Annotated in this window: 50 protein-coding genes; 16 read left to right on the plus strand and 34 right to left on the minus strand. The window is 68.8% G+C overall.

Annotated elements, in window-relative coordinates; genetic code table 11:
* The first annotated feature begins 192 nt into the window (after positions 1 to 192).
* Genes ACFC3F_RS10200 through ACFC3F_RS10215 form a run of 4 tightly spaced genes read left to right on the plus strand, consistent with a single transcriptional unit; the run spans position 193 to position 4,982 of the window.
* Positions 193 to 1,602: an MFS transporter gene (locus ACFC3F_RS10200; protein WP_376129067.1), complete on the plus strand. Its 1,410-nt coding sequence runs from the start codon at positions 193 to 195 to the stop codon at positions 1,600 to 1,602.
* On the plus strand, positions 1,602 to 2,534 hold the full coding sequence (locus ACFC3F_RS10205) for an SDR family NAD(P)-dependent oxidoreductase (RefSeq protein ID WP_376129069.1): 933 nt from the start codon (positions 1,602 to 1,604) through the stop codon (positions 2,532 to 2,534). Before ACFC3F_RS10200 ends, ACFC3F_RS10205 begins: the two co-directional genes overlap by 1 nt.
* Positions 2,535 to 2,557: 23 nt before the next feature.
* Complete coding sequence (locus ACFC3F_RS10210) at positions 2,558 to 4,522, plus strand: FAD-dependent oxidoreductase (RefSeq protein ID WP_376129071.1); 1,965 nt, start codon at positions 2,558 to 2,560, stop codon at positions 4,520 to 4,522.
* A gap of 19 nt (positions 4,523 to 4,541) precedes the next feature.
* Positions 4,542 to 4,982, plus strand: coding sequence for a nuclear transport factor 2 family protein (locus ACFC3F_RS10215; protein ID WP_376129073.1), 441 nt, complete (start codon positions 4,542 to 4,544; stop codon positions 4,980 to 4,982).
* 45 nt (positions 4,983 to 5,027) lie between these two features.
* On the opposite strand, the gene ACFC3F_RS10220 is transcribed toward ACFC3F_RS10215, so the two are convergent.
* Both ACFC3F_RS10220 and ACFC3F_RS10225 read right to left on the minus strand, forming a co-directional pair.
* Positions 5,028 to 5,714, minus strand: a complete 687-nt coding sequence (locus tag ACFC3F_RS10220; protein WP_376129074.1) for a nitroreductase — start codon at positions 5,712 to 5,714, stop codon at positions 5,028 to 5,030.
* Entirely contained in the window at positions 5,711 to 7,597 is a 1,887-nt protein-coding gene (locus ACFC3F_RS10225; RefSeq protein WP_376129076.1) for an AMP-binding protein, read from the minus strand. The genes ACFC3F_RS10220 and ACFC3F_RS10225 overlap by 4 nt, the downstream gene beginning before the upstream one ends.
* Before the next feature lie 153 nt (positions 7,598 to 7,750).
* On the opposite strand from ACFC3F_RS10225, the gene ACFC3F_RS10230 reads away from it, so the two are divergent.
* The 3 genes from ACFC3F_RS10230 to ACFC3F_RS10240 are packed head-to-tail and all read left to right on the plus strand — an operon-like array spanning position 7,751 to position 11,993.
* The gene (locus ACFC3F_RS10230; protein ID WP_376129078.1) at positions 7,751 to 8,770 is read left to right on the plus strand and encodes an LLM class F420-dependent oxidoreductase; all 1,020 of its coding nucleotides are present in this window, start codon (positions 7,751 to 7,753) and stop codon (positions 8,768 to 8,770) included.
* A 5-nt stretch (positions 8,771 to 8,775) separates the two neighbouring features.
* The gene (locus tag ACFC3F_RS10235; RefSeq protein ID WP_376129149.1) at positions 8,776 to 10,365 is read left to right on the plus strand and encodes a class I adenylate-forming enzyme family protein; all 1,590 of its coding nucleotides are present in this window, start codon (positions 8,776 to 8,778) and stop codon (positions 10,363 to 10,365) included.
* 2 nt (positions 10,366 to 10,367) lie between these two features.
* Positions 10,368 to 11,993, plus strand: a complete 1,626-nt coding sequence (locus ACFC3F_RS10240) for an FAD-dependent oxidoreductase (RefSeq protein WP_376129080.1) — start codon at positions 10,368 to 10,370, stop codon at positions 11,991 to 11,993.
* Here ACFC3F_RS10240 and ACFC3F_RS10245 read toward each other — a convergent pair.
* Genes ACFC3F_RS10245 through ACFC3F_RS10255 form a run of 3 tightly spaced genes read right to left on the minus strand, consistent with a single transcriptional unit; the run spans position 11,945 to position 14,759 of the window.
* Entirely contained in the window at positions 11,945 to 12,430 is a 486-nt protein-coding gene (locus ACFC3F_RS10245) for a PaaI family thioesterase (RefSeq protein WP_376129081.1), read from the minus strand. The two genes, ACFC3F_RS10240 and ACFC3F_RS10245, sit on opposite strands and share 49 nt — an antisense overlap.
* On the minus strand, positions 12,427 to 13,245 hold the full coding sequence (locus ACFC3F_RS10250; RefSeq protein ID WP_376129083.1) for an enoyl-CoA hydratase/isomerase family protein: 819 nt from the start codon (positions 13,243 to 13,245) through the stop codon (positions 12,427 to 12,429). Before ACFC3F_RS10250 ends, ACFC3F_RS10245 begins: the two co-directional genes overlap by 4 nt.
* Complete coding sequence (locus ACFC3F_RS10255; RefSeq protein ID WP_376129085.1) at positions 13,242 to 14,759, minus strand: class I adenylate-forming enzyme family protein; 1,518 nt, start codon at positions 14,757 to 14,759, stop codon at positions 13,242 to 13,244. The genes ACFC3F_RS10250 and ACFC3F_RS10255 overlap by 4 nt, the downstream gene beginning before the upstream one ends.
* 112 nt (positions 14,760 to 14,871) lie before the next feature.
* Between ACFC3F_RS10255 and ACFC3F_RS10260 the strand changes: the two genes are divergently transcribed.
* From ACFC3F_RS10260 to ACFC3F_RS10270, 3 genes are read left to right on the plus strand one after another with little or no spacing between them, the layout of a single operon-like run.
* Positions 14,872 to 15,738 (plus strand): 3-hydroxyacyl-CoA dehydrogenase family protein, encoded by an 867-nt coding sequence (locus tag ACFC3F_RS10260; protein WP_376129087.1) that lies wholly within the window; start codon positions 14,872 to 14,874, stop codon positions 15,736 to 15,738.
* A gap of 3 nt (positions 15,739 to 15,741) precedes the next feature.
* Positions 15,742 to 16,650 (plus strand): acyl-CoA thioesterase, encoded by a 909-nt coding sequence (locus ACFC3F_RS10265; protein WP_376129089.1) that lies wholly within the window; start codon positions 15,742 to 15,744, stop codon positions 16,648 to 16,650.
* A 29-nt stretch (positions 16,651 to 16,679) separates the two neighbouring features.
* Positions 16,680 to 17,051 carry a nuclear transport factor 2 family protein gene (locus ACFC3F_RS10270; RefSeq protein ID WP_376129091.1) on the plus strand — a complete coding sequence of 124 codons (372 nt, stop codon included), beginning with the start codon at positions 16,680 to 16,682 and terminating at the stop codon, positions 17,049 to 17,051.
* Positions 17,052 to 17,189: 138 nt separating this feature from the next.
* On the opposite strand, the gene dctP is transcribed toward ACFC3F_RS10270, so the two are convergent.
* Positions 17,190 to 18,500, minus strand: coding sequence for a TRAP transporter substrate-binding protein DctP (gene dctP, locus ACFC3F_RS10275; RefSeq protein WP_376129093.1), 1,311 nt, complete (start codon positions 18,498 to 18,500; stop codon positions 17,190 to 17,192).
* Positions 18,501 to 18,736: 236 nt separating this feature from the next.
* Here dctP and ACFC3F_RS10280 point away from each other — a divergent pair, with 236 nt between their 5' ends.
* Positions 18,737 to 19,771: an LLM class F420-dependent oxidoreductase gene (locus tag ACFC3F_RS10280; RefSeq protein ID WP_376129095.1), complete on the plus strand. Its 1,035-nt coding sequence runs from the start codon at positions 18,737 to 18,739 to the stop codon at positions 19,769 to 19,771.
* A gap of 43 nt (positions 19,772 to 19,814) precedes the next feature.
* Here ACFC3F_RS10280 and ACFC3F_RS10285 read toward each other — a convergent pair whose 3' ends face one another.
* From ACFC3F_RS10285 to ACFC3F_RS10300, 4 genes are read right to left on the minus strand one after another with little or no spacing between them, the layout of a single operon-like run.
* Positions 19,815 to 21,080, minus strand: coding sequence for an NAD(P)/FAD-dependent oxidoreductase (locus ACFC3F_RS10285; RefSeq protein WP_376129096.1), 1,266 nt, complete (start codon positions 21,078 to 21,080; stop codon positions 19,815 to 19,817).
* Between the two features lie 2 nt (positions 21,081 to 21,082).
* Positions 21,083 to 21,406, minus strand: a complete 324-nt coding sequence (locus tag ACFC3F_RS10290; RefSeq protein WP_376129098.1) for a 2Fe-2S iron-sulfur cluster-binding protein — start codon at positions 21,404 to 21,406, stop codon at positions 21,083 to 21,085.
* Positions 21,407 to 21,453: 47 nt separating this feature from the next.
* A complete protein-coding gene (locus tag ACFC3F_RS10295; protein ID WP_376129100.1) occupies positions 21,454 to 21,897 on the minus strand; it encodes an HtaA domain-containing protein in 444 nt (147 codons plus the stop codon).
* A 32-nt stretch (positions 21,898 to 21,929) separates the two neighbouring features.
* On the minus strand, positions 21,930 to 23,195 hold the full coding sequence (locus ACFC3F_RS10300) for a cytochrome P450 (RefSeq protein WP_376129102.1): 1,266 nt from the start codon (positions 23,193 to 23,195) through the stop codon (positions 21,930 to 21,932).
* A gap of 149 nt (positions 23,196 to 23,344) precedes the next feature.
* On the opposite strand from ACFC3F_RS10300, the gene ACFC3F_RS10305 reads away from it, so the two are divergent.
* Both ACFC3F_RS10305 and ACFC3F_RS10310 read left to right on the plus strand, forming a co-directional pair.
* Positions 23,345 to 23,542 carry a ferredoxin gene (locus tag ACFC3F_RS10305; protein WP_376129104.1) on the plus strand — a complete coding sequence of 66 codons (198 nt, stop codon included), beginning with the start codon at positions 23,345 to 23,347 and terminating at the stop codon, positions 23,540 to 23,542.
* A complete protein-coding gene (locus ACFC3F_RS10310; RefSeq protein WP_376129105.1) occupies positions 23,542 to 25,521 on the plus strand; it encodes an FAD-dependent oxidoreductase in 1,980 nt (659 codons plus the stop codon). Before ACFC3F_RS10305 ends, ACFC3F_RS10310 begins: the two co-directional genes overlap by 1 nt.
* A 53-nt stretch (positions 25,522 to 25,574) precedes the next feature.
* Here ACFC3F_RS10310 and ACFC3F_RS10315 read toward each other — a convergent pair whose 3' ends face one another.
* The 15 genes from ACFC3F_RS10315 to ACFC3F_RS10385 all read right to left on the minus strand — a co-directional run bounded on the left by ACFC3F_RS10315 (position 25,575) and on the right by ACFC3F_RS10385 (position 40,299).
* Positions 25,575 to 26,297 carry an ABC transporter ATP-binding protein gene (locus ACFC3F_RS10315; RefSeq protein ID WP_376129106.1) on the minus strand — a complete coding sequence of 241 codons (723 nt, stop codon included), beginning with the start codon at positions 26,295 to 26,297 and terminating at the stop codon, positions 25,575 to 25,577.
* The gene (locus ACFC3F_RS10320) at positions 26,290 to 27,063 is read right to left on the minus strand and encodes an ABC transporter ATP-binding protein (protein WP_376129107.1); all 774 of its coding nucleotides are present in this window, start codon (positions 27,061 to 27,063) and stop codon (positions 26,290 to 26,292) included. Before ACFC3F_RS10320 ends, ACFC3F_RS10315 begins: the two co-directional genes overlap by 8 nt.
* Positions 27,060 to 27,998 (minus strand): branched-chain amino acid ABC transporter permease, encoded by a 939-nt coding sequence (locus ACFC3F_RS10325; RefSeq protein ID WP_376129108.1) that lies wholly within the window; start codon positions 27,996 to 27,998, stop codon positions 27,060 to 27,062. Before ACFC3F_RS10325 ends, ACFC3F_RS10320 begins: the two co-directional genes overlap by 4 nt.
* Entirely contained in the window at positions 27,995 to 28,879 is an 885-nt protein-coding gene (locus tag ACFC3F_RS10330; RefSeq protein WP_376129110.1) for a branched-chain amino acid ABC transporter permease, read from the minus strand. The genes ACFC3F_RS10325 and ACFC3F_RS10330 overlap by 4 nt, the downstream gene beginning before the upstream one ends.
* A 12-nt stretch (positions 28,880 to 28,891) precedes the next feature.
* Positions 28,892 to 30,067: an ABC transporter substrate-binding protein gene (locus ACFC3F_RS10335; protein ID WP_376129111.1), complete on the minus strand. Its 1,176-nt coding sequence runs from the start codon at positions 30,065 to 30,067 to the stop codon at positions 28,892 to 28,894.
* Positions 30,068 to 30,213: 146 nt separating this feature from the next.
* The gene (locus tag ACFC3F_RS10340; RefSeq protein WP_376129112.1) at positions 30,214 to 31,101 is read right to left on the minus strand and encodes a DUF6282 family protein; all 888 of its coding nucleotides are present in this window, start codon (positions 31,099 to 31,101) and stop codon (positions 30,214 to 30,216) included.
* Between the two features lie 25 nt (positions 31,102 to 31,126).
* On the minus strand, positions 31,127 to 31,975 hold the full coding sequence (locus ACFC3F_RS10345; RefSeq protein WP_376129114.1) for an SDR family NAD(P)-dependent oxidoreductase: 849 nt from the start codon (positions 31,973 to 31,975) through the stop codon (positions 31,127 to 31,129).
* Entirely contained in the window at positions 31,972 to 32,988 is a 1,017-nt protein-coding gene (locus tag ACFC3F_RS10350; RefSeq protein WP_376129116.1) for an LLM class flavin-dependent oxidoreductase, read from the minus strand. The genes ACFC3F_RS10345 and ACFC3F_RS10350 overlap by 4 nt, the downstream gene beginning before the upstream one ends.
* A 22-nt stretch (positions 32,989 to 33,010) precedes the next feature.
* Entirely contained in the window at positions 33,011 to 35,119 is a 2,109-nt protein-coding gene (locus tag ACFC3F_RS10355) for an acetate--CoA ligase family protein (RefSeq protein WP_376129118.1), read from the minus strand.
* A gap of 56 nt (positions 35,120 to 35,175) precedes the next feature.
* Positions 35,176 to 36,573, minus strand: a complete 1,398-nt coding sequence (locus ACFC3F_RS10360) for an MFS transporter (RefSeq protein ID WP_376129120.1) — start codon at positions 36,571 to 36,573, stop codon at positions 35,176 to 35,178.
* A gap of 9 nt (positions 36,574 to 36,582) precedes the next feature.
* Positions 36,583 to 37,947: an FAD-dependent oxidoreductase gene (locus ACFC3F_RS10365; RefSeq protein ID WP_376129121.1), complete on the minus strand. Its 1,365-nt coding sequence runs from the start codon at positions 37,945 to 37,947 to the stop codon at positions 36,583 to 36,585.
* Positions 37,944 to 38,351, minus strand: coding sequence for a hypothetical protein (locus ACFC3F_RS10370; protein ID WP_376129123.1), 408 nt, complete (start codon positions 38,349 to 38,351; stop codon positions 37,944 to 37,946). Before ACFC3F_RS10370 ends, ACFC3F_RS10365 begins: the two co-directional genes overlap by 4 nt.
* Positions 38,352 to 38,391: 40 nt before the next feature.
* Positions 38,392 to 38,919, minus strand: coding sequence for a nuclear transport factor 2 family protein (locus ACFC3F_RS10375; RefSeq protein WP_376129124.1), 528 nt, complete (start codon positions 38,917 to 38,919; stop codon positions 38,392 to 38,394).
* Positions 38,916 to 39,377 (minus strand): MaoC family dehydratase, encoded by a 462-nt coding sequence (locus tag ACFC3F_RS10380; protein WP_376129125.1) that lies wholly within the window; start codon positions 39,375 to 39,377, stop codon positions 38,916 to 38,918. Before ACFC3F_RS10380 ends, ACFC3F_RS10375 begins: the two co-directional genes overlap by 4 nt.
* 31 nt (positions 39,378 to 39,408) lie before the next feature.
* Entirely contained in the window at positions 39,409 to 40,299 is an 891-nt protein-coding gene (locus tag ACFC3F_RS10385; protein WP_376129127.1) for an HpcH/HpaI aldolase/citrate lyase family protein, read from the minus strand.
* Positions 40,300 to 40,409: 110 nt separating this feature from the next.
* On the opposite strand from ACFC3F_RS10385, the gene ACFC3F_RS10390 reads away from it, so the two are divergent.
* The gene (locus ACFC3F_RS10390) at positions 40,410 to 41,576 is read left to right on the plus strand and encodes an acyl-CoA dehydrogenase family protein (RefSeq protein ID WP_376129129.1); all 1,167 of its coding nucleotides are present in this window, start codon (positions 40,410 to 40,412) and stop codon (positions 41,574 to 41,576) included.
* Positions 41,577 to 41,783: 207 nt separating this feature from the next.
* Positions 41,784 to 42,809, plus strand: coding sequence for an LLM class flavin-dependent oxidoreductase (locus ACFC3F_RS10395; RefSeq protein WP_376129131.1), 1,026 nt, complete (start codon positions 41,784 to 41,786; stop codon positions 42,807 to 42,809).
* A gap of 69 nt (positions 42,810 to 42,878) precedes the next feature.
* On the opposite strand, the gene ACFC3F_RS10400 is transcribed toward ACFC3F_RS10395, so the two are convergent.
* From ACFC3F_RS10400 to ACFC3F_RS10425, 6 genes are all read right to left on the minus strand, one after another.
* A complete protein-coding gene (locus tag ACFC3F_RS10400) occupies positions 42,879 to 44,063 on the minus strand; it encodes a thiolase family protein (protein WP_376129132.1) in 1,185 nt (394 codons plus the stop codon).
* Positions 44,060 to 45,244 (minus strand): bifunctional 2-methylcitrate synthase/citrate synthase, encoded by a 1,185-nt coding sequence (locus ACFC3F_RS10405; RefSeq protein ID WP_376129134.1) that lies wholly within the window; start codon positions 45,242 to 45,244, stop codon positions 44,060 to 44,062. Before ACFC3F_RS10405 ends, ACFC3F_RS10400 begins: the two co-directional genes overlap by 4 nt.
* A 1-nt stretch (position 45,245) precedes the next feature.
* On the minus strand, positions 45,246 to 46,148 hold the full coding sequence (gene prpB, locus ACFC3F_RS10410) for a methylisocitrate lyase (protein ID WP_376129136.1): 903 nt from the start codon (positions 46,146 to 46,148) through the stop codon (positions 45,246 to 45,248).
* A 142-nt stretch (positions 46,149 to 46,290) separates the two neighbouring features.
* The gene (locus tag ACFC3F_RS10415) at positions 46,291 to 47,817 is read right to left on the minus strand and encodes an MmgE/PrpD family protein (RefSeq protein WP_376129138.1); all 1,527 of its coding nucleotides are present in this window, start codon (positions 47,815 to 47,817) and stop codon (positions 46,291 to 46,293) included.
* A 25-nt stretch (positions 47,818 to 47,842) separates the two neighbouring features.
* A complete protein-coding gene (locus ACFC3F_RS10420; RefSeq protein WP_376129139.1) occupies positions 47,843 to 48,517 on the minus strand; it encodes a GntR family transcriptional regulator in 675 nt (224 codons plus the stop codon).
* 89 nt (positions 48,518 to 48,606) lie between these two features.
* The gene (locus tag ACFC3F_RS10425; protein WP_376129141.1) at positions 48,607 to 49,992 is read right to left on the minus strand and encodes an MFS transporter; all 1,386 of its coding nucleotides are present in this window, start codon (positions 49,990 to 49,992) and stop codon (positions 48,607 to 48,609) included.
* A gap of 83 nt (positions 49,993 to 50,075) precedes the next feature.
* Here ACFC3F_RS10425 and ACFC3F_RS10430 point away from each other — a divergent pair, with 83 nt between their 5' ends.
* Entirely contained in the window at positions 50,076 to 50,606 is a 531-nt protein-coding gene (locus ACFC3F_RS10430; protein WP_376129143.1) for a ribonuclease H, read from the plus strand.
* A gap of 4 nt (positions 50,607 to 50,610) precedes the next feature.
* Here ACFC3F_RS10430 and ACFC3F_RS10435 read toward each other — a convergent pair whose 3' ends face one another.
* The 3 genes from ACFC3F_RS10435 to ACFC3F_RS10445 form a co-directional block, all read right to left on the minus strand.
* The gene (locus ACFC3F_RS10435) at positions 50,611 to 51,159 is read right to left on the minus strand and encodes a TlpA family protein disulfide reductase (protein ID WP_376129144.1); all 549 of its coding nucleotides are present in this window, start codon (positions 51,157 to 51,159) and stop codon (positions 50,611 to 50,613) included.
* Positions 51,156 to 51,611 carry a hypothetical protein gene (locus ACFC3F_RS10440; protein WP_376129146.1) on the minus strand — a complete coding sequence of 152 codons (456 nt, stop codon included), beginning with the start codon at positions 51,609 to 51,611 and terminating at the stop codon, positions 51,156 to 51,158. The genes ACFC3F_RS10435 and ACFC3F_RS10440 overlap by 4 nt, the downstream gene beginning before the upstream one ends.
* 94 nt (positions 51,612 to 51,705) lie before the next feature.
* Positions 51,706 to 52,308 (minus strand): hypothetical protein, encoded by a 603-nt coding sequence (locus ACFC3F_RS10445; protein ID WP_376129148.1) that lies wholly within the window; start codon positions 52,306 to 52,308, stop codon positions 51,706 to 51,708.
* Positions 52,309 to 52,505 lie beyond the last annotated feature (197 nt).

Genomic DNA, 52,505 nt, shown 5'->3' on the forward strand with positions numbered 1-52,505 from the left:
ACCGCCCGCGCCCTTCTGAGCCGGCCCCCGCCCCCCCCGGCCCCCCCCCCCGCCTCCGGGCACCGGGTGTCCGGGGGGCCGGGGCCAAGGGCCACCGGGCCTCCCCCCCCCCGGGGGGGGGGGCCCCCCGGGGGGGGGGGCCACCCCGGCGGAACGGATGAGGGATCATGCTCGGGACGCAGAGTGACCGCTGTGGCTAGGGCGGCCGGATCGCCGACCACCGTCACGACAGTCCTGGCCGCATCGGGGACGGTGGCGGTGCTCCTCCAGTCGCTCGTAGTCCCGCTGATCCCGAGCATCCCCGCGGCCCTCGGCACCGACGTCGTCGGCGGCTCGTGGGTGCTCACGGCGAGCCTCCTCGCCGGCGCGATCGCGCAGCCCATCGTCGGGCGCTGCGGAGACATCTACGGCGAACGGCGGATGCTCGTCTTCTGTCTCGCGGCAGCGATCGTGGGCGCGGTGATCTCCGCCCTGAGCCTGAGCCTCGGGCCGATGATCGTCGGACGCGCACTCCAGGGCATGGGCATGGGCATCATCCCGATGGGCCTGTCGCTCCTGCGCAGGCTCCTCCCCGCAGACCGGCTTCCGGCAGCGGTCGGGACGCTCGGCGCGACGATGGGACTGGGCGGGGCGCTCGGCATCCCCGTGTCGGCGGTCGTCCTGGCCTGGTTCTCGTGGCCTTGGCTCTTCTGGTTCGCCGCGGTGTGCGCCGCCCTCTGCCTGGTTCTCGTCCTCGCGCTCATTCCCGCGAGCGACACCGGCCCCGTCCGGACCCGCCTCGATGTTCCCGGCGCCGTGGGCTTCGGCCTCGCGATCGGCGCTCTCCTCGTGGCCATCACGCAGGGCGCGGCCTGGGGCTGGACGAGCCCCGCATTCCTCGCGCTGCTCGGCGGCTCCATCCTTCTCCTCGCCGGCTGGTGCGGCTACGAGTGGATCCGGCCCGCTCCCCTCGTCGACATCCGCCTCGCCCTGACGCCCTCGGTGTTCTGGGCGAACCTCGCCGGCATCGCCATGGGGTTCTCCATGATGTTCGTCGTCATCGTCCTCCCCCTCCAGATCGTCGCGCCCTCCTCCGTGTCGTACGGGCTGGGCCTGTCCGAGTTCGACATCGGATGGATCATGCTCCCCGGCGGGCTGGCGATGATGCTGGCCGGGCCCGCCTCCGCTCGGATCTCGCAGACCTGGGGGGCGCGGACGACGCTGCAGCTCGGCGCGGCGCTCGTCGCGGTCGGCTATGCCCTGGCGCTCCTGCCGGCGCACGCCGTCATCCTCATGGTGTCGGCGGTCATCGTGTACTGCGGCTTCGGCCTGAGCTTCGCCGCGCTCCCCCTCATCATCATGGCCGGCACACCGACCGACCGGACCGCCGCGGCCAACGGCCTGAACGCCCTCATGCGATCGATCGGGATGACGCTGGCCGCCACCGTGGCCTCCGTCGTGCTCGCGACCGAGCGGATCCTCGTCGACGGCATCGACCTCGCCAGCCCCGCGGCGGTGACCACGACTCTGCTGATCGGCATCGGATCCGGTGCCCTCGGCATCGCGACGGCGATCGGCATCCCCGGTCACCGCCGCATCAACCAAGAAGAAGGAGTGAAGTGATGTCCGACGACGTGTCTCTCGAGGGAATGTCCGCGATCGTGACGGGAGCGGGGTCCGGGCTCGGGCGCAGCGAAGCGCTCGCGCTCGCGCAGCGCGGGGCGAACATCGTGGTGAACGACCTCGGCGATGCCGCGGACGCCGTCGTCACCGAGATCAAGGCTCTCGGACGCGACGCCATCGCCGTGAAGGGCGATATCAGCAGCTGGAACCTCGCTCGCGAGGCCGTCGAGGCAGCGGTGGACACGTGGGGCCGGCTCGACATCCTCGTCAACAACGCGGGGATCATCCGCGACACGATGATCTTCAACATGGGCGAGGCGGAGTGGGACGACGTCATCCGCATCCACCTCAAGGGGCACGCCGCCACGACCCACCATGCCGCGGTGCACTGGCGCAGCGCCGCAAAGGCTTCGCCCGACGGGCGCACGTACGGGCGCATCATCAACACCAGTTCCGAGGCGGGTCTTGTCGGCTCCCCCGGGCAGCCGAACTACTCGGCCGCCAAGTCCGGGATCACCGCTCTGACCCTCGCGACCTCGGGGGCGCTCGCGCGATACGGAGTGACGGCGAATGCCATCGCCCCGCGCGCCCGCACGGACATGACGTCGCACATCTTCGCCGAGGACCCCCACCCCGGCGCACTGGACATCCTCGCTCCCGAGCGCGTCGCGACCTTCGTCTCCTTCCTCGCCTCCCCGGCGGCGCAGGACATCACCAGCCAGCTGTTCGTGGTCTACGGACGCTTCGTCGCGCTCATCGCCGCGCCGGAGGTGGAAAAGCGATTCGATGCCGACGACTCCGTGTTCACGGTCGACGAGCTCCGCTCCACGCTGACGCCGTACTTCAGCGGACGCGAGGCCGGCAAGAGCTTCGCCGCCTGGAACGTCACGACCCTGGATGACACCGGCGTCCAGAACCTCCAGGCCCGCTGACCCCCTTACTGCGAGGAGCAGACATGTCCGAACCTCATTCGTCCATCGCCCACATGTTCGAGCCGATCGACATCGGTCCGCTCCGCCTTCGGAGCCGGTTCATGATGCCTCCGCACGGGCTCTCGGTGGGAAGCATCTGGGGAACCGACTCGGCAGCGCGACGCGGCGCGGCGTACTGGGGCAGCCGTGCGGCCGACGGCGTCGCGCTCGTGTGCGGCCTCAACGGCTTCATGGGCAACACGATCCTGCCGCCGGGTTTCGATCCGACCGGCGTCGGCGCGTATGCGAACGGCGTCTTCCGCAGCCCGAACTTCCGTGAGCGGGCGGGGCTGTACGCGCAAGCCGTGCACGACGGCGGTGCGTATGCGGGCATCCAGTTCATCCAACAGGGCGCCACCCCCCACTCCCCCTCCGGCGTGCTCGCCAACCACTACTTCAACCAGACGCCGCACGCGCTCACCCGGCGCGAGATCGACTGGTTCGTCGAGGAGTACACGTTCTCGGCCGCGGAATCCAAGGCTGCGGGACTGGACGTCATCGAGATCCACGCGAATCACGAAGATCTCATGCACCTCTTCCTCTCCCCCGCCACCAACAAGCGGACCGACGAGTACGGCGGCGATCTCGAGGGGCGAAGCCTGTTCCTCCGGCGGGCGCTCGAGGGCATCCGCGCCGCCGTCGGCCGCGACATGGCGGTGGGCGTCCGCATGAACATGGACGAGTTCTTCGACGGCGGATACGACATCGACGGCGGCATCGAGATCGCTCGGATGCTGGAGGCCACCGGTCACGTCGACTACATCCACGGCGTCATCGGAAACAACTGGGGGGACCCGAGCTACATCCAGCCGCACACGCATCCGGTCGCCGGATGGGCCGACCTCGCCGGCCGCATCCGCGACGCGATCACCCTGCCCGTCATCTACACGGGCCGCGTCACGACGCCTCCGGCGGCGGCGGCGGTCGTGGCCGAGGGCAACGCCGACGTCGTCGGACTCGCCCGCGCGATGTTCGCCGAGGCCAACTTCGTCTCCAAGGCCAGGGCCGGGCAGTTCGCGAGCATCCGGCCGTGCATCGGCACGAACGACTGCCTCCACCGCGGGATCGTCGAGGGCCTGCCCTTCTCCTGCAGCGTGAACCCGGCGACCGGGCATGAGGTGGACGGGCCGCTGCCGGTCGCTCAGACGCCGCGCCGCATCCTCGTGGTGGGCGCCGGACCCGCCGGCATGGAGAGCGCCGCACTCCTGGCCGAGCGAGGGCACACGGTGCACCTCTGGGAGCGCGATGCCGCCCTCGGCGGTCAGCTGCTCCCCGCCTCGGCGGTCAGCGAGAACGCCTCCTACCGCGCCTTCATCGCCTTCCAGGAGCGACGCCTGGCGGCGGCCGGGGTGACCGTCGAGCTCTCGCGCGAGGCGACCATCGATGCGGTCCTGACCGCCGAGGCGGATGTCGTGGTGGTCGCGACGGGTGCAGCCTCGACGCGTCCAGACCTGCCCGGCTTCGATTCCGATCACGTTGTCGACGGACGCGACGTCCTGCAGGGTCTGGCCGATGTCGGCGAGAACGTGGCGGTCATCGCGGTGGAGGACCACATGCAGCCCCTCACCGTGGCGAGCCACCTCGTGGAGAAGGGGAAGAAGGTGACGGTCTTCTACCAGACTCCGGGCATCGCACCCCTCGTCGGCAAGTACTCGATCGGCGCGGTGCTGGCCAAGCTCACGGCCGCGGGCGCCGAGTTCCGGGTGATGGAGCGCGTCGTCTCGATCGAGGGATCGACGCTGACGACGCACAACATCTACAGCGGCGCGCCGCATACGCACACGGGGTTCGACACCGTCGCGCTCGCGTGCGGCGGCACGGCGGAATCCGCGCTCTTCGAAGCCCTCGAGGCAGCCGGCCGTGAAGCGCACATCCTCGGGGACGCCTACGCCCCGCGACGCATCTCATTCGCAACGCGGCAGGCCTACGCGCTGGCCGCCCTGATCTGAAAGACCCACGGAGGCAAGAATGAACATGTCCCCCCACGCCGAAGGCACACTGATCGAGCGGGTCACCGCCCTCTATTTCGACTACGCGGCAGCCGTCGACGATGTCGACATGGAGACGCTGCGCAGCCTGCTCACCGAGGACGTCACGTTCGAATCGAACAGGAGGATCAGCGCTGTCATCGTGGGCGCCGATGCCCTGCTGAAGGCGTACGCGCCGCTCCTCGCTCAGCCGGGGACGGTCTCACGCCACCTCGTGTCCAACGTGCGGGTGCTCCGGGTGGACGGCGATCTCATCCACACGCACGCGTACTTCACGGCGACGTTCCACTTCGAGGACACGACGAGCGTGCAGACCGGGTGCTACCGGGACGTGCACGTGCAGACGGCGGAGGGCCTGCGCATCCGCCACAAGCGGGTCGAAGTCGACCCCGCGATCATCCACCCGCGACCGACCGCGTGAGCCGATGGTGCTCGCCGGGTCCACCCGGCGAGCACCGCGGGATCGTCACTCGGAGCGGATCTCGACCGCGTCGGCGACGGTGGCACGCGTCGTCCGGAAGGAGTTGGCGGGGTGGGCCGGGTCCTCGAACCCGAAGGAGACGGCGCACACGACGAGCCGGTCCTCACCGAGTCCGAAATGCGCGCGGACCGCATCGGAGTAGAGGGCGACGGAGGCCTGCGCGACCGAGGCGAGTCCCGCGGCGCGGGCGGCGAGCATCAGGGTCGAGATGTATCCGCCGCAGTCGATCGCGCCATAGACCCCCTGCTCGCGGTCCGTCGTGATGACGGCCGTGTGCGGGGCCCCGAAGAAGTCGAAGTTCTTCGCCGCCTGCGCGTCGCGGGCCGCGCGATCATCCCGCGCGATCCCGAGACTCGCGTACAGCGCGAATCCGCTCTCGCGCCGCCGGTCGCTGTAGACCCCGTGATAGCCCGCCGGGACATCGAGGTCGGCGCGAGGCGGGTTGGCCCGGGCGTAGTCGGTGAGCGCCGCGGCGAAGCGCCGCGTCGCGTCGCCGCGCGTCACCGTGACCTGCCAGGGCTGGGTGTTGCACCAGGACGCGGTCTTCTGCGCCATCTCGAAGACGCGGCGGATCACCTCGTCGGGGACCTCGTCGGGGAGGTATCCCCGGCAGCTGTAGCGGGAGCTGAGGAGGTCATCGAGCTGGGTGCTCGCCGAGAGGGTGTCGATCATGATGTCTTCTCGCCTTTGATGAGGGGGACGACACGCGCCGTGTCGTACCACGTCGAGACGCGCCGGATGAGGCCGTCCTGGATATCGATCATGTCCACGGCGGGGAACTCCACCCGGGTCCCGTCGAGCTTGACCACGGTGGCCTGGATCTCCACGGCGACGAGGTCGCCCTGGATGAGGATCCGCGTCGGCCGGTCCTCGTGCTCGCCTTCGCGGTACTGGTGCAGGATCGCCTGGTAGAGCCGGACGACGCTGTCCACGCCGTGCGATTCGAGGAGATCCGCGTGGCGGATCGAGATGTCGGGGTGAAGGACGGATCGCAGGGCATCCCAGTCCCGGCTGTTCACGGCGGTGAAGTAGCGCTCCAGGAGCGCCGTGATCCGCTCGCGCCCGCGCCGGGCGTCCTCCGCGCGGAGGATCTCCTCGCGCAGCGTCCGGCGCAGCACCTTGCCGTTCGCGCTGCGCGGAAGCGCCTGGGCCCGCACGAAGAACTGCGTCGGGATCTTGTGACCGCCCAGGACCTTCCGAAGCTCCGAGTCGAGGTGCGCCGGGGTGAGGGCGCTGTCCGCGCTGACGACGAAGGCGACAGGCGTCTCGCCCCACCTTTCATGCGGCACGCCGACCACGGCGCACTCCCCGACACCCGGGATCTGACCGAGCACCCGCTCGATCTCGGCGGGGAAGACATTGATGCCACCCGTGATGATCATGTCCTTCAGACGGTCGACGAGGTACAGGTATCCGTCCTCGTCCATGATCGCGACATCGCCGGTGGCAAGCCACCCGTCGGCGAGCACCGAGCGGTCCACCGCGTGCCCGTTCCAATAGCCGTCCATGACGGCCGGCCCGCGCAGCCACAGCTCGCCGCGCTCTCCCGGCGGCAGGTCCTGCCCCGCGGGACCGACGATCTTCGCCTCCATGCGCATCATCGGGCGGCCGATCGACCCAGGCTTGCGGTCGATGTCCTCGGGGCGCAGCGCCGTTGCGACGCCGGAGGACTCGGTGAGCCCATAGCCCTGAGAGAGCAGGATGCCCCGCGACCTCAGTCGCGACATCAGCTCGGGCGCGACCATCGCGCCCCCCGCGGAGACCGTCGACAGCGATCCGAGGTCGGCGCCGTCCAGATCGGGGTGCTCGGCGATGGCCTGCCAGAGCGCCGGCACCGACATGAACACCGTGATCCGGTCCTCGTGGAACCGGCGGATGGCGCGCGCCGAGTCGAACGCGGCATCCACCACCGTCATCCCCCCGGCGACCATCGTCGCCATCCAGGACGCGAGCAGGCCGGCCGAGAACGCGAGGGGGTACGGAACATAGGTCCGCGTCAGGCGCGACCAGCCGTCGTTGACGATCCGGTCGTGGGCCATGGCGTAGATGCTTCGGTGGCTGACGGCGATGCCCTTGGGGTGGCCCGTGGTTCCCGAGGAGTACAGGATCACCGCGAGATCGTCTTCGCCGCGTCGCACACGCGGACGGATGTCTTCGGCGACGGCCTCCTCGCTCGTCGCCGACAGGAGTCGGATCCCGCTGCGCGAGGCGACCTCGCCGGCTTTGTCGCGGTAGGCCTCGTCGTGCAGGAGAAGACCGGCACCGGCGTCATCGAGCTGCTCCGCCATCTCCCGGGGATGCAAGCGGTAGTTGATGGGCACCGCCACGGCACCCGCTGCGAGGATCGCCAGGGCACTGACGCAGAACTGGCGGGAGTTCTCCATGAGGAAGCCGACGCGATCTCCCGGCATCACCCCGCGCGCACGGATCCCTGCGGAGTGCACACGGACAGCGCCGACGAGCTCCGCCCAGGTGAGGTCGCCCGCGTCGTCGCGCACGGCGATCTCGCGGGGGCACGTCGAAGCCCAGTACTCGGGCGCGTCCAGGATGTCCACGAGAAAGCCCTTCGGTGGAGGAACACTCGCGGTCAGCATAAAACAACCAAACGGCTGGTTGCCAGATCCTCTTCTCCTCACCATACTTGAACTGACCAACGGCGGTCTCGCGGATGACGGGCCGTTCGACCTCCCTTCACGAGAGCTGTCCTCATGCGCGATGACCTGAAGCTGGGCCTGGGACTGGGATACTGGGGCAAGCACCCCCACGATGCGACCGACCTCGTGCTCGCCGCCGAGGATCTGGGGTTCGACTCCGTCTGGACCGGAGAGGCGTACGGCTCGGATGCCTTCACACCGCTGACCTGGTATGCCGCGCGAACGTCGCGCATCAAACTGGGCACCTCGATCATCCAGCTCGACGCCCGGACACCGGCCAACGTCGCCATGACCGCCATGACGCTGGATGCACTCAGCCAGGGCCGGCTCATCCTGGGCATCGGCGTCTCGGGCCCGCAGATCGTCGAAGGCTGGTACGGAAGACCCTTCCCCAAGCCCGTCTCCCGCAGCCGGGAGTACGTCGCCCTCCTCCGCCGGTTCTGGGACCGCAGCCAGCCCGTCACGAACGACGGCGAGTTCTTCCCCCTCCCCTACCCGGGAGGGACGGGGCGCGGAAAGCCCCTGCGACTGATCACCGAGCCGTACCGTTCCCACATCCCGATCTATCTCGGCGCCCAGGGCCCGAAGAACGTTCAGCTGAGCGTCGAGATCGGCGACGGCTGGCTGCCCGCCTTCACCCACATCGATGTCTTCGAGGATGTCTACGGCGAGGCCATCGCCGGTCGCCCCGAGGGCTTCGACATCGTGGCCACCGTCAACACCTTCGTCGACTCCGACGTGCGCGCGGCCTTCCGCCGCGCGAAAGCAGAACTCGCGTGGTACGTCGGGGGCATGGGCGCGAAGGGTGCCAACTTCCACTACGACGCCGTGGCCAGGGCCGGCTACGCCGATGCCGCGGAGAAGATCCAGGATCTGTTCCTCGCGGGGCGGCGGGATGAGGCCATCGAGGCGGTCCCCGACGACCTCGTGGACGGCACCGCGCTCGTCGGATCGCCCAAGCGCATCGCGGAGCGCCTCGAGAGATGGCGCTCGTCGCCCGTGCGCACCGTCGTCATGATGGGGCTGCGCACACCCGAGGAGATCCGCGCCATCGGGACGGAGGTCGGGCTGTGAGCGGCATGACTGCGACGCCGACCGCGGCGGAACTCGCGTTCCGCCCGGGGGTCTCCACCTGGATCTCGCGCCACGCCGCACGCACCCCGGACACCGCCGCGGTCGTCACCTCGGCCGGCGCGGTGAGCTATCGGGCCCTGGAACGGCGGATCTGGCAGATCGCTAACCGTCTCCGCGAGGAGGGCGTCACGACGGGCGACCGCGTGGCGCTGCTCCACGACAACCACGCGGACTTCGTCGCCGCGACCATGGCCATCCTGCGGCTCGGTGCCGTCTTCGTCCCGTTCAACCTGCGCCTGGCCGGCGCCGAACTGACGACGCTGATGTGCGACAGCGAACCGGTCGCTCTCATCACCGATTCGAGTCGCGCGGCACAGGCCGAACTCCTCCACTCCGCGCATCCCCACTTCGTGACCTTCTTCACCGACCAGGCACCCACGGGCTTCACGGGCCATGCCGCCGCCTGGCCCGGCGAGGATGCCGACGCGACGCCGTGCGAGGTCGCGCCCTTCTCCGACGATGCCCCGGCGGGGATCTTCTACACGTCTGGAACGACGGGGGTCCCCAAGGGCGCGATGATCACGCATCGCAACATCCAGTCGGTCGCGACATCCATGGCCGTCGATGTCGGCTTCACGAGGGAGGACCGGCCCCTCATCTCGCTGCCGATCAGCGTCTCCGGCGCGATGCTCGCCGGGGTCCTGCCGTTCCTCCACCTCGGCTGCACGCTGCGCATCCTCGAGCAGGGAACGCCCGCCGCGATCGCCGCCGCCATCGCAGAGGACCGGCCCACGTACATGGCGAGCGTTCCGACGGTGTTCAAATCGCTCCTCGACCACCCCGCGTTCGCCGATCTCGATCTCACCTGCTTCCGCCGCATCCTGTCCGCGGCCGCACCCATGCCGGTGTCGCTCCTGGAGCGCTTCCAGGCCCGCGGCGTCTCCGTCTTCGTCCAGGCCTACGGCCTCACCGAGTCGTGCGGCATCTCGTCGTGCCTCATGCCGCAGGATGCCGTGCGCAAGGCGGGATCGATCGGCAAGCCACTCATGTACAGCGACGTGCGCGTGTTCGGGCCGGACGACCGGGAACTCGGACCCGGAGAGATCGGGGAGCTGCGCGTATCGGGGCCCTCCATCATGTCCGGGTACTGGCAGCGTCCGGACGAGGTCGCCATCGTCGACGGGTGGCTGCGGACCGGAGACCTCGGCTATCTCGACGACGAGGGCTACCTCTACGTCACGGGCCGCCTCAAGGACATGATCGTCAGCGGGGGCTTCAACGTGTATCCCGCCGAGGTGGAGAACGTCATCTACCAGCTGCCCTCGGTGGCCGAAGCCGTCGTCCTCGGCGTGCCCGACGACCACTGGGGGGAGCGCGTGGTGGCCGTCGTGCGTCCGCACCCCGACAGCGAGTTGAGCGACGCGGATGTGCTCCGCGCGTGCCGGGACGTCCTGGCCGGCTACAAATGCCCGAAGGAGGTGCGGTTCGTGTCCGCGCCTTTCCCCCTCAACGCGACGGGGAAGATCATGAAGGACCAGGTCCGGGCCCTTCTTCCCGTCGATGCCGCGCTCGCGGCCAGAGAGAACGAGGCCTGATCGTGAGCACACCCCGACGCAGCTTCGACGTCGTCGTCCTCGGCTGCGGCGCTGCAGGCCTCACCGCAGCGCTCGCCGCCCGCGCCGAGGGTGCGAGCGTCGCGGCGTTCGAGAAGTCCTCGCTCATCGGCGGCACCACCTCGATGTCAGGCGGAATCGTCTGGATGCCGAACAACCCCGCCCAGGCCGAGGCGGGAATCGCCGACAGCACCGAAGCCGGCATCGAGTACATGATGGCGCTGTCGCACGGGCTCATGGATCGCGAGATGATCGAGACCCTCGTGACGACCGGTCCCGAAGCGATCCGCTTCCTGGAGCGGACCAGTCCGCTGCGCTTCGACATCGTCACGGGATACCCCGACTACCAGCCCGAGCATCCCGGCGGCCTGCCCACCGGGGGACGATCCCTCGAATGCGAGCTCTTCCCCTTCGGGGAGCTCGGGCCGTGGGCCGACCGCGTGCGCACCCGCACCGCGGGCGCCCACATCCGCGTCAGCGAGGGGCCTCTCGGCGGCGGAACCGGACGGATCGATCCCGAGCTGATCGCAGCCCGCCGCGCCAACAACGAGCGCGGGACAGGCCAGGCGCTCGTGGCAGGCCTGCTCAAGGGACTGCTCGACCACGGTGCCACGATCGAGACCGATGCCCGGGCGACCAGGCTCCTCACCTCCGACGGCCGCGTCGTGGGCGTCGAGATCGAGACGGCCGAGGGCCTCGAGCACGTCGACGCCCGGTCGGTCATCATCGCGACGGGCGGCTTCGAATGGGATGCCGATCTCGTGCGCACGTTCCTGCGCGGCCCCATGACGACGCCGGCGAGCCCGCCGACGAACACGGGTGACGGTCTGCGCATGGCGATGCGCGTGGGTGCGGCGCTCGGCACGATGCGCGAGGCCTGGTGGGCACCCGTCTGGCAGATGCCCACGAAAGAGGGCATGGAGACCATGCTGTGCCTGCGCGAGCGGACGCTCCCTCGCTCGATCATCGTCAACAGGGACGGGCGGCGCTTCGTGAACGAAGCGGCCAACTACAACGCGCTCAGCGGCGGGTTCCACGCGTTCGACGCGACGACGTTCAACTACCCGAACCTGCCGTGCTGGCTCGTCTTCGACCAGGAGTACCTGACGCAGTACGGCTTCGGCCCGGTTCCCCCCGCCGGTGAGGCGCCCGCCTGGATCGCGTCGGGTCGGACCCCGTCCGAGCTCGCCGCCAAGATCGGAGTGGACCCGATCGGTCTCGAGCGGACGATCGCCGTGTTCAATGCGGGCGCCGAGGAGGCGACCGACCCTGCGTTCGGGCGCGGCTCGAGCGCGTACGACGGATGGAGCGGCGACCGCTCCCGGGCGGGCGCGCAGCAGACCCTCGGACCGTTGGATGCCGGGCCCTACTACGCCGTGCAGATCTTCAGCGGAGCGCTGGGCACGAAGGGCGGACCGCTGACCGACGAGGACGGCCGGGTCCTGGACGTGGACGGCCGTGTCATCGAGGGACTGCACGCGGCGGGCAACGCGATGGCGGGGGTCACGGGCATGACCTATGGCGGTGCGGGCGGGACGCTCGGCCCCGCCCTGACCTTCGGCTACCGGGCCGGACGCGCCGCTGCGGCCGTCTCGGCGCGATCGTCGTGATCGGCTGACCGCAGCTCGTCGATGGCGACGGGGGTGTCGCGCAGCATCCACGTCCCCGTCGCGACGACGCACAGCCGACCATTCGCGTCGTGGACGCGGATGTGGGGTACGCACGTGCGGCGCCCCTGCCGGAGCACCTCGACCTCGAACGAGAGCGGATCCACTCTGGCCGGCGCGAGGAAATGGACCGTCAGGTCGGCCGTCGCCGATCCGAGCCCGTCCGAGGCCGCGGTGACCCCGATGCCGCCGATGATGTCGACCGCGGCGGCGATGAGCGCACCGGAGATGTTGCCGTCCGGATTGCGCTGCGCATCGCGGGCGCGCACCTCCCCGCGCGCGCCGCGGGGACCGATCTCGGTGCAGAGGAGGCCGAGTTCGCGACTGAGCGGCAGCTCGTTGATCCACAGCCGGAACGCTTCACGGCGATCGGCGCTCATGCGTCACCGAAGCTCGGCGTACGGCGCTCCACGAATGCCGTGGTCGCCTCCGTGAAGTCGGCCGTAGACGTCATCATCACCTGGGTCCTGTTCTCGTACTCGATCATCTGATCCAGCGACGCGCCGTCGCGCGAGAGGTTCAGGAGCGACTTCGTCATACGGGTCGTGAAGGGGGCGAGCGCGCACATCTCCTCGGCGAGCGCGAGGGCGGCGGCCGTTCCGGCCCCCGCCTCGACGACGCTCGTGAGCAGCCCCAGCCGCAGAGCCTCGTCGGCGTCGATATTGCGTCCCGTGAGCAGGATGGCCGCCGCGGCCTCAAAGCCGATGATCCGCGGCAGCAGCCACGACGATCCCATGTCGCCGCCCGATGCCGCGAGCTTGACGAAGGCGGGATTGAATCGCGCGGCGGGCTCCCCGATCCGCACGTCTGCCGCGCAGGCGATCGACAAGCCGCCGCCCACGGCGAGCCCGTTGACGACGGCGATGACCGGCTGCGGGATCCGGCGGAGCTTCGTGATGAGCCGCCCGACCGCCTCCTGGAGGCCATAGGTCGCCTGAACCCGCCCGACCCCCTCGACCCACTGCTGTCCGCCCGTGACGTCGTAGAGGTCGATGCCGGCGCAGAACGCGCGCCCCTCTGCTTCGAGCACGACGACGCGCTGCTCGTAGTCGTAGAGCAGGTCGTCGAGGATGTCGTGGAAATGCCGCAGCATCCCGAACGACAGGGCGTTCAGGCTGTCCGGCCGGGTGAAGCGGAGGACCGTCACGGGCCCCTCCCGCCGGACGGCGATCGAATCGGTGTCTGGGGAGATCATGCCTGCTCCTTGGTTCGAGAGACCAGCTCCGCGCGGATATCGCGCTTGAGGAGCTTTCCGCTCATCCCGCGCGGCAGCGGCTCGGTGCGGATCTCGAGGCGCCTGGGCTGCTTGAACCGGGCGAGGCTCGACTTCGCGAAGTCGTTGAGCTGCGCGAGGTCCAGATCCGGATTCGTCGTGACGACGCACGCGACGGGAGTCTCCCCCCATTCGTCGTCGGGCACACCGACGACGGCGATCTCGACGATGTCGGGATGTGCGGCGAGGACATTCTCGATCTCGGCGGGGTAGATGTTGATCCCCCCGGAGATGATCATGTCCTTGGACCGGTCGACGATGCGGAAGTACCCGTCTTCGTCGACGGTCGCGATGTCCCCCGTGCGAAGCCAGCCATCCGAGAGAGCGGCGGCCGTGGCCTCGGGATCGTCCCAGTACTCCTTCATGACGCATGCGCCCGACAGCAGGAGCTCTCCACGCTCGCCCGGCTGCGCGGGGCGCCCGCCGTCATCGACGACCATTGCATCCTGGCCCATGAGCGCCACCCCGACCGACCCGAGACGGGCGATCGCCTCGTGAGCGGGAAGCTCCAGATTCAGACCGGTGCCCTCGGTCAGGCCGTAGGCGTTGACCATGCCGACACCGCGGGACTGATAGAGACGGATGAGGTGCTCGGGCACCATCGCGCCGCCCGACTTCATGATGCGCAGGCCGCTCAGATCGCGCTCGTCGAAGTCGGGTTCGGCGGCGAGCCGCTCCAGGACGAGCGGCACGACGCCGATGAACGAGACGCCGTTGGTCTCGATGTCGTCGAGGACGAGCCTCGGCACGAGTTCCTGGCGGATCACGATCGATCCGCCGCACGCCATGAGCGGGACGCCGAAGGAGACGCCGGCTCCGGTGAAGGCGAGCGGGACGGTGACGATCGCACGATCCTGATAGGTCAGTCCGTCGATCGTGCCGGCACTCGCCGCGACCCCCGCGAGGTTGCCCTGCGTCAGCACGGCACCGCGGGCACGGCCGGTCGTGCCGCTCGTGTAGCAGATCATCGCGGGGTCGGCCGCCGTCATCCGCTCCGAACGCTCGATCCGCCCGTGCGCGCGGAGTCCGCCCAGCGGCCGCCCGCCTGCCGGCGCCTCGCCGACGAAGAAGATCCGCGAGGCTCCGACGATGCCCTCGAGGGGTCCGAGCGCGTCGACGAAGGTCGCATCGGTCACGAGCGCGGCCAGGCCCGCGTCACCGGCGACGGCTTCCAGCTCGCTGCCCGTGAGCAGGGGGTTCAGCGGCACGAAGATGACGCCGATGCGGCTGCAGGCGAGCAGCAACTCGAAGTAGTGGGGGCTGTTCCGCATGAGGCAGCCGAGTCGGTCGCCCTTCTTCAGCCCTTCACGATGAAGTCCCGCGGCGAGCTCTCCGCATCCGTCGTTCAGCTGACCCCACGTCATCGTGAGCTGGTCCGACAGCAACGCGGGGCGATCAGCCCCGAATCGAGCCCAGAACCGCGCCCAATCACTCATCTCCGGCATATTGCTGAAACTACCAATCGGTTGGTAAGTTGTAAAGACCCGGCTCCGGCCGGATACCGATCGTCGACGAACTCGGCGAGTCGCACACATCGAAGGGCAAGAAATGACGATCAACAAAGTGATGGTGGTCGGCGGTGGCGGCCAGATGGGCAACGGCATCGGGCAGGTCGCCGCAGTCGCCGGCCTCGAGGTCACCCTCGTCGACATCCGCGAGGAGGACCTCGCCCGGGGGCTCCGCCGCATCGACCGCAGCCTGGAGCGCATGGTCCGCAAGGGCGAGCTGACCGACGTCGATGCTCAGGCGGCTCGCAGCCGCATCTCCACGAGCACCGACCTGGAAGCCGTCGCGCGCGACACCGATCACGCCGTCGAGTCGATCGTCGAGGACATCGACGCCAAGCAGGAGGTCTTCCGGCGACTGGACGCCGTGGCCCGCCCCGAGGTCATCCTCGCCTCCAACACGTCCCAGTTCGCGATCTCGAAGATCGCGAGCGCCACGGGGCGCCCCGACCGCGTCATCGGCACCCACTGGTTCAACCCGCCGCCCGTCATGCGCCTGATCGAGATCATCCGCGGCGTCGAGACGAGCGATGAGACGCTCGCCGCGATGGAGGAGCTCGCGGTGCGCTACGGCAAGGAGACCATCGTGTGCCAGAAGGACACGCAGGGCTTCCTCACCTCGCGCCTCATCATGATGCTCGCCGTCGAGGCGATGCGGATCGTCGAGGAGGGCGTCGCGACGCCCGAAGACGTCAACCGCGCCTGCCAGCTCGCGTTCAACCACGCGATGGGCCCGCTGCAGACCGCCGACATGGGCGGACTGGACACGTTCGTCAAGGCGTCGGAGGCGATGACGCACCACTACGGCGATCGCTTCCGCCCCACGCAGCAGCTGCGCGCGCTCGTCAACGCGGGCCACTACGGCTACAAGACCGGTCGCGGCTTCAGCGACTACGGCGAGGCGCAGTAATCGATGCGGGAATCCACTCCCGCGACCTCTGCGAAGGATGCGGCTCCGGCGGACCCCGGCGGAGCCGCATTCGCCACTCTCCGCGAGGTCCTGAAGCTCACTCCCCGCGACGGCACCGCCTTCACGGGCGCTCCGCTCGCGACGCAGGGACGCGTCCCCTACGGCGGCCTGCTCGTCGCCCAGGCACTGTCCGCAGCGACGCAGACCACGAGGCCCGAACTGCTGCCCCGCAGCCTCCACGCCTACTTCGTCGGAACCGGGCGCGCCGATCTTCCGGTCGACATCGAGGTCGAGGTCGTGCGCGACAGCGCCTCGTCCGCCTGGCGCTGCGTCGAAGTCCTGCAGGACGGCAACGTCATGCTCCGGGCGGAGACGACGTTCTCGATCGAGCGCGAAGGCCCCGCGCACCAGGACGTGATGCCGGCGGCGCCCCCGCCGACCGCACTGCCGAACGTCGGCGAGCAGCTGGGCGCATTCGCCGACACCTACAGGTACTGGGATCACCGCTCCGCCTTCGACCTGCGCTATGTCACGTCGCCGCCCCGGCTCTCCGCCGAGCGCGGCGAGCGCGACCCGCACTCGATGGCGTGGATGCGGGCGGGCGATGCGGGGCGGATGGATCCTCGCGAAGCCGCACCCCTGCTCGCCTTCGCCAGCGACATGTGCATGCTCGACGCGTGCCTGAAGCCGCACGGACTGTGGTTCGGCGACGGCTCGGCGAGCGGCCTGTCCCTGGACCACTCCCTGTGGTTCCACGGTCCCGCACGCGTGGACGATTGGATGCTGATGGATCTGCGGTCGCCGGCGATGCACGGCGGGCGAGGCCTGGGCATCGCCGACGTCTTCTCGCGCGACGGCCGGATCCTCTGCACGATCGCCCAGCAGGGCAGCATCCGCCCCCCTCGACACTGAACCCGCACCCGCACCCCCAAGGAGACGCCATGTCCACGCAAGAACTCGTCGACGCTTACTTCGACGCGGTGAACAATCACAAGTGGGAGGAGCTCGCGAGCCTCTTCCACCCCGATGTCACCATCCAGCACGGGATGAGCCTGACCTCGGTCGGACGCGAGAAGGCCGTCAAGCTGCTCACCGCGGTCGTCCGTCAGTTCGCGGAGCACGAGGACATCCCGGTGCGCACCCTCATCGACGGCACCGTCGCCGCGATCGAGATCCGGTTCGAGGGCACACTGCCCAACGGCACGGAAGTGGAGTTCGACGCCGTCGACTTCATCGACACGGACGGCACCCACATCACGAAGGTCGCCTCCTGGTACGACACCGCCGTCGTCGTGCCGCTCATCAAAGGCTGACCCGACCCGAGACACGACGGCCCTCGAGGCGGTGCGACTTGTTCACGCACCCCTCGGGGGCCGTTCCCGTGCGGCGCCGCCACAACGCACCGCTCCCCCCGACCCGCGACGGGCCAGGGGGAGCGGGGAACAGCGCGGTCAGGAAGGCCGGCTGGCGCTGAGCACATCGCCTCCGAACAGCGCGTCGAGGAAGGGCCCGAAGACGTCGGCCGGCTGCGCCGCCTGCCACTGGGCGAAGTCGTCGTAGGTGATCTCCGGGTCGTAGCCGAGGTCGACCACGATGTCATACCACCGCTTCATGGCGGCCTCGGAGGTGTCGACGAACGCACCCGGGTCGGCGACGCCGGTCAGGGACGTCTTGCTGGCCTCGATGATGTCGGCGTTCACCTCGGCGAGCGCGTCGCGCACGTCCTGCTCGAACACCTCGACGGTGCCGCCGTGCTCCTCGGTCGCGGTGACGAGTTCGAGGAACGCGCCCTGAACGCTGGCGATCTGGGCCTCAACGAAGACATCCAGCCGGTCGTGGAGCAGCTGGCGCGCGGGGAGCGGCAGCGACGCGAAGAGATCGTTGTTGATCACGAGCGCTCCGACGCCTCCGGAGAAGCCGGTCTCGGGTACGTACCGCGCGTTCGGGGCGATCTCGATCGTTCCCGTGATCGACGCGGTGAGCGGGTTGATGACCGTGCAGTCGATGACACCGCGCTGAAGGGCCTCGTAGATCTCGGCGAGCGACATGCTCACGCCCTGGACACCCAGTGCACCGAGCTGCTCAGCGTGCAGACGCGCACCCATGCGCGCCGTCGCACCCTGGAGCTCGGCGAGGTCGGAGCGCGGCTCGGCGCAGGTGAAGACGTCGGGGCCGAGGGAGTAGACGGGCAGGAGCGGGTACAGATCCATCCGCTCGAACTCGGAGCGGATCTCCTCCGAGGCCAGAGAGAGCTCCACCGACCAGCCCATCAGCTGCAGGTACCCCACGAGCGGCGTCTGCTGCCCCGAGATGCTCATGTCGATCAGCGCGTTGGCGGTCGGCAGCTCCTCCGGGTGGTACGCCGGGATGGTGTAAGACATGTCCAGTCGCCCATCGGCGATGGCCGCGCTCACCTCCGTAGGGGGAGCGATCGAGTAGGCGTAGTTCGTCTCGAAGGTGATCTTGCCTCCCGACCAGTCGGTGATGGCATCCTGGTACGCCTCGAAGTACTCGCTCGTCACGTTGCCGGGCGCACCCGCCGTCTGCGTGATGAGGGTGATCGGGTCGATGTCCTCGAAGGCCGCCTGGTATTCGGCCTTCGAAGCGCCGTACGGCACTCCGCCCGAACTCGGCTCCGCCGTGGACCCGCCCTCCCCACCGCCGCCGCCGCCGCAGGCGGTCAGTGCCAGTACCGACGCGACCACGATTGCGGACATCTGCACGCCCCGCGTCACTGCGGATCGGCTCGATTTCGCTGACATGTCGTTCTCCTCTTCCATGTGTGGGACCACTCGGCCTCGAACCCGACACGCCGCACGCCACGGCGGATCGTCTCCGTCGTCAGGTTCGCGGACACGATCGGCCGGAAGCGTTTCACTCATCCTCGAGTTCACTACCAACCGTTTGGTGATCGATACTCTTCCACTAAAATCCGGCGAACACTAGCCTTACTGGGCAACCATTCGTTTGATTGGCATCTTTAACTGAAGGACGACACATGAAGCTCTCCACGGCGCTCGACTACGCGGGGGACCCGCGCGTGGTCGCCGACTCCGTCCTGGCCCTCGAGGACGCCGGACTCGACACCGTGTGGGTGGCCGAGGCCTACGGGTTCGACGCACCGAGCCTGATGGGCTACCTCGCGGCGAAGACGAGCCGCGTCGAGATCGGGTCCGCGATCATCAACATCTACTCGCGCACACCCACGGCCCTCGGCCAGACGATCGCGGGCATCGACTCTGTCTCCGGCGGACGCGCGATCCTGGGGCTTGGCGCTTCCGGCCCGCAGGTCATCGAGGGATTCCACGGCGTCCCCTACGAGAAGCCGCTGACCCGCATGCGCGAGGTCGTGGAGATCATCAGGAGCACGCTGCGCCGAGAGACGGTACGCCACGAAGGACTCGTCCAGATCCCTCTCGCCCCGGGGCGGGGAACGGGCCTCGGCAAGCCCCTGAAGCTGCTCACGACGCCGGTGCGGTCCTCGGTGCCGATCTATGTCGCCGCCCTCACGAAGAAGAGCGTCGAGGCCACGGCGGAGTACGCCGACGGCTGGCTGCCCACGATGTTCGTTCCCGAACGGGCTCGTGCCGTGTGGGGCGACGCGCTGACGGAGGGCGGCCGTCGCCGCCCGAGTGACCTCGCCCCGCTCGAGGTCGTCGCCGGCGGCATCGTCGCCATCGGAGAGGACGTCAAGCAGCGACTCGACCTGGCCCGCCCGATGCTCGCCCTCTACATCGGCGGCATGGGCGCACGGAACAAGAACTTCTACAACGACCTGGTCTGCGAACTCGGCTGGGAGGCCGAGGCCAAGAAGATCCAGGACCTGTATCTGGACGGCAAGAAGCGAGAGGCCGAAGCGATGGTCCCCCTCGACCTCCTCGAGAGCCTGAACCTCGTCGGCCCCGAGAGCTACGTCAGGGAGCGCATCGCCGCATTCGAAGAGGCCGGCGTGACGAACCTCATGATCCAGCCGGTCGCCGGCGACCCGGCTGCAACCGTGCGCCGCATGCGGGAACTCGTGGACGGCGCCTGAGCGAGGACTCGCCCGGGGCTGTCGCGGCAGCCCCGGGCGAGAGTCAGTTCGAGCCGCTCGGGATCGAGTGATCCACGACCAGCGTCTTCAGCGGCGCATCCGACGTCGCCGCGTCGGGCGGGATGTTCTGGCCCTTCATCAGGGCGGACTTCACCGCCATGAAATCCACGGGGGAGTTCACGCAGTCGGCGCCGAGCAGCGTGTCGCCGCGGTAGTACATCACCGAGAACTTCGGGGCATCCTGATCGCCGCGGATCACGACACGGTCGTGCCCGACGTTGAGCCCCGCCATCTGCAGACGCAGGTCGCCCTGGTTCGACCAGAACCAGGGGACCGCCTGATACGGCTGGGGCGCGCCAAGGATCGTCGCCGCCGCCGTGCGGGCCTGCTCGATCGCGTTGTTGACGCTCTCGAGCCGCACGCGCGCCATCGCCGACCGCACGCGGTCGTAGGGGTTGGGCGCATTGGCGACATCGCCGATCGCGAGGGTGCGTCCGTCCGAGGCCACCATGAACTCGTCGACGACGATGCCGTTGTCGATCCCCAGGCCCAGCTGCGCGGCGAGGTCGGTGCGCGGCACGACGCCGATGCCGACGACCACGACATCGGCGGGAAGGATCCTGCCGTCAGCCAGCTCGACACCGCTGACGTGGCCGTCGCGCTCGTGGAAACGCACCAGGCGCGCGTCCACCTCGATGGTCATCCCGCGGCTGCGGTGAGCGTCGAGGAACCAGGAACTGGTCTCCTCGCCGACCGCCCGGCCGATGATGCGGGGCGCGGCTTCGAGCACCGTGACGCTCTTCCCGTGCTTGAGGGCGCTCGCGGCCACTTCGAGGCCGATGAATCCGCCGCCGATGACGATGACGTCCTGCGCCGTCTCCAGCGCCGCGCGCACGCGGTCCGCGTCATCCGCGTCGCGCAGCGTCAGGACTCCGTCGAGTTCGGCGCCCGGGAGCACGAGCTCCCGCGACTGCGCGCCGACGGCGATCACCAGGCGCTCGTACGGGTGCTCCGTACCGTCCTCCGTGACGACGACTCCGCCATCGCCCACGCGGCGGACCTCGACCGCGGCGGAGCCGAGGGCGAGGGTGATGCCGTGCGTCTCGTAGTAGTCGCGCTGCCGGAAGCGCAGCCCCTGCGCCTCGACGGTTCCCGCGAGGAAGTCCTTGGACAGCGGCGGTCGCTGGTAGGGCTCATGATGCGCACCGTCGATCAAGGTGATCGACTCCGTGTATCCCGCGTCGCGCAGGCTCGCGGCGACCTGGACTCCGGCCTGCGAGGCCCCGACGATGACTGTGCCGTGCCCCATGGTCACATCTGCGTCTCAGGAGTCGTCACGCGGACAACGGCCCCGTCGGGCAGGACCAGCTGGCATGACAGCCGCGAGCACTCCTCGCGGTCGACCGCGGTCGTGTCGAGCATCTCGTCCTCGAGCTCGGTGAGCGGCTCGAAGAGACCGCTGCTGGCCTCGTCGACGAACACGTGGCACGTGGAGCACGACATCGACCCGCCGCATTCGGCCACGATGGTGGACAGCCCGTTTCGCGTGGCGACCTCCATGACGGAATCGCCTGCGTCGCCCTCGAAAGTCACTTCCTCACCAGAGGCCGAGACATAGGTCACCTGTGCGGACATGGTGACGTTCCTTTCCTTCGGAAGCTGTTCGTTGCGCGAGCAGCTGTTCAAACTCCACGGATCACGATCGGGTCCAGCGCCGTTCCCGCGGCATAGACGTCGTTGAAGTACGGCACGGCTTCGGCGGTGAGGGTCGCGCTGATCTCGATCCCGCCGCCCTGAGCGGGCCGCGGCGCGGACAGGGCCGCCACGGGAAGGCGCGTATCGCCGACCGCCCCGACGAACAGCGTGGCGCCGTTCTCGTCGGCGACGAGCTCCGGCTCCGCGATGCGCAGCTGGAGCGCGCCGCCGTGCGCCCGGAAGCGCACGTCGCCCGCGAACCGGATGCGCCCCATCCCCGTGCGCGGATCGAACTGCGTCGAATCGCGCACGGGGAAGAGGAACCCCTCAGGGGTGTCCACGGCGCCGTCGGTCACCGACATCACGCCGTCGGGCATGCCTGCGACATACCGGATGAAGCTCGCCTTGATCCCCCAACGCAGGCCGCGCACGGGCGCCTCCTGGGAAGGTGGGGTCGCCATGGTCAGTCCCGTTCGAAGTCGCTCAGCGACTCGTCCTCGTAGACCTTCACGCCGGGCGTGAACGTGGCCGGGACCCGGAGGTAGCCCGTGTTCACGCCCTGAGCGGCGTAGCGCTCGGTGTGCGCGGTGTCGACCTTGTAGTCGGGCATGCGCGTGATGATCTTCTGCAGGATCGAGCGCGCCATCGGCCGCGCGAGGTGCGAACCGGCGCACCGGTGGCTGCCGACGCCGAAGGCCAGGTGACGGTTCGGGGAGCGCGTGATGTCGACCTCGTCGGGGGTGTCGCCCGCGTCGGCTCCGTCGCGGTTCGCCGAGGCCCAGGACAGCAGCGCGCGATCGCCGCGCTTCATGCTCACTCCGTGGAAGTCGACGTCTCGCGTGATCGTGCGGGAAAGCGCCTGGGTGGGGCTGAAGACCCGGAGGAACTCCTCCACGGCGTTCTGCATGCGCTCCGGGTTCTCGCGGAGCTCCGCGCGGATCTCGGGGTTCTCCGAGAGCCACACCAGCGCCTGGCCCGAGAGGGCTGCGGTGGTGCCCACGCCACCCGAGATGAGGAGCTCGATCATCGCGAAGGCCTCTTCATCGGTGAGCGGCCGGCCGTCGATCTCCTGCGTCACGATGAAGCTGATCGCGTCATCCTGCGGGTCGAGGCGACGCTCAGCGATGACGTCTTCGATCTGCTTGGTCAGGTACGGAAGCTCGACCTCGACGGCCTGCTTGTACCCCTCGCTGCCGACGGGCTCCGCCAGCACGGCCCGGTGGAACGCCGCGTGGCGCCGCCAGTCCTTCGTCGGCATGCCGAGCCACGTGATCGTGACGAGAGCGGGCACGCCGGTCAGCGTGGAGAAGTCCGCTTCACCGGACTCGATGAGCTCGTCGATGAACATGTCGACGTACTTGTCGATCATCGGCAAGAGCTTTGCAACCTGCTTGGGGGTGATCAGCTTGTTCATGATCGACCGGTACTTCTGCGACTCCGGCGGATCGAGCTCGATCGGAAGGTGGATGTGCATGGGCTTCTGGGGCAGGGTGATCGACTGCCCCGTGATGCCGAACTCCTCCAGGCGCGCGGAGCTGAAGAGGTCGTCATCGCGCGCGGCGTCGAAGACGGCGTCGTAGCCGCTCAGCACCCAGTACCCGCCCCACGCCTCGGTCCAGGCGACGGGCGCCTGCTCGCGCAGGTGGCGGTAACTGGCGACAGTATCCGCACTGTGTTCTTTCGAGTTGTGGTCGAATTCGACCACAGGCCCGCGAACCGGTCCGCTCATCGGTGTATCTCCACTTCTTCGTGTTGACGGGAACTAGCTGTGGTCCCTACCAGATTGTATCTAGCATAACATTTATCATAGTATTTCAAGACCACGGGGCCCGGGCATCGATGCGCGGGCCAGCCAACCCCAAAGGTGAGGAGCATGGCATGGACGTAAGTGTTGACCAGAAGGTATGTCAGGGTCACGGCGTGTGCCTGATGATGGCACCGGACTTGTTCGAGATCAGCGACGAGACCGGCCTCGCTTACGTGAAGAAGCAGCCGCAGACGGAGGAAGAGCGCGAGGCAGCGCGAGCAGCGCAGGGCAACTGCCCCGAACGCGCGATCCGCATCGGCGGCGAGTGATGTCCCGGGGGCCGGCCGAGCAGACCTCGCTCTTCGAGCCCCTGCGCATCGGCCCTCTCACCTTGCGCTCGCGCGTCGTGATGCCGCCCCACTCCTCCGCGATCGGAAACCTGTGGGGCAAGGAAGAAGAGGCCGAGAAGGCGCTGGCCTACCTGCGCCGACGCGCGCAGGGTGAGATCGCCTGGGCGACGATGCCCGGACGTGTCAGCAACATCCTTCCCACGGGTTTCGAGCCGCAGGGGCTCAGCGCCGTGACGACCACGCCCTTCCGCTTCGAGAACTACGTCGAGCGCACGGGCCGCTTCGTGGACGTCATGCACGAGGCCGGTTCTCTCGCCGCGACCCAGCTGACACTGAACGGCGGCTACCCGCACGCCCCGTCCGCCCGCTTCGGCCAGAAGCTGAACGCGCTCGCGCCGCACGTGCTGTCGACCACCGAGATCGACCGCTTCGTGGATGAGTACGCGCACTCGTCGGCGCAGGCCTTCCGTGCGGGGATCGACGTCCTCGAACTGCACATGAACCATGAAGACCTCACGATGCAGTTCGCCTCGGCCCAGGTCAACGGACGCACGGACGAGTACGGGGGGAGCTTCGAGAACCGGCTGCGGTTCCCGTTGCGGATCCTTCGCGCCGCGCGCGCGGCCCTCGGGGCCGAGCGCGCCCTCGGCGTGCGGTTCAACGGCGAGGACGGCATGTTCTTCAGCCGTGAAGAGGGCATCGAGATCGCTCAGCACCTCGTCGCGACCGGACTCATCGACTACGTCCACATCGTGCACGGCAACACCTGGGGCAACCCCAGCTACATCCAGCCCCACTTCTATGAGGAGGGCGCCTGGTCTCACATCGCCCGCGACTATCGCGAGGCGCTCTCGGTGCCCGTGCTGTACACGGGACTCATCTCCTCTGCGCAGCGCGCGGCGGAGATCGTCGCTGCGGGAGACGCGGATGCCGTGGGCATGGCGCGCGCGCATCTGGCCGATCCGGATGTGCTCGTCCATGCCAAGAACGGCACCTCGTCACTCACGCGGCCGTGCGTCGGCGTGAACGACTGCATCAACCGCAGATACACCGACGGCCTGCCCTTCGCCTGTGGCGTCAATCCGCACGCGGGCGACGAGGGCGTGCACGAGTGGCATCACGGCCGCTCGGCCCCGGCGACCCCCGTGACAGTGGTCGGCGGCGGTCCCGGCGGCATGGAGATCGCCGCGCTCCTCGCGGAGGCGGGGGCGAAGGTCACGCTCTTCGAGGCGGGCCCCACGCTCGGCGGCCAGCTCGCCGTCGCCGCGCATGCGCCGTCCTGGTCGCGCTATGACGGCTACCTCCGCTGGCAGCACGATCGACTGCGCCGGCTCGGCGTGGACATCCGCATGCGGAGCCGCTTCACCGAGGCCGATCTCGCTGCGATCGCCGACGGGTCGCATGTCGTCTTCGCGACAGGATCGAGCGACAACCGGACAGAGCTCGACGGCTCGACGCTCCCCCACGTGCACACGGCGTCCGAGGTGCTCACCGGCACCGCGACGCCGAGAGGAAACGTCGTGCTCATCGCGCACGAGGACCATCTGCAGCCTTTCGCCGTCGCGGAGAAGCTCGCGGTGGACGGGGCGACGGTCACGATGTTCTACCAGTCGCCCGCGCCGGGGCAGCTGCTCGGCCGCTACAGCATCGGCGCCGTGCTCGGCCGGATGGACGCGCTCGGCGTGCGCGTGGAGATCATGACCGAGGTCACCGGCATCGATCCCACCGGCGTGGACGCGCGCAACATCTTCTCGGGCAGGACGCACCGTATCGACGACGTCGACCACGTCGTCGTCGCGGCGGGAGGCGTCAGCGACGCCGCCCTGTGGCAGCAGGCCGTCGCCGAGGGTCGCGTGCGCGCGCACATCGTCGGCGACGCGTATGCCCAGCGCCGGCTCGTCAACGCCACACGCCAGGCTCTGGCCGTCGCGAAGGAGATCTGTCCGCGCACCGTGTGAACCGACGAGAGAGGGGGCAGGGAGATCACTCCCTGCCCCCTCTCTCGTCGCCGCTACTGCGGCGTGTGCTCGTCGAAGATGCCCTCGCCGAGGAGCACGTGCAGCGCGTGGATGTCGACTTCTCCGGCCAGGCCGGTCCACGTCGTCGCGCCGCGGCTCATGACGGACACGTCGTCTGCGATCCGCAGGCTCGCGTTGGCATTCTGCTCCACCATCAGCACGGCGACACCCGAGTCGGCGATCTCGCGCACGCTGCGCATGACGGTGTGGACCATCGTGGGCGCGAGGCCCATCGACGGCTCATCCATCAGAATCACGCGCGGTCGTGACATGAGAGCGCGCCCGAAAGCGAGCATCTGCTGCTCACCTCCACTCAGCAGCCCTGCCACACCGTGGCGTCGCTCCGAGAGGATCGGGAACCGCTCGTACACGGTGTCGAGGATCTCCGCCGCTTCTCGCTTAGGAGTGAGGTACCCACCGAGCCGGAGGTTCTCTTCGACTGTCAGGGGCGCGAAGATCTTGCGCCCCTCCGGGACGAGCGTGACTCCACGCCGCACAACGGCGTTCGCCGGGCGTCCGAGGAGCTCATCCCCGTCGAGGGACACCGAGCCTTCCGCCTGGCGAAGGAAGCCGGCCGCCGCACGAAGCGTGGTGGACTTTCCCGCGCCGTTCGCGCCGAGGACAAGCGACACGCGCCCGGGGGCCGCATGAAGCGATACCCCTCGCACCGCGCGCACCGCTCCATAGCTCACCTGAAGATCACGAATCTCAAGCATCGGCGCTTCCTCCCATGTACGATCTCCGGACTTCGGCGTCCTCGACCACCGACTGCGGAGGCCCCTCGGCGATCAGCTTGCCCATGTTCATCGCGAACAGGTAGTCGCACGTGTCGACCATCATCTGCACGTCATGCTCGACGAGGAACTGCGTGATCCCCTCGCCCTTCAACGCCAGCATCAGCTCGCTCACCTCATCGCGCTCCGGCCCGTTCATCCCGGCCGTGGGCTCATCCAGGAGGAGGAGCCGGGGCTGACTCACGATGGCGCGCGCAATCTCGACGCGTCGCTGGATCCCATAGGACAGGGCATCCGGATAGACCTCGGCCACTTCGTCGAGGGCGAGACGAGTGAGGACATCAGTGACGCGCTGCTCGATGACGGAGCGCGACGCCTTGCCGACCGCGTCGTGACCCAGTCGGATGTTGTCCCGAACGGTCCGGTCCTCGAGCAGGCGGACCGTCTGGAAGCTGCGCGCGATGCCGAGATGCGGGATCTTGTACGCAGGCTGGCGGTCGAACGGCACACCGTCGAAGCGCAACGACCCCCTCGTCAAGGGCACGAGCCTGCTGATCGCTCCGAACAGCGTCGACTTCCCCGACCCGTTCGCGCCGATGATCCCGTAGATCAGCCCCGGCCGCAGACGCATGGTCACGCCGTCGACGGCCTTCACGCCACCGAAGTGAACAGCGACGTCGTCGATCTCGATCAATGGAGCCTGGTCGACCTCGGAGGCCTGAGCGGCGGCGTTCTCGACAGAGTTCATGAGGGGCCTTCCGTCTTGGCGCGATGCGCTGATGCTTCCCCGGAGACCGCCCGGATGGACGGGATCGCCGACGTCTCGACTGTGGACGGCCGCCCGCGCATCCGGGACTTCCGAATCCAGGACTTGATCACCCCGAGGACGCCATCAGGCAGGAAGACTGCGGCCAGTGCGACGAGGAAGCCGTAGATGACACCCTCCCACTCGCTCACGAAGCCGAGCCACGTCGGGAGCCACACGAAGACCACCGAGCCGATGGCCACACCGACCCATGATCCCCACCCGCCGACCACGATGACGGTGAGTGCCAGGACGATCATGTGGAAGTTGATGTCCGTGGGAGCGATCGTCGTGCGACTGAGCGTCATGAGCGCTCCCGTGAGGCCTCCTACCGCGCCGGATGCGAGGAAGGCGAGGAGTCGAAAGCGCGAGGAGTTGATCCCCATCGCAGCGGCCAGGGCCGGGTCCTCACGGACCGCGTCCGCGCGACGGCCGCGACGGCCGGTCTCGAAGTACGCGACGACAGCGATGACCGCAACGGTGATGAGCGCAATCTGCGGCAGCTCAATGTCGCCGACTGCTCCGTACAGTCCTGCCGCGCCGCCGGTGAGAGTCCCGCCGTTGACGACGATCACCGCAATGATGAGGGTGAACGCGAGGGTCGCCATACCGAGGTACAGGCCATTCAGCCTGCGCACGAGGAGACCGAGCACGTACGTGCTTGCGGCGGCGACGATGACGCCCAGGGCAATGGCTGGGTAGGTCGGCCATCCGAGATGAATCATCGCGATGGCTGCGGTGTAACCGCCGATACCGAACGCACCGAAGCCCGCGAAGGAGAACATTCCTGCACGCATGGGGATCTGCAGGCTGAGAGCCAGCAGTGCCGTGGTGAAGGTCGTCTGGATGAGGACAATGTTGGCAAGGAACCAGTTCATGTTCGGCGCACTTCCTTTCGCCCGAAGAGCCCCTGTGGTCGCAGCAGCAGAATCACGAAGATGAGGCCGAAGGCCGCGGCATCCACCCAGGATCCCTGTCCGGTCACGGTCATGATGGTCTCCGCACCGGCGAGCACATACGCACCCAGAATCACGCCGCCCATGGATCCGAGGCCACCCAGCACGATGATCGCGAATGCCTTGATCAGCAGTGTGTCGCCCGATTCGGGAGAGATGGCCGAAAGATAGAAGGTGAGGAGGCCGCCGGCGAGTCCGGCCAGCGCGCCTGCCACGGCCATCGTGCCCAGCCCGAGAAGGTCGCGGTTGACGCCCATTCCCTGCGCGGTCTCAGCGTCGGTGCCGATCCCGCGGAGGGCGAGGCCCTGCTTGGAGCGACGGAGCCAGATCGTCACCCCGATGCCGATGGCCAGGCCGACGACGATGATGATGAGGCCGGTCGAGCTGACCCGCAATCCCGCGATCTCGATGACGGTCGCCTCGTACGAACTGCGGATGCCGAAGGGGGCGTTGACGGTCACCTTCTCCGCGATCGCCAGCGGAATCGCCGAGACGCCTATACCACCGATGATGACCCGCAGCTCTGCCTGGTGGTGCGATCGCGATCTCTTCACGATCGGCTGGAAGACGAGCAGCTGCGTCAGCACCGAGATGACGGCGCCGATGAGGACGGCAAGCAGGAGCGCCCCAAGCATGGGCAAAACGACCAGTTTGGACACGAGATGCACAACGAGCGCTGAGAACATGAACGTCGACCCGTAGGCGAAGTTCAGGACTCCGATGGTCCCCCAGGGCAATGCCATACCCAGGGCGAACAACAGGTAGATGGAACCCAGCGTCGCGGCGTTGAGGAGCTCCTGCATGCCACTATCTCCTTACTCGACCAGCGACTCTTCGCCGTTGGCCCAGGTGACGACCGTGCCCTCGACACGCACGTCATGGCCGTCGACGAAGGTCAGACCGCTACGTCCCTGAGCCGCGGCGAATCCCGCGTTCCCGACGGCGACGAGGCCTTCCTGGATGCCCTCGCGGGTCGAGCAGCCCGTCTCCTTGATGCCGTGGGCGATCCACCAGATCGCGTCATAGCCCTCGGCGTTGTAGGTGTTGGGCAGACGGCCGTCGTACGCGGAGCCGAACAGCTTCACGAAGTTCTTCGCGTCCTCGTCTTCCATGGCGGGCGTGAAGGCGACGGGGTACACGATGCCCTCGACCGCGGCACCGCCGTCGGCGACCATTCCGCCGGCCTGCGAAGGCGTGCCGACGATCTGTCCCTTGTAGCCGGCGTCACGAAGCTGGTTCATGAAGGTGATCGAAGGCGCGGGCAGGATGAGCATGATCACGGCGTCAGGGTTCTCGTTGGCGATGACCTGCGCCTGGTTGGTGTAATCCTGCGTCGTCGACTGCACCTCCTGCGAGGAGAGGATCTCCAGCCCGAGCTCGTTGGCCAGCTCCGGAATCTGAGTCTTGCCCATCTCCGCAAAAGTGGGGAACGTGCCGTTGTAGATCACAGAGACGGTCTTGTAGCCGTTGTCTGCGACCCACTCCACCACCGAGTTGTAGTAGGTCCCCGTGGGCGGGGTCGCGCGGAAGGTCCAGTCGTTGATGACGACACCTTCAGAGCCCGCCTGCGTGAAGATGGTCGGGACCTGAGCCTTGCCGACGGCCGGCGCGACAGCGATGGCCGACTGGCTGCTCGCCGGGCCGATGACGGCCATGACGTCAGGGTTGTTGAGCATCTTCGTCGTCTCGGCGCTGGCGCGGTCCGTCTCGCTGGCCGTGTCAGCGACCTCGATGGAGAGCGTCACTCCGTCGCCGAGGTAACCCGTCTCGTTGATCTCTTCGATCGCGGTCTCGGCACCCTCCAGCACGCCGACGCCGGCGAAGAAGGAGCCGCCAGACTGCTCGTTCACCATGCCGATGACGATGTCATCCGCAATGGCACAGGTGGTATCGACGTCCCCGTCGGCTGCGGGCGCATCCGCAGCACCGCATGCGGTCAGCGCGAACGCGCCGAGGGCGATGACGGATGCTGCACCGATGGTCTTCGTCAAGAGCTTTCTTGCCGTGAGCATAAGAATCCCTTCGCTGTGTCGCCCGTGATCATCATTAATCTCGGGCGGTGGGTCTTCGACGATGAAGACCGTGGCTAATCATACATATGGTGATCACTGATATGTCAACGGGCCGAAAATGGCCCTCATTCCAGCGCGAGAAGCTCCCGAGGAGTCGCAGCCGCCACCTGGCGCAACACCGCCTCAGGCACGCCGAGCTCCCAGAGTTGACTCACATAGCTCTGCAGCCCGGCTGCCGGGTGCGGGAGGTGCTGGGTCCAGCCGAAGTCACTGGAGAGCACGACCTGCGTGTGGGGGAGGACGGCGAGTGCTTCGGCGACCTGCGTTGCTTTCGCGGGGTTCCCCGCACAGGTGTGCGCGGCGAACTCGATGAACATCCCCCGTTGCGCCAGCTCCACGCACTGCGATTTCGTGAGCTCGGGACCGGCGCCGTTTCCGTGCATCGCATGGGTGGCGACGACCTTGCCTCTTCCCGCCATGGCGTTCGCCACCGCGAAATGCTCGTCGGCAGTGATGTGTCCGGTGGCGAGGACAGCGTCGTACTCGATCACGAGGTCCACGATCGCCGCGACGTCCGGGAGGAGCACACCGCCCTGGTCTGCAACGGCGAACCTCTCGGATGTGCCGAACAGCTGCTCCGTGCGCCGGCTGGTGAGGGCAGAGACCGTGGGCAACCAGACCACGCGCGCGCCCGCGCGAAGCGCCACTTCGACCGCGAAGGGATTGATCCCGCCGACCGGATGATCCAGTGTGATGCCGCCAAAGATCTCGATCCCGGGCACAGCATCAGCCGCCAACTGCGCGGCGAGCACGGAGGGGAACTCGTGCGGCTTCAAGACGATGGCGCCCATCCCGTGCTCCCGGGCCTCGCCGGCGGCCTGAATCGGGTCGACCGAGTGTCGCGAGCCCGAGATGATGTCCAGCATCGGTTCGGGTCCGTAGTGAACGTGCATGTCGATCGCGCCCTCGATCAGGACGTGGTGACCCCGCAGTTCCCTGCGTGCGCTGCTCATGTTTCATCCACCGTCTTCACGAGACTCATTCGGCGGTCATGCCGCCGTCGGCGAGGATCGATTGGCCGGTGATGAAAGAAGCGTCGTCGGAGGCGAGGAAGGCGACCAATGCGGCGATCTCCTCGGGCCGTCCACGCCTGCCCATGGGGATGTCGAGCGGCTTGCTCCCGCCCGCAGCCGCACTCGCGCCGTGCGGGGTGATCGTCGTCGTGTTCTGCCACAGGTTCGTCTCCACCGGCCCCGGGCACGCGCTGTTGACTCGGATGTGACGGGCGGCATATTCCACTGCGAGCGTTTGGGTGAGCATCCGGATCGCCCCCTTGGACGCACGATACGCCGCTCGCCCGCCTCCGCCCGAGGCGATGAAGGACGACGTCGATCCACAGAAGACGATCGCGCCGCCCCCGAGCTCCATCATCGACGGAAGGCATGCCTGGGCAGCGAAGAAGCTGCCGTTGAGGTTGATGTCGAGCACGCCCTGCCACTCGTCCGCCGACAGATCGTGGCTCGGCACCGGGTGAGCCGCCACTCCTGCTGCCGTGAAGAGCACAGACGGGCGCCCGAGGGCTTGTGAGAGCGCCGCGACCGCGTCGCGCGTCTGGTCCAGCGATCGGACGTCCACGCCCCCCGCGACCGCGGCCTTCCCGCCGCCATCCTCGATCTCCCGCGCTACCGCGCGGGCGCTGTCTCCGTTCAGGTCCACCAGCCCGACCGCCGCGCCTTCGGCCGCCAGCCGCTTGGCCGCCGCCGCACCGATCCCCGAGCCCGCTCCGGTGATGATCGCCGTGCGATCACGCAGGCGTGTCGTGAAATCCATCCGGTTCCCTTCCTCCCCCTGCTCAGCAGGATCGACCTCGTGACCGTCGCGGGTCACCTTGCGATGTACGGCAGCACCTCATCGCGGAACATCCGCAGCGTCTCGAGCATGCGCTCGTGCGGGAAGTCGTACCACTGCATGCGGAGCACGACATCCGTGACGCCGATCTCCTCGAGCGCGCGCAGGTGCTCGATCGCCCCGGCGGGATCGGTGAAGATGTAGGCGTCGCGCGCCTTCTGCTCCGCGGCCTGCGCGTTGGACAGCTGCGCGTAGTCGGGTGTCGTGTCGGGCGCGTTGTAGGCGCCGTACTCGGCGGTGAGTCGGGTACGCGCGGCGGTGCCCTCCTCCAGCGCGCGATCGCGGTCCGCGTGCAGGACGAGTTCGCGGCGCACCATGAACCGGTCCTGCGTCTGGGCACCCAGATCGGCGCGTGCCGCACGGTAGAGCCGGATCGCTCGCTCGAGCCGGTCCCCCGTGACGTGCGGAGGAACGATCCACGCATCGCCGAGCCGCGCCGCCCGTTCGATGCCGACCCGATGGGCGCCCGCACCGATGAAGATGGGGATGCCGCCCTCGCGGACCGGGGGCAGGCTGATCCGCTCGTCCTCGATGCGGAAGTGCGTGCCGGCATACGTCACCCGCTCGCCCGACCACAGCCTGCGGATGATCTCGATCGACTCGGTGTAGCGGCCGATGCGCTCCTCCATCGGGACGCCGAACGCCGCGAACTCGTTCTCGCGGTATCCCATCCCGAACCCTGCGAGAGCGCGCCCCCCGGACAGGGCGTCCAAAGTGGCGAACTCCTCGGCGACACCCACGGGGTGCCGAAGCGGCAGGATGTACATGTTCGTCCCGAGCCCCAGATCACCCGAGACATCGACGATCGACGACAGCGCCTGAAGCGGCTGCAGGGTCGGCATGGTGCCCAGGTAGTGCTGCAGCACCCACAGCGATTCGACGCCGCTCTTCGATGCCTCCTGCGCCTGCTCGCGCATCTGCGCGACGCGCAGGGCGATGTCGGCATCCCGCGGGAAGTCGTTCTGCAGGGCGAGTCCGAACCTGAGTGCCATGTGCTTCTCCTCTGTACGACGGTCAGTTCCGTGCAGCCGCGGCGTCGATGTCGTCGCCGCGGACGAGCGCGTCGACGACGACCGCCCCCTCCCCCGGCGCTCCGACGATGACGGGGTTGAGATCCAGTTCACTCAGCTGCGGACACCGGGCGGCGATCTGCGACACGCGCACCAGGAGCCCGACGAGCGCATCCACGTCTCCGCGACGCCCACGGAAGCCCTCGAGCAGTCGCGTCACCCGCAGCCGTCCGAGCGCGGTGCGGACATCCGCCTCCGTGGCGGGGCACGCGATGAAGGTCTTGTCGTCGAGCAGTTCGGCGAGCACGCCGCCCGCGCCCACCAGCATGACCGGCCCGAACGAGGGGTCGCGCGTGACGCCGACGATGAACTCGACGCCGCTGTACTGCCGGGCCACGAGGAGGCCGTCCAGATCCACACCGTGCTCACGCGCCGCGGCGCGGATCCCGTCCGCGGCCAGGACGAGACCGCGATCGTCGCGGATGCCGGTCGCGACCAGTCCGTACTCGGATTTGTGCGCGACGCCCGGTGCGACGCCCTTGAGGACGACGGGATACCCCACGGGCGAGACCGTCGCGTCAAGCGGCACGACACACTCGTCGCTGACGGGGATCCCGAGGCCCGCGAGCCAGGCCTTGGCCTTCGCCTCGTCCCGCATCGCGTCGGCGTCCCACTGCACCGCCTCCCCCGGCTCACCGGCTTCGGCCGAGGCGTCGGCCGATCCGCTCGTGCCGGCGACCACGAGCGCCCGGATCGCCCGGGCCGCATCATCGAAGAAGAGGACGCCTTCGTCGCGGAGCATCTGCTCCCGCCACTCGGTGAGGCCCCGCGAGGACCACGCGGTCAGGACGACCGGGACCGCTGAACCGCGCATCGCCTTCACGATCGGGGGCATCAGTCGCCGAGAATCGAACTCTCCCCACGTGGGAAGCGCGACGACGATGAGGTCGAACTCCGCCGAGCGCTCCAGGGCGCCGAAGACGCGACCGAGCATCTCGTCGTCGCCGATGACCTGGCCCGTGAGATCGAGCGGGTTGCCCGGCGTCCCGAACCTCATGATGTCCGCGAGCCCGGCGACGAGCCCCTCGGACAGGTCGGGCATCGTCAGGCCCGCCCCCTCCGCGAGATCGGCGACATAGCCGCACTCGCCGCCGGAGGGTGAGACGACCAGGACCCGGTCCCCGCCGACGGCGCCGAGGTGCTGGCGCACGCGCGCCGCGTCGACGAGATCATCGAGGGTGTCCACGACGATCACGCCCATCGCACCGACGAGATCACGGAAGACCGCGAATTCGCCCGCCATCGCGCCCGTGTGGCTCTGCGCGCTGCGCATGCCCGCCTGCGAGCGGCCGGCTTTGACGCACAGGATGGTCTTCCCCGCCGCGCGCACGCGCGCAACGGCCCGCCGGAATCGGGGGACGTCGCGCAGCTGCTCGACGTAGAGGAGGACGGTCGACGTCGCGGCATCGTCGGCGAGCGCGTCGAGCACGTCCGCGACATCCACATCCGCCTCGTTGCCGAGGCTCAGCATCGCGCGGATGCCGACGCCATCGCCCTGCGCGCGGTTGAACAGATTCGTCGCCATGCCGCCGGACTGACTCACGATCGTGACGTCTCCCGGCGACTGCTGGACGGTGATGTTGAGCGTCGTCACCGAGACGGCGTTGTCGAGGACCGACAGCACGCCGATGCAGTTGGGACCGATGACGCGCATCCCGGCGGACCAGGCGAGGTCGCGAATCCGGCGCTGCGCATCCTCCCCGGCGTCGCCTTCCTCGGCGAAGCCGGATGCGTTGACGACGACGTTGCGCACACCCGCAGCGGCGCACTCGCCGATGATCTCCTCGACCTTGTCTGCACCGACGAGGATGTAGGCGAGGTCCACCCGCTCGGGCACATCCACGATCGACCGGTAGCTCGCGAGGCCTCGCACGTCGCCCTCGCGCCGCGTGACGGGATAGATCGCGCCGTCGTAGCCGGTGCGAAGCAGGTTCGCGATCGGCCTCCCGTTGTGCCGGCCTTCATCCGCCGAAGCGCCGATCACCGCGATCGAACGCGGCGCGAGCAGCGATCCGAGATCCAATGCCGGACGTCGTCCCTCTGCCGCGTTCACGGTGCCTCCTTGCTCCGAAAATCGATCGAGTCGATATATATGATCATCATCATAAACTATTTGCGCCTCAGGGCGACGATCACCAGAACCCCGAGCAGAGCGGATGCCGCAAGTCCGGGCACGGCGAAGTTCAGCACGACACCCGCGGGGTCGGGGAACACCTGGCCCTGCGAGTACGACGCGATGATGGCGCCCGAGAGTGCCGCACCCACGGAGCCCCCCACCGTGCGCAGCAGCTGATTGAAGCTCATGGCGCTGCCGAAGTCCGTCGCCTTGACGTGGCGGCCGATGAGCAGCGGCATCACGCCGTAGGCGATCCCCATCCCCAGACCTGCCACGAGCATGCCGAGGTAGAAGGTCACGGACCAGCCGTGCGCGAACACGAGGAGCCCGCTTGCCAGGGCGGCACCGGCAACTCCCGCCGCGAGCGCCCAGACGACAGGACGCCCCTCGGTGCCGATCCGCACGGACAGCTTGCCCACCGCGATGCTGGAGACGTAGGCCCCGAGCGTGAGCGGCAGCATGATCCACCCCGCCTGGGCGACGGTCCAGGCGTACCCGTACCCCGTCGAATGCGGCGCCTGACCGACGATTCCGCTGCCGGAGGCGACCATGTAGACCGTCATGCCGAACACGAGCGTGACGAGATTGGCCAGCAGGACGCCCGCCCCCAGCGATCCGCGCAGATCGATGACGGGATGCGGGACGCGCAGCGCCTGCCACACCCAGCACGCCAGGGCGAGCACCCCCACCGCGAGCGCCACCAGGCCGATCGGCGCGAGCCAGCCCAGGGTGGGCCCCTCCGCGATGTAGAAGAGGACGCCGCAGAGCCCGCCGCCCAGCAGCACGGCACCCAGATAGTCGAAGCGATGCCGCACCGGCTCGACGACGGTGCGCAAGGGCACGATCGCGGGGGAGACGGCGACGAGCGCCAGCAGTATGTAGCCCGCACCGAACCAGAAGGCGGTCGAGAAGGAGCCCACCTCGGCGAGCAGACCCGTGATCGGGTAGCCGAGCCCCGTCCCCACGGCACCCGAGACCGCCAGGCCCGCCAGGGCGCTGCGCAGCACGCGGGGCTCGCTCACCGAGCGGCGCGCGAGGGCGGCGGCGACGGGGAACAGCGCATAGGAGGGTCCTTGGAGGATCCGCCCGAGAAGGAACACCGCAAAGTTCGGGGCGAGGGCGCACACGACCGAGCCGATGCCGATCGAGAGGATCGCCAGCATCATGACGCGGCGCGGACGCCCCCCGTCGCTGAGTCGCCCGAGGATGGGGGTCGCCACGACGCCGGCGATGAGATTCGCCGTGAGCATCCACTGCGCCGTGGCCACCTCGACGTCGTATGCAGCCGCGATCGAGGGAACCAGCAGAATGCCGAGCGAGCTGACGATCCCCGCGCCGAGGGCCGCAAAGGTGATGCCGAATGCGGCGCTGCGATCACTCCCCGTCCGCATCCTCGCCGCTCAGGAAAGCCGCGCGGCGACGTGCTCGCTGGCGACGAGCCCCGTCGTGAACGCGTGGGTCAGGCCGTTGCCGGGCAGGTAGGTGTCCACCCCGGTGCCCGAGATCCCGGCGGCCACTCCGCCGCACGCGTACAGACCGGGGACGACCGCGCCGTCCACCGTCACGACGCGGCAGCCCGTGTCGACGGTCAGGCCGCCCTGCGTGTGGATGACCCCCGCCGAGACCCGAGCTCCGTAGAAGGGCGCGGCGAGCGGGACCCGCGTGGTCGCCTTGCGACCCAGCTCGTCCACGTCCGACCCCGCCGCGGCATTGAACCGGGCCACCTCGTCGGCGACGGCATCCGCGGGCAGGGCGAAGGCGTCCGCCAGTTCCTCCAGCGAGTCGAACCGCCGCACGGCGCCCACCGTCCACGCCTCTTCGTACGCGCCGTTGCGCAGCGCGGCGGAGTGGACGCGGTCGTCGTAGATCTCGACGGCTTCGCTGCCGGGAAGCGGGATCATGAACCGTGAGAAGCCCGAGTTCGTCGTATCCTCCGGGGCGAAGCGGCGCCCATCCGACCCGACGATGATGCTGCCGAGCGCCGGAAGCGCGCCGCCCATGCGCGTGCCGTACTTGGGGTTGAGGTGACTGTGCCCTTCGTATGCCGTCATGTACGCCGTGCCGGCACCCAGCCGCATCCCGATCTCGATGCCGCGCCCGTCGCTGTTCTCCGAGCCCCAGTAGGGAAGCTCTGCGACAGCCTCGCCGATGTATCGGCGCACCATGTCGCGGTTGGCGCCGAATCCGTTCGAGGCGAGGATGACGTGCTCGGCGAGGATCGACTCCGTCGCGTCGTCCTGCGCGAAGGTGACACGCAGCAGATCACCCTCGGGAACGACGTCGAGCACCTCCGCGCCGTCCACAAGGTCGATCAGCTCGTCATCGCGCATGCGTGCGCGCATCTCGCGCACGAGCTCGTCGCCGGTCTCGGACGCCATCGCGTGCATCCGGTAGGTCGAGTGACCCGAGTAGAGCACGCTCGTATCGAGGTGCATCTTCAGCCCCATGCTGTCCACGAGGAAGTGGATGACGTCGGCCGAGCGCCGCGCGACCATCTCGACGATCGCCGCGTCCGCGACCCCCTTGTTCTGGGCCATCAGGTCGGCGTAGTGCCGGGAGGGCGAGTCCTCGATGTCGCTCTCGGCCTGGAATCGTGTCCCCGAGCCCTGAATGAGACCACCCGAGAACTGCGCGTTGCAGCCTACCCGCAGGCTCTTCTCCAGGATGACGGCCGGGTGCCCGGCTGCCGACAGGCTCATCGCCGCGATCATCCCTGCCGCCCCCGCTCCCACGATGACGACGGGGATGACGTCCTCCGAGCTCACTTCCCCTCGTCCCCCTCGCCGGGGTCGGGGAGCGAACCCTTGACGTACGGCTCGCCGAGCGCTGTGAAGAACCACGTGCGGTGCTCTCCGTCGAACAGCTCGCCCGCGCGAGACTCGATCCAGGGCTTGCGCCCGTTCGCGAGCGCATCGGCGCGCTCGGCTCGCTGATAGGCCTGCGCGCGCTTGGCGTCCTCGAGCTTGCCCTCGGGGATCTCGTAGATCGCAAGGTAGCGATATTCCGCGCTCTCGTTCTGGTTCGGGGCGAGTTCGAACCGCTGCGCGGACTCGAGTCCGTCGAGCTTGTTGACGACATCCACGAGGTGGACGTTCGTGTACCAGTCGTTGAACTCTGCGTCGAGTTCCGGCTTCGAGTTCGAGAGCACGACCATGACGTGGGCGGGCATATGAATCCTCCGGGAGTCGTATCGAGTGTGGGAGAGCGGACTACCCGGGCCAGCCGGGGATCCTCATCGGAAGGTCGGCCTCCGTGGGTGCCCCATCGGCCCAGCGGATCCGCTTGAGGCTGCGGAAGCCGTCGACCGTGTCCTCCGGGCGCATCGAGTAGAAGAAGTTCAAGGAGCGCCGACGGAAGAGCCAGCGGCCGTCATCCTTGACGTAGTCGTCGTAGTAGCGGTACGCCGCGAAGTGGATCTCGCCGTTCAGGAGCAGTTCGGCATGACCCGAGACGACGCCCTTGACGTGCGGGCGTCCTGGCGGGGACGGCTGCACGTCGAGCACCTGCGAGTGCGTCACATGGTTCGTGAACTCGTACCGGTCCGCCGAGGCGAGGAAGAAGGCGCGCACGGCGTCGCGGCCGCTGACGACCTTGCCGATGCGCTCGAACTCGCCGTCCTCCGCGAAGAAGTCCAAGAGATCGTCGAAGCGCTTGTCGTCGCGAGCCAGGGAGTAGCGGGCGATCAGCTCCTGGAGCTCCAGCCGATCCTCGACGGTGAGCGCAGGCGCCTCGGTCACGCCTCCGCCACGGGGCGGCACATCGCCATACCCGCGCGCTTGCAGATCAGGACGATCTCATCACGCTGATTGATGCCGCGATGCTCGAACCACACGATCCCCCGCGTGGGGTCGCTCTGCGAGAGCCGCTTGTCGAGGATCGTCGTCTCGGCGCGCAGGGTGTCGCCCGCGAACACGGGGTTCGGGAACTTGACGTCCTCGTATCCGAGGTTGCCCAGCGAGGTCTGGAAGACGAGGTTCGGAACGGTCATGCCGCCGATGAGGCCCATCGTGAACAGGCTGTTCATGAGCGGTCGCCCGTACGGAAGCGTCTTGGCGTACTCGACATCGAGGTGGATCGGTGCGACGTTCATGGTGAGCGAGGTGAACAGCACGTTGTCCATCTCCGTCACGGTGCGCGTGAGCGGGTGCACAACGACGGCGCCCGGTTCCATCTCTTCGAAATACAAGCCCTTCATCGGCTCTTCGTCCTCTCGTCGTGCACGCCCGTCATCGGGCGTGGAGTGATTCGATCTGGTCTGCGTGGGCGAGCCATGCGCGCGCCTTGTCCAGATGCGCCTTGTCGATGTGCCCACCCTCGTAGATGACGGCGCCCGCACCCTGTGCCGCGGCGGCGTTGTAGGCCTCGATCATCCCCTCGAAGAAGCGGCGCTTCTCGGGATCGGGCCCGTAGACCTCGTTGATGACGGGCACGTGACTCGGGTGGATCGCGATCTGCCCGCGGAAGCCGATCTGGCGGCCCTGGATCGAGAAGGCGCGCAGACCCTCGAGGTCATGCACGCGCTCCCACAGGCCCGTCATCGGGTGAACGCCCGCCGCTCGCGCGGCGAGCTGCACGCGGGTGCGGACCGCGAGGGTTTCGAGCCCTTCCGGGGTCCATTCGAAGCCGATCTCGCGCGCCACGTCGGCGTGCTCGGCCGTGGATCCGAGGATCGAGCCGATCCTCGGCGTGGCCGCGGCGATCTCCTCGCAGTTCACGACGGCGCGCGCCGTCTCCATGGGGACGACGAGCTTGACGTTCTCGGCACCGTTGCGGACCTCGAAGTGGTCCAGGAGCGTCTCGAAGCGCTGCGCGTCCAGAGCCGTCTCGACCTTGGGGGCGAAGATCGCGTCGAGGCCGGGCCCGACGACCGCCTCCATGTCCGCGCCGGTCTGCCCCGTCGACAGCCCGTTGACGCGGACGAGGATCCCGATCTTCTCGTTGTGCTCGCGGACGCGCTCGATCGATTCCCGTACGAGCGCGCGCGCTTCGGGCTTGAGCTCTTCGGGGACGGAGTCCTCGAGGTCCAGCGTGATCGCGTCGGCTCCCGAGGCGATCGCCTTGTCCACCCAGGACACTCGGTGTCCCGGAACGAAGAGCATTGAGCGATACGGGTGCATGCGATCCCTTTCAGCAACGTCGGTGTTGCGATGCGCCGACCTGTGATCGGTCTTCCGCGCCATCAATTAATGGGTATCATACACATAGATTACGAACAGAGGAGCGGTTCATGGAAGAACTCTCACCCGACGTCGAAGAGGAAATTCGTCAAGCGGTTCGCGCTGTATGCCTGAAGTTTCCGGATGCCTACTGGGCCAACGCCGACGAGACTCACACGTTCCCGTGGGAGTTCTACCACGCAATGGCCGAAGAGGGCTGGCTGGGCATCACCACACCCGAACAATACGGCGGCGGAGGCGCGGGCGTGCAGGCCGCGTCGATCCTCATGCAGGAAGTCGCCGGCAACGGCGGCGGCCTGAACGCGGCGACGACCGTCCAGGTCGCGCTGTTCGGATTGGAGCCCGTGCTCAAGCACGGCACCGAGGAGCAGCGGCAGAAGTACCTCCCCGAAGCCATCGCGGGCCGCCTGCAGGTGTGCTTCGCCGTCACCGAGCCCGACGCGGGAACCGAGACGACGGCCATCACGACGTTCGCCAAGAAGGTCGAAGGCGGGTACATCGTCAACGGCCGCAAGGTGTTCATCTCGCGGGCGCTGGAAGCGGACCGGATGCTGCTGATCACGCGCACGGCGCCGAAGGACGCCGGGGCGAAGCCCACGGACGGCATGACGCTGTTCTTCACGAAGGTCGACCGCGACCACGTGCAGATCAACCCGATCCCCAAGCTCGGTCGCAACGCGATCGCGACGAACGAGCTGGTCATCGAAGACCTCTTCGTCCCCGACGAGGACGTCGTGGGTGAAGAGGGCAAGGGGTTCAAGTACCTGCTCAGCGGCCTGAACGCCGAGCGCATCATCGTCGCCGCGCTGTGCCTGGGCATCGGCCGCGCCGCACTGAAGAAGGCGACGGAGTACGCGAAGGAGCGCGTGGTCTTCTCCCGCCCGATCGGGATGAACCAGGGCGTGCAGTTCCCGCTGGCTGATTCGCTCGCCAAGCTCGACGCGGTCGATCTGCTCATCCGCAAGGCCGCCATCCTCTACGACGCGGGCGAGCCGTGCGCGAAGGAGGCCAACGAGGCGAAGTACCTCGCGAGCGAGTGGGCTTTCGAGGCCGCGGACCGGGCGATCCAGATCCACGGCGGATACGGCTATACGAAGGAGTACCACGTGGAGCGGTACTGGCGTGAGGTGCGCGTCGAGCGCATCGCTCCGATCAGCAACGAGCTGATCCTCGCCTTCCTTGGCGAGAAGGTGCTGGGTCTCCCCCGCTCCTATTGAACGAATGCATGCGTCCCTCGTCAGCGGCCTGTCCGGCTCCGACGGGAGCGTCGCATTTTCTGGCTGCCCGCGTCGTCGGGCGCTCATTGCTGCGGCGAAGCCCACACACATGAGGATGGCTCTTCATGTGAGCCACATGATTACCATTATTATCATTACCTACTGCTGGCATCGGTGCCGCAGTTGCTCCTGGAAGGACGCAATCCTATGCGCGCTGGCATCACCCTCTCCGATGTGCCGAAGTCACGGCCCCCCGCAGAGCAGTTCTCGGACGTGCAGCGCATCGTGGCCGCCGCGCAAGAAGCGGGTTTCCGCGACATCGCCCTCGGACAGCACTTCCTCTACGGGCAGATGCGCTGGCTGCAGCCCGTGCCACTCCTCGCCCGGCTGGCCGCCGAGGTCGACAGCGACGTCCGCCTCATCACGAACGTGATGATCGGCCCCATGTACCACCCCGTCCTGCTCGCCGAGGAGCTCGCAACCCTGGACATCGTCACGGAAGGCCGCTTCGTCTTCGGCGTGGGGATCGGCTACCGCCCCGAGGAGTTCGACGCCTTCGACGTCCCGTTCAAGGAGCGCGGTGCACGCCTGGACGAGATGCTCCAGCTCATGAAGATGCTGTGGACGCAGGATGTCGTCGACTTCGAGGGGCGCTTCTGGTCTCTTAGCGGAGCGACACCGCACATCCACCCCGTGCAGGACCCCCACCCGCCCATCTGGGTCGGCGGTACGGCGCCGGCGGGCGCCCGACGGGCGGGTCGCCTCGGCGACGGCTACATTCCCAACCCTGAAGCCACCGCCGATGAAGTCGAAGCACGCTATCGCCTCGTGCGCGAGCATCGTCTCGCGCGCGGACTGGAGATGCGCGCGATGCCGCTGCGCCGCAACATCATGCTCGGCTCGAGCATCGAGGACGCCACCTCGAAGTACGTCGCCCTCTCGCAGGAGCGCTACCTCGCCTATGCCTCCAGGGGCCTGGACCTGTACGACAACGCCGATCTCGAGGCTCAGTTCGCCGAAACGGTCCGCGCCCATGCCATCCTCGGGACCGCACAGGAGTGCGTCTCCCAGATCGCCGACCTCGCCGGGCGCATGCCGATCGAGACGCTCATGTTCCGTTCCCAGTGGACGGACGAGCCGACCCAGGGCGCACTGGACCTCGTGACCGAGCTGGGCGACGAGGTCGTCCCCGGGATCTCGGCCCTGCCGGTCCTCAGCGACTTCCCCGACTGAGTGCGGGAAGCGCCCGCACACGAAGGATGCCCCCGGACCGGGCGGTCCGGGGGCATCCTTCGTGTCAAATCAGTTCTCCCACCTCTTGATCAGCGCCGCGAGCGCCTGCCCGCCGCCGATGCACATCGTGACGACGGCGTACTCCAGATCGCGGCGGTGCAGATCCAGCGCCGCGCGCACCGTGAGGATCGCGCCGGTCGCACCCACGGGGTGCCCGAGCGCGATCGCGCCGCCATACGGATTCACCCGAGACGTATCCAGACCGCCGTCGCGGATCACCGCGACCGCCTGCGAGGCGAACGCCTCGTTGAGCTCGAACACGTCGACATCCGAAGGCGACAGGCCCGTCTGCTCCCACAAGCGAGCAAGCGCGAACACGGGCGCGTAGCCCATCAGCTCGGGCTCGTTCCCGGCCGTGACGACCGCCTCGATCGTCGCGAGACCCGACAGGCCCCGGGCACTGACGTCCGACGAACGCATCAGCACCGTCGCCGCGGCGCCGTCGTTGATGCCCGACGCGTTGCCGGCCGTGACCGACCCGCCCTCCTGGAACACGGGCTTGAGCCCCGCGAGCGTCTCGAGAGTCGTCTCCGGACGCGGGTGCTCGTCGACCGACACCTCGACCGGCCGCCGACCGCCGGAAGACACGGCGACGATCTCTTCCGCGAAGGCCGCGCGCGCAGCATCCGTCGATGCCCGTCGCTGGGATTCGAGCGCGAACTCGTCCTGCTCGGCCCGCGAGACGCCGTACTTGTCGGCGACGTTCTCGGCCGTGACGCCCATGTGCTTCTTACTGAACGGGTCGGTCAGGATCGCGATCGTGCCGTCGAGCAGCTTGCGGTCGCCCAAACGCGCGTTGCCGCGGGCGTTGAAGTCGAGGAACGGCGTGCGCGACATCGACTCGTCGCCACCGGCGACGACGACGTCGACCCCGCCCCACAACAGCTCCTGCGCGCCCGACCAGATCGCCTGCAGGCCCGAGCCGCACAGCCGATTGACGTTGAAGGCCGGCACCCGAGACGACAGCCCCGCCGCGAGCGCGACCCGGCGCGCGTTGTACGCGTCGGGCCCCACCTGCGAGATGTTGCCCATCACGACCTCGCCGACCTCGGACCCGTCGACGCCGGAGCGCGACAGCGCCTCGGTGACGGCGGCCGCACCGAGCTCGTACGCGTCGACGTCCTTCAGCGCACCGCCGAACGACCCGACGGGTGTTCGCGCGCCGCCGAGGATGACGACCTTGTCGCGCGTCATCCCGCGGACTCCTCGGCACGCTCGGCGGCAGCGAGCATCGCGTCATCCGGAACGTAGCCCTCGATGTGACGCTCCTCCGGGCCGTTGTACTCCGACAGCGGGCGGATGAGCGCGTTGGAGGCGAGCTGCTCGAGGACGTGCGCCGTCCAGCCCGTGACGCGCGCCGCGACGAACAGCGGCGTGAAGGTCAGCGTGTCGAAGCCCATCAGGTTGTAGGCCGGCCCCGACGGGTAGTCGAGGTTGGGGTAGATGCCCTTGCGCGAGACGAACTCGGATTCGAGCTCGTCGTAGAGCGCCTCGACGTCGGGGCGGTCGTAGTGCTCGACGAGCGTGTCCAGCGCCGCCTTCATCGTCGGCACGCGCGAGTCGCCGCGCTTGTAGACGCGGTGCCCGAAGCCCATGATCTTGCGCTTCTCGGCGAGTGCCGCATCGAGCCACGCGCCGACGTTGCCGGCCTCGCCGATCTCGTCGAAGATGTGCAGCACGGCCTCGTTCGCCCCGCCGTGCAGCGGTCCCTTGAGCGCGCCGATCGCACCGACGACGGCCGAATAGAGGTCGGACAGCGTCGAGGCGATGACGCGGCTCGTGAACGTCGAGGCGTTGAACGAGTGCTCGGCATACAGGATCATCGAGCGGTTGAACGCGTCGATCACGACGTCGTCGACGTCTTCGCCGAACGTCATCCACAGGAAGTTGGCGGCGTAATCCAGGTCATCGCGCGGGGGCACGGGCTCCTGCCCGCGCCGGCGGCGCTGACCGTAGGCCACGATGGCCGGAAGAGCCGCGAACAGACGGATGCTGCGGGCCAGGTTCTCGTCGGGATTGCCCGACGCGTCCAGCACCGATCCCGTGCCGGCGAGGTCGCGCGCACCGATCAGCGAGACCGCCGTGCGCAGCTCGTCCATGGGGTGGGCATCCAGCGGCACGCGGTCGATGACGGCACGCACGTCGGGGTGCAGCGCCCGGTACTCGCGCTCGACGGCCCGCAGCTGTGCCAGCTCGACGTCGGACGGCAGTTCGCCGTGCCACAGCAGGTACGCGACCGCCTCGAAGGGCTGCGTCGCGGCGAGCTCCTGGACGGGATACCCGCGGTACAGCAGGGAGTTCGTCTCGGGGTTGACCTTCGAGACCGCCGTGTAGTCGACGACGACTCCGGCAAGGCCCTTCTTGATGTCGGTCATTTCAGTCCTTACTGATCTGGAAGTTGAAGACGTTCGTGTCGAAATGGTTGTACTGCTCGTAGTCGATCAGCTCGTAGAGGTCGGCGCGGTGCTGCATCTCGCCGAGCTTCGACGTGAGATGCCCCTCGTCCGTGAGCGTATCGAGAGCACGGGATGCCGCACCCATCGCGATGCGCAGGAGTGACACGGGCCAGATCACGATGTTCACCCCGACATCGCGCAGCTGGTCGACCGAGAACAGGTCGCTCTTGCCGAACTCCGTCATGTTCGCGAGGATCGGCACGTCGACGGCGCCGCGGATCGCCGCGAACTCCTCGAGCGAGCGCATCGCCTCGGGGAAGATCGCATCGGCCCCCGCGTCGACGAGCGCCTTCGCGCGGTCGATCGCGGCATCCACCCCGTCGACCGCGGCGATGTCGGTGCGCGCCATGATGAGGAAGTTCGGGTCGCGCCGCGCGTCGGCGGCCGCGCGGATGCGCTTGATCGCGGTGTCCTCGTCGACGACGGACTTGCCGTCGAGGTGGCCGCACCGCTTGGGGTTGATCTGGTCTTCGATGTGCGTGCCCGCCAGGCCCGCGTCCTCGAGCGTCTGGATCGTGCGCGCGACGTTCATCGGCTCGCCGAAGCCCGTGTCGGCGTCGATGATCGCGGGCAGGTCGGTCATGCGCGCGATCTGCTGTCCGCGCGCGGCGACCTCGGTGAGCGTCGTCAGCCCGATGTCGGGCAGGCCGAGGTCGGCCGAGAGCACGGCGCCCGAGATGTAGACACCCTCGAAGCCCTTGCGCTCGATGAGCCGGGCGCTGAGCGGGTTGAACGCGCCGGGGAACCGCAGCAGCTCCCCCGTCGCGAGCCGCTCGCGGAACGCCCGCCGCTTCTCGGCGGCGTTCACGGTCGAGTACAGCATCAGCGCCCCCCTCCCGCCCGTTGACTTGCGCCCAATGCCGACGACACGCCGCGCGCGCCGGGCACAAGGCGCAAGTCAACAGACGGGGCGCGGTGCGCAGCGCGCGAGCCGGCGAGCGAGCCGGCGAGCGGGAGGACGCGCATCAGAAGAGGCCCTTGGGAGCGGGCGCCGAAGCCAGGATGCCGGGCTTCGCGACGATCGTGAGCTGCTGCACCTCGGCCGGCGTCAGCTCGGGCAGGCGCTCGGCGAGGTCGAGGAAGCGCTCGATCTCGGCCGCGTCGAGCACGGGCTCGGCGAGGATCCGGAACTTGCGCACGTAGTCGGCACGGGCGAACGGCCGGGCGCCGAGCGGGTGCGCGTCGGCGACGGCGATCTCGTCCTCGATCACGGTGCCGTCGGTCAGGGTGATGACGACGCGGCCGCCGAAGGCCTTCTCGTTCGGGTCGTCCGAGTGGTAGCGGCGCGTCCACTCGGCGTCCTCGGCCGTCGTGACCTTGTGCCACAGCGCCACGGTGTCCTCGCGGCCCGCGCGCTCGGGAGCGTACGAGTCGACGTGGTGCCAGCCGCCGTCCTGCAGTGCGACGGCGAAGATGTACGGGATCGAGTGGTCGAGCGTCTCGCGCGACGCCGTCGGGTCGTACTTCTGCGGGTCGTTCGCGCCCGAGCCGATGACGTAGTGCGTGTGGTGCGACGTGTGCAGCACGATCGACTCGACGTTCGCCGGGTCGGTCGCCTCGGGGTGCTCGCCGTTCAGCTTGCGCGCGAGGTCGATCCACGCCTGCGCCTGGTATTCGGCCGAGTGCTCCTTCGTGTACGAATCGAGGATGCCGCGCTTGGCCTCGCCCGCAGCGGGCAGCGGCACGTCGTATGACGCGTCGGGTCCGTCGAGCATCCACGCGACGACACCGTCTTCGCCTTCGTAGATGGGCGACGGCGAGGTCTCGCCGCGCATCGCGCGGTCGACCGCCTCGACGGCGAGCTTGCCGGCGAACGCGGGGGCGTGGGCCTTCCACGTCGAGATCTCGCCCTTGCGCGACTGGCGGGTCGCCGTCGTCGTGTGGAGCGCCTGGCCGACGGCCTGGTAGATCGTCTCGACGTCGAGGCCGAGGAGCGTGCCGATGCCGGCGGCGGCCGACGGGCCGAGGTGGGCGACATGGTCGATCTTGTGCTTGTGCAGGCAGATGGCGCGCACGAGGTCGATCTGGATCTCGTAGCCGGTCGCGAGGCCGCGCACGAGCGCGGCGCCGTCGGAGCCGACGTGCTGGGCGACGGCGACGATCGGCGGGATGTTGTCGCCGGGGTGCGAGTAGTCGGCCGCGAGGAAGGTGTCGTGGTAGTCGAGTTCGCGCACGGCCACGCCGTTGGCCCACGCCGCCCACTCGGGCGACGTGCGACGCTCGAGCGAGCAGCCGAAGATGGTCGCCCCGTCGCCCGAGACCGACACGGCGTGGTCGAGCGCCTGCTGGCGGGCCGCGCTCACGGGGCGGCGCGTGAGCGACGCGGCGGCGACCGCGGCGTTGTCGATGACGCGGTTGATGATCATGTCGACGACGTCGGCGTCGACCTCGACGGGGTCGGTGGCGACCTCGGCGATGTGCCAGGCCAGCTGGTCTTCGCGCGCGAGGTTCTCTTCGCTGCGGTGGACGCGGAGGTGGTGGGTGACGGTCATGATGTGCCTTTCGGGAACGCGATGCTCAGGCCGATTCGGCGACCGCGATGACGGGTATCCCCGCGGTCGTCGTGCCGATCGAGGCATCGAGGATGGTCGCGAGCGCATTGTGCAGGTGCACGTGCGTCGCATGCGCAGCGAGTTCGGCGTCGCCCGACGCGATGGCCGAGGCGATCAGGCGGTGCTCTTCGACGGATGCCGCGAGCCTCGCCGGGTTGTCCCGCGCAAGCCGTCGGACGCGCACGAGGTGGGTGCGGATCGTCCGGAGCGCGGAGGTCAGATAGTCGTTGGCGACCGAGGCGTCCAGCGTCTCGTCGAAACGGCGGATGAGCGCGTAATACGCGTCGCGGCCGTCCTCTGCGCGCAGGCTCGCGTGCGAGAACTCATCGGCGAGGGCGGCGAAGGCGGCGGCATCCCCCCGTCTCGCGGCGAGACGGGCGGCGGTCTCTTCCAGCGCGCGGCGGACCTCGAAGAGTTCGAGGATGTCGTCGGCGTCGATGTCGGTCACGACCGTGACGCGGGGCGACTGCTGCGCGACGAGCCCGTCGGCGGCGAGGCGCCCCAGCGCTTCGCGCAGCGGCGTGCGGCTGACACCGAGACGTGCAGCCTGATCGACCTCGCCGAGCACGGTGCCGGGGGCGAGCACGCCCGACTGGATCTCGTCGAGAAGGGTTGCGTACGCGCGGTCACTGGCTCGCATCGTCGCCCCCTTTCCTTCCGCCAGTGTATACAAACGGCACCCGGAAGACCAGTTGAGCCCCTCGCGCCGCGCAGAGCGTATACAAAAGCTCAGGATGCCGCGGCGCCGGCGGCCGCGTGGCGGGGGCGCACGAAGAGGTTCACCGCCGCGACACCCACTCCGCACACCGCGAGGAGGATCCACAGTTCCGAGCCGCTGCGCTCGAAGTGCGGTGCGAGGTCTCCCGCGGCCGAGCCCAGCACGATGCCCACGAGGGCGATGCCCAGCAACTGTCCGAACTGCTTTCCCGTCGAGAAGAGGGCCGACGCGAGCCCCGCCTCGGCCTCGGGGAGGGCCGACAGCGCCGAGACGCTCAACGGATCGCCCAGCAGGCCGTAGCCCGCGCCGAACGCGACCGACGCCGCGATGAGCGTCGGAAGCGACCCCGAGCCCAGGGCGATGCCGAGCGCGCCGAGCGCGAGCAGGCACCCGGCCAGCACGAGGTCGAAGCGGCTGCGCCCTCGATCGACGATCCACCCCGACACGATCGCGGCGATGAGCGCGGCGCCGGCCAGCGGCAGCATCGTGAACGCCGCGTCGACCGGCGACAGCCCGCGCACGGACTGCAGGTACAGCGGCAGCGCGAAGAACATCGCCCCCGCCGTGGCGAAGCCGAGGAGCGCGCTGGCCGATGCCGCCACGAAGGGCACGTTGGCGAAGAGGGCGGGCGGGATGATCGGGTTCGCGGCACGTCGCACGTGCAGCACGAGCGCCACGAGGGCGATCATCGCGACAGCGCCCGCGCCGACGACGATCGCGCTCCCCCACCCCTGCCGCGGACCCTCGATGAGCGCGACCGACACGGCGACGAGGAGCGTCGAGACGAGCACCTGTCCGACGACGTCGAAGCGACCCGGGGCGGTCGCGCGCGACTCGGCGAGCGTCGTGACGATGAGCACGGCCGCGACGGCGCACAGTCCGACCGACAGCCAGAAGACGGCACGCCAGCCCGCCGCGCCGACGATGACGCCGCCGAGCGCGGGACCGGCGACGAGGGCGACCGTGCCGACGCCGGCCCACCACGCGACGGCGGCGCCCCGCGCCTTGCGGTCGGTGTAGATCCCCGACGCCGCGGCCAGTCCCGCCGCCGACAGCGCCGCCGCTCCGACCGCCTGCACGACGCGCCCCGCGATGAGCATCAGGGCGTCGCCGCTCAGTGCGCACAGGATCGACCCCGCCGCGAGAACGGCGGCTCCCGCGAGCAGCGTCCGCCGGCGGCCCACCCGATCCGACAGCGATCCGAGTGCCGTGAGCAGCCCGGCGAGCGTCACGATGTAGGCGCTCACAACCCACTGCAGCGTCGTGAGTCCGACCGAGAAGTCGTGCTGGATGGCCGGCAGTGCACTGTTGACGATGGAGCCGTTGAGGTTCAGGACGAACTGCACGAGGCAGCATCCGATCAGCGCGATTCGGGAACGCGTCGCGGATGCCGGCATGTCGGCCGCCTCTCTGTCTCGTCGGCGTTCAGCCTAGAGCCCGCGTGCCGGAGGCGCCGCGAGGGCCGGGTAGCCTTGCCCGAGTGACCGACGCATCCCGCTACATCGTGGCCACCGACGGCGCCTGCAAGGGCAACCCCGGCCCCGCCGGCTGGGCGTGGGTCGGCGAGGACGGCCACTGGGCCGCCGGCTCGTTGCCGGTCGGCACGAACAACATCGGCGAGCTCTTGGGCCTGCTCAAGGCCATCGAGGATCATCGCGACGTCGCGAACCTCGTCGTGCAAGCCGACTCCCGCTACGCGATCGACACCTACTCGACCTGGATGGACGGGCACCGTCGCCGCGGCTGGAAGACGTCTAGCGGGGCTCCGACGAAGAACGTCGACCTGCTCGAGCGGCTCATCGTGGCGCGTGATGCGCGCCGCACGGCGGGCCTGCCCGACGTCGTCCTCGAGCACGTGCGCGGCCACTCCGGTCACGTGCTCAACGCGTGGGCCGACGAGCGCGCCGTGCGCGCGTCGGAGCACGCGGCGAAGGGCGTCACGAGCGAGTGGTCCTCGCTCGGCGCGCAGGAGCGCATCGACGTCTCGGCGGCGCCGAAGAACGGCCGCTGAGCCGCTACTTCAGGAGGGCGTCGAGCTCGTCGTCGAGCTGCTCGGCGGTCGCGCCGCCGGGCCACATGCGCACGATGCCGCCCGTCGAGTCGAGCACGGCCGTCACGGGCGGCTCGACGACGGCGTAGCGGTGGAAGAGCTGACCGTCCGCGTCCATGACGACGGGGACGTCGTCGGCATTGTCGCGCAGGAACTGCTGCAGCGCCTCGTCGTCCTTGTCGGACGACACGAAGACGACGTGCACGTCATCGCCGAGATCCGCGGCCGTCTCGGTGAGCAGCTCCGCCTGGCCGACGCACTGCGTGCACCAGCTCGCCATGAACTGCACGAGGGTGACTCGGCCCGTGAACAGGTCGGCGGAGTCGATTTCGGTGCCGTCGGCGAGGGCGGCCGTGAACGACGGTGCGGGAACCGCCTCGGGGGCCGTCGCCTGCGACGAGCCGGTGCCCGCCGGGAGCGCGTCGGCGCCGCCGAGCGTCGAGGTCGAGGTGCAGCCCGTCAGGGCGAGCGCGAGCGCCGCCCCGGCGGCGAGGAATGTCAGTCGCCGCTTCATGGCGTGCCCTTCGTGGCGGGTTCGGGAATGAGGATCGTGGGGATGCCCTCGGCCTCGGGGCGGTAGGTGAACGAGCCGTGTGCCTTGTCGCCGATCACGACATCGTAGGTCTCATCGCCGGCCAGATCGCCCGCATCGAGCGTGAAGACGCAGATCGTGGGGATGCGGGGAGTCTGCTCGAAGTCGATGTCGCTCGCCTCGCTCGCAGTGCCGGGCGCGAGCGTGGCTCGGAACGCCTCGTTGCCCGCGGCATCCGTCAGCACGACCTCTGCACCCGCGTGGATGTGCCGGTAGGGGGCCGTTCCGGCGCAATCGTCGCCGACGGCCCGCAGCGAGCCGTCGCCGACGGCGACCTGCAGCGGCCGGTCAGGGTCGCCGGAGCCGCCGGAGCATGCTGCCAGCAGCGGGAGCACCATGAGCGCCCCCACGATCGCGGCCGTCGTTCGCCTCATCACCATCGTTCCTTCGTGCCTCGGTCCTTCAGGATGTCATCGGATCCACGCGGAGAGGCCGCACCCGCGGGCACGGCCTCTCGCGTGAAACGGTTTACTCGAAGAGCGACAGCGTCATCACCGAGGTGTAGCTGCCGGTGGCGGCAGCAGACGCGGCGACCTTGAGGGTCAGGTCGGCGGTGGCCGACCATGCGCCCTGGTCGTAGGTCTCGCCCTGGTCGGTGTTGACGTAGAGCAGTTCGGCGTCGACGAGTCCCACGTCACCGTCGAGCACGCCATCGACGTCCCCACCGGGCTGGACGACACCATCGGTGTCACCGGTGACCTGAGGCGACCAGCCGAGGTGCTCCGAGCCGATCGTGTTCGTGCCGGAGGTGAACGCGCTGGCGGTGCCGAGCACGAACCACTCGGCGTCGGGCACGACGGCGCGGGTGTCGGTGACGGTCACGGTGGGCAGGGTGCCGGTGAACGAGCGGACCAGCGGGTCGCCGGAGTCCTGCTCGGTGAGCGAGGTCTCGTTCGCGGCGACGCTCATGGCGAGCACGCCCGAGGGGTAGCGGTCGGTGACCTCGACGTTGATGTTCACCGAGCCGTCATCGACGACCTCGTCAGCGGTGGCCACAGCAGCACCGGCCGAAGCCAGCAGCAGCGTGCCGAAAGCCATCGCGCCCACACGGGTGGCAGTCATCTTCTTCATTGCGGATTGTTTCCTCTTCTTTGAGCGGAATTCCGACCCTCGGGTGAGGGCCGGCTTCTTCGGATAGAGATCTGTTCCCGCGTTCGGCTATCGCGCCGAGCGGGTACCGCTCCGGGGTGGGGTGCGATCGCACCCCCCCCCCAACACCGCGACCCGGTTATCAACCCCCCGGGTACCCCGCGTAAGCAGCCCGCGCC

The organism is Microbacterium sp. NPDC055910, from assembly GCF_042271185.1.
In the GTDB taxonomy this organism is placed as follows: domain Bacteria; phylum Actinomycetota; class Actinomycetes; order Actinomycetales; family Microbacteriaceae; genus Microbacterium.

What these genes read in the sequence shown, in the direction of transcription:
- ACFC3F_RS10290 (WP_376129098.1), bottom strand. Translation starts at nt 21,406, where the DNA reads ATGTCCGCACAGGTGACCTATGTCTCGGCCTCTGGTGAGGAAGTGACT.
- ACFC3F_RS10400 (WP_376129132.1), bottom strand. Translation starts at nt 44,063, where the DNA reads ATGACGCGCGACAAGGTCGTCATCCTCGGCGGCGCGCGAACACCCGTC.
- ACFC3F_RS10250 (WP_376129083.1), bottom strand. Translation starts at nt 13,245, where the DNA reads ATGATCTCCCCAGACACCGATTCGATCGCCGTCCGGCGGGAGGGGCCC.
- ACFC3F_RS10415 (WP_376129138.1), bottom strand. Translation starts at nt 47,817, where the DNA reads ATGACCGTCACCCACCACCTCCGCGTCCACCGCAGCGAAGAGAACCTC.
- ACFC3F_RS10425 (WP_376129141.1), bottom strand. Translation starts at nt 49,992, where the DNA reads ATGCCGGCATCCGCGACGCGTTCCCGAATCGCGCTGATCGGATGCTGC.
- ACFC3F_RS10395 (WP_376129131.1), top strand. Translation starts at nt 41,784, where the DNA reads ATGCGCGCTGGCATCACCCTCTCCGATGTGCCGAAGTCACGGCCCCCC.
- ACFC3F_RS10380 (WP_376129125.1), bottom strand. Translation starts at nt 39,377, where the DNA reads ATGAAGGGCTTGTATTTCGAAGAGATGGAACCGGGCGCCGTCGTTGTG.
- ACFC3F_RS10270 (WP_376129091.1), top strand. Translation starts at nt 16,680, where the DNA reads ATGTCCACGCAAGAACTCGTCGACGCTTACTTCGACGCGGTGAACAAT.
- ACFC3F_RS10350 (WP_376129116.1), bottom strand. Translation starts at nt 32,988, where the DNA reads ATGGCACTCAGGTTCGGACTCGCCCTGCAGAACGACTTCCCGCGGGAT.
- ACFC3F_RS10205 (WP_376129069.1), top strand. Translation starts at nt 1,602, where the DNA reads ATGTCCGACGACGTGTCTCTCGAGGGAATGTCCGCGATCGTGACGGGA.
- ACFC3F_RS10370 (WP_376129123.1), bottom strand. Translation starts at nt 38,351, where the DNA reads ATGCCCGCCCACGTCATGGTCGTGCTCTCGAACTCGAAGCCGGAACTC.
- prpB (WP_376129136.1), bottom strand. Translation starts at nt 46,148, where the DNA reads ATGCTGTACTCGACCGTGAACGCCGCCGAGAAGCGGCGGGCGTTCCGC.
- ACFC3F_RS10420 (WP_376129139.1), bottom strand. Translation starts at nt 48,517, where the DNA reads ATGCGAGCCAGTGACCGCGCGTACGCAACCCTTCTCGACGAGATCCAG.
- ACFC3F_RS10210 (WP_376129071.1), top strand. Translation starts at nt 2,558, where the DNA reads ATGTCCGAACCTCATTCGTCCATCGCCCACATGTTCGAGCCGATCGAC.
- ACFC3F_RS10390 (WP_376129129.1), top strand. Translation starts at nt 40,410, where the DNA reads ATGGAAGAACTCTCACCCGACGTCGAAGAGGAAATTCGTCAAGCGGTT.
- ACFC3F_RS10235 (WP_376129149.1), top strand. Translation starts at nt 8,776, where the DNA reads ATGACTGCGACGCCGACCGCGGCGGAACTCGCGTTCCGCCCGGGGGTC.
- ACFC3F_RS10330 (WP_376129110.1), bottom strand. Translation starts at nt 28,879, where the DNA reads ATGCAGGAGCTCCTCAACGCCGCGACGCTGGGTTCCATCTACCTGTTG.
- ACFC3F_RS10385 (WP_376129127.1), bottom strand. Translation starts at nt 40,299, where the DNA reads ATGCACCCGTATCGCTCAATGCTCTTCGTTCCGGGACACCGAGTGTCC.
- ACFC3F_RS10300 (WP_376129102.1), bottom strand. Translation starts at nt 23,195, where the DNA reads ATGAGCGGACCGGTTCGCGGGCCTGTGGTCGAATTCGACCACAACTCG.
- ACFC3F_RS10255 (WP_376129085.1), bottom strand. Translation starts at nt 14,759, where the DNA reads ATGAGTGATTGGGCGCGGTTCTGGGCTCGATTCGGGGCTGATCGCCCC.
- ACFC3F_RS10305 (WP_376129104.1), top strand. Translation starts at nt 23,345, where the DNA reads ATGGACGTAAGTGTTGACCAGAAGGTATGTCAGGGTCACGGCGTGTGC.
- ACFC3F_RS10310 (WP_376129105.1), top strand. Translation starts at nt 23,542, where the DNA reads ATGTCCCGGGGGCCGGCCGAGCAGACCTCGCTCTTCGAGCCCCTGCGC.
- ACFC3F_RS10320 (WP_376129107.1), bottom strand. Translation starts at nt 27,063, where the DNA reads ATGAACTCTGTCGAGAACGCCGCCGCTCAGGCCTCCGAGGTCGACCAG.
- ACFC3F_RS10325 (WP_376129108.1), bottom strand. Translation starts at nt 27,998, where the DNA reads ATGAACTGGTTCCTTGCCAACATTGTCCTCATCCAGACGACCTTCACC.
- ACFC3F_RS10340 (WP_376129112.1), bottom strand. Translation starts at nt 31,101, where the DNA reads ATGAGCAGCGCACGCAGGGAACTGCGGGGTCACCACGTCCTGATCGAG.
- ACFC3F_RS10440 (WP_376129146.1), bottom strand. Translation starts at nt 51,611, where the DNA reads ATGAGGCGAACGACGGCCGCGATCGTGGGGGCGCTCATGGTGCTCCCG.
- dctP (WP_376129093.1), bottom strand. Translation starts at nt 18,500, where the DNA reads ATGTCAGCGAAATCGAGCCGATCCGCAGTGACGCGGGGCGTGCAGATG.
- ACFC3F_RS10285 (WP_376129096.1), bottom strand. Translation starts at nt 21,080, where the DNA reads ATGGGGCACGGCACAGTCATCGTCGGGGCCTCGCAGGCCGGAGTCCAG.
- ACFC3F_RS10360 (WP_376129120.1), bottom strand. Translation starts at nt 36,573, where the DNA reads ATGCGGACGGGGAGTGATCGCAGCGCCGCATTCGGCATCACCTTTGCG.
- ACFC3F_RS10405 (WP_376129134.1), bottom strand. Translation starts at nt 45,244, where the DNA reads ATGACCGACATCAAGAAGGGCCTTGCCGGAGTCGTCGTCGACTACACG.
- ACFC3F_RS10280 (WP_376129095.1), top strand. Translation starts at nt 18,737, where the DNA reads ATGAAGCTCTCCACGGCGCTCGACTACGCGGGGGACCCGCGCGTGGTC.
- ACFC3F_RS10220 (WP_376129074.1), bottom strand. Translation starts at nt 5,714, where the DNA reads ATGATCGACACCCTCTCGGCGAGCACCCAGCTCGATGACCTCCTCAGC.
- ACFC3F_RS10435 (WP_376129144.1), bottom strand. Translation starts at nt 51,159, where the DNA reads ATGAAGCGGCGACTGACATTCCTCGCCGCCGGGGCGGCGCTCGCGCTC.
- ACFC3F_RS10265 (WP_376129089.1), top strand. Translation starts at nt 15,742, where the DNA reads ATGCGGGAATCCACTCCCGCGACCTCTGCGAAGGATGCGGCTCCGGCG.
- ACFC3F_RS10445 (WP_376129148.1), bottom strand. Translation starts at nt 52,308, where the DNA reads ATGAAGAAGATGACTGCCACCCGTGTGGGCGCGATGGCTTTCGGCACG.
- ACFC3F_RS10230 (WP_376129078.1), top strand. Translation starts at nt 7,751, where the DNA reads ATGCGCGATGACCTGAAGCTGGGCCTGGGACTGGGATACTGGGGCAAG.
- ACFC3F_RS10215 (WP_376129073.1), top strand. Translation starts at nt 4,542, where the DNA reads ATGAACATGTCCCCCCACGCCGAAGGCACACTGATCGAGCGGGTCACC.
- ACFC3F_RS10245 (WP_376129081.1), bottom strand. Translation starts at nt 12,430, where the DNA reads ATGAGCGCCGATCGCCGTGAAGCGTTCCGGCTGTGGATCAACGAGCTG.
- ACFC3F_RS10260 (WP_376129087.1), top strand. Translation starts at nt 14,872, where the DNA reads ATGACGATCAACAAAGTGATGGTGGTCGGCGGTGGCGGCCAGATGGGC.
- ACFC3F_RS10315 (WP_376129106.1), bottom strand. Translation starts at nt 26,297, where the DNA reads ATGCTTGAGATTCGTGATCTTCAGGTGAGCTATGGAGCGGTGCGCGCG.